51 protein-coding genes and 2 tRNA genes (1 of these 53 only partly in view) are annotated in these 56042 nt (G+C 66.4%); 32 read left to right on the top strand and 21 right to left on the bottom strand.

The genetic code is table 11. The features are described 5' to 3' along the window. The first annotated feature begins 26 nt into the window (after positions 1-26). From AC58EF_RS00875 to AC58EF_RS00885, 3 genes are all read left to right on the top strand, one after another. Positions 27-113, top strand: a tRNA-Tyr gene (locus tag AC58EF_RS00875). A 54-nt stretch (positions 114-167) separates the two neighbouring features. Beyond that, positions 168-243 (top strand) — tRNA-Lys (locus tag AC58EF_RS00880). An 88-nt stretch (positions 244-331) separates the two neighbouring features. Next, the gene (locus AC58EF_RS00885) at positions 332-652 is read left to right on the top strand and encodes a DMT family transporter (RefSeq protein ID WP_497273766.1); all 321 of its coding nucleotides are present in this window, start codon (positions 332-334) and stop codon (positions 650-652) included. Positions 653-1190: 538 nt separating this feature from the next. Here the strand turns inward: AC58EF_RS00885 and bglX are convergent. Continuing rightward, positions 1191-3464: a beta-glucosidase BglX gene (gene bglX, locus AC58EF_RS00890; protein ID WP_497273767.1), complete on the bottom strand. Its 2274-nt coding sequence runs from the start codon at positions 3462-3464 to the stop codon at positions 1191-1193. A 196-nt stretch (positions 3465-3660) separates the two neighbouring features. On the opposite strand from bglX, the gene AC58EF_RS00895 reads away from it, so the two are divergent. Both AC58EF_RS00895 and AC58EF_RS00900 read left to right on the top strand, forming a co-directional pair. Beyond that, complete coding sequence (locus AC58EF_RS00895) at positions 3661-5529, top strand: ABC-F family ATP-binding cassette domain-containing protein (protein ID WP_497273768.1); 1869 nt, start codon at positions 3661-3663, stop codon at positions 5527-5529. Positions 5530-5652: 123 nt separating this feature from the next. Next, on the top strand, positions 5653-6468 hold the full coding sequence (locus AC58EF_RS00900; protein ID WP_497273769.1) for a universal stress protein: 816 nt from the start codon (positions 5653-5655) through the stop codon (positions 6466-6468). Positions 6469-6599: 131 nt separating this feature from the next. Here AC58EF_RS00900 and AC58EF_RS00905 read toward each other — a convergent pair whose 3' ends face one another. Together AC58EF_RS00905 and cysS are read right to left on the bottom strand one after the other, a co-directional pair. Beyond that, on the bottom strand, positions 6600-9545 hold the full coding sequence (locus AC58EF_RS00905; RefSeq protein ID WP_497273770.1) for a CHAT domain-containing protein: 2946 nt from the start codon (positions 9543-9545) through the stop codon (positions 6600-6602). 84 nt (positions 9546-9629) lie between these two features. Beyond that, on the bottom strand, positions 9630-11156 hold the full coding sequence (gene cysS / locus AC58EF_RS00910; protein WP_497273771.1) for a cysteine--tRNA ligase: 1527 nt from the start codon (positions 11154-11156) through the stop codon (positions 9630-9632). 272 nt (positions 11157-11428) lie between these two features. Between cysS and AC58EF_RS00915 the strand changes: the two genes are divergently transcribed. Both AC58EF_RS00915 and AC58EF_RS00920 read left to right on the top strand, forming a co-directional pair. Next, on the top strand, positions 11429-12139 hold the full coding sequence (locus tag AC58EF_RS00915; protein ID WP_497273772.1) for a Bax inhibitor-1/YccA family protein: 711 nt from the start codon (positions 11429-11431) through the stop codon (positions 12137-12139). Next, on the top strand, positions 12139-12432 hold the full coding sequence (locus AC58EF_RS00920) for a TFIIB-type zinc ribbon-containing protein (protein ID WP_497273773.1): 294 nt from the start codon (positions 12139-12141) through the stop codon (positions 12430-12432). Before AC58EF_RS00915 ends, AC58EF_RS00920 begins: the two co-directional genes overlap by 1 nt. A 167-nt stretch (positions 12433-12599) precedes the next feature. Here AC58EF_RS00920 and AC58EF_RS00925 read toward each other — a convergent pair whose 3' ends face one another. From AC58EF_RS00925 to AC58EF_RS00940, 4 genes are read right to left on the bottom strand one after another with little or no spacing between them, the layout of a single operon-like run. Next, positions 12600-13121, bottom strand: coding sequence for a GNAT family N-acetyltransferase (locus AC58EF_RS00925; protein ID WP_497273774.1), 522 nt, complete (start codon positions 13119-13121; stop codon positions 12600-12602). 13 nt (positions 13122-13134) lie between these two features. Then, positions 13135-13677 carry a SixA phosphatase family protein gene (locus AC58EF_RS00930; RefSeq protein WP_497273775.1) on the bottom strand — a complete coding sequence of 181 codons (543 nt, stop codon included), beginning with the start codon at positions 13675-13677 and terminating at the stop codon, positions 13135-13137. Further along, positions 13674-16430 (bottom strand): ATP-dependent DNA helicase, encoded by a 2757-nt coding sequence (locus AC58EF_RS00935; RefSeq protein ID WP_497273776.1) that lies wholly within the window; start codon positions 16428-16430, stop codon positions 13674-13676. Before AC58EF_RS00935 ends, AC58EF_RS00930 begins: the two co-directional genes overlap by 4 nt. A 41-nt stretch (positions 16431-16471) precedes the next feature. Next, positions 16472-16822 (bottom strand): PilZ domain-containing protein, encoded by a 351-nt coding sequence (locus tag AC58EF_RS00940; protein ID WP_497273777.1) that lies wholly within the window; start codon positions 16820-16822, stop codon positions 16472-16474. A 127-nt stretch (positions 16823-16949) separates the two neighbouring features. On the opposite strand from AC58EF_RS00940, the gene AC58EF_RS00945 reads away from it, so the two are divergent. After that, positions 16950-18545 (top strand): lysine--tRNA ligase, encoded by a 1596-nt coding sequence (locus AC58EF_RS00945; RefSeq protein WP_497273778.1) that lies wholly within the window; start codon positions 16950-16952, stop codon positions 18543-18545. Positions 18546-18751: 206 nt separating this feature from the next. Here the strand turns inward: AC58EF_RS00945 and AC58EF_RS00950 are convergent, their stop codons facing one another. The 3 genes from AC58EF_RS00950 to AC58EF_RS00960 form a co-directional block, all read right to left on the bottom strand. Further along, positions 18752-19222, bottom strand: a complete 471-nt coding sequence (locus AC58EF_RS00950) for an RcnB family protein (protein WP_497273779.1) — start codon at positions 19220-19222, stop codon at positions 18752-18754. A gap of 312 nt (positions 19223-19534) precedes the next feature. Beyond that, a complete protein-coding gene (locus tag AC58EF_RS00955) occupies positions 19535-20209 on the bottom strand; it encodes a prolyl hydroxylase family protein (RefSeq protein ID WP_497273780.1) in 675 nt (224 codons plus the stop codon). A gap of 116 nt (positions 20210-20325) precedes the next feature. After that, the gene (locus AC58EF_RS00960; RefSeq protein ID WP_497274166.1) at positions 20326-21168 is read right to left on the bottom strand and encodes an RcnB family protein; all 843 of its coding nucleotides are present in this window, start codon (positions 21166-21168) and stop codon (positions 20326-20328) included. 258 nt (positions 21169-21426) lie between these two features. On the opposite strand from AC58EF_RS00960, the gene AC58EF_RS00965 reads away from it, so the two are divergent. The 3 genes from AC58EF_RS00965 to AC58EF_RS00975 all read left to right on the top strand — a co-directional run bounded on the left by AC58EF_RS00965 (position 21427) and on the right by AC58EF_RS00975 (position 25403). Beyond that, complete coding sequence (locus tag AC58EF_RS00965; RefSeq protein ID WP_497273781.1) at positions 21427-21966, top strand: biliverdin-producing heme oxygenase; 540 nt, start codon at positions 21427-21429, stop codon at positions 21964-21966. Next, entirely contained in the window at positions 21959-24520 is a 2562-nt protein-coding gene (locus tag AC58EF_RS00970; RefSeq protein WP_497273782.1) for an HWE histidine kinase domain-containing protein, read from the top strand. The genes AC58EF_RS00965 and AC58EF_RS00970 overlap by 8 nt, the downstream gene beginning before the upstream one ends. A 73-nt stretch (positions 24521-24593) precedes the next feature. Then, complete coding sequence (locus AC58EF_RS00975; protein ID WP_497274167.1) at positions 24594-25403, top strand: DODA-type extradiol aromatic ring-opening family dioxygenase; 810 nt, start codon at positions 24594-24596, stop codon at positions 25401-25403. On the opposite strand, the gene AC58EF_RS00980 is transcribed toward AC58EF_RS00975, so the two are convergent. From AC58EF_RS00980 to AC58EF_RS00990, 3 genes are all read right to left on the bottom strand, one after another. Continuing rightward, positions 25388-25942, bottom strand: a complete 555-nt coding sequence (locus AC58EF_RS00980) for a (2Fe-2S)-binding protein (RefSeq protein ID WP_497273783.1) — start codon at positions 25940-25942, stop codon at positions 25388-25390. The two genes, AC58EF_RS00975 and AC58EF_RS00980, sit on opposite strands and share 16 nt — an antisense overlap. Further along, on the bottom strand, positions 25939-26418 hold the full coding sequence (locus AC58EF_RS00985; RefSeq protein ID WP_497274168.1) for a DUF2721 domain-containing protein: 480 nt from the start codon (positions 26416-26418) through the stop codon (positions 25939-25941). Before AC58EF_RS00985 ends, AC58EF_RS00980 begins: the two co-directional genes overlap by 4 nt. A gap of 171 nt (positions 26419-26589) precedes the next feature. After that, entirely contained in the window at positions 26590-27801 is a 1212-nt protein-coding gene (locus tag AC58EF_RS00990; protein ID WP_497273784.1) for an LL-diaminopimelate aminotransferase, read from the bottom strand. 143 nt (positions 27802-27944) lie between these two features. On the opposite strand from AC58EF_RS00990, the gene AC58EF_RS00995 reads away from it, so the two are divergent. The 5 genes from AC58EF_RS00995 (at position 27945) to AC58EF_RS01015 (ending at position 33535) form a co-directional block, all read left to right on the top strand. Further along, positions 27945-29684: a PHA/PHB synthase family protein gene (locus tag AC58EF_RS00995; RefSeq protein ID WP_497273785.1), complete on the top strand. Its 1740-nt coding sequence runs from the start codon at positions 27945-27947 to the stop codon at positions 29682-29684. A 140-nt stretch (positions 29685-29824) separates the two neighbouring features. After that, positions 29825-30706, top strand: a complete 882-nt coding sequence (locus AC58EF_RS01000) for a phasin family protein (RefSeq protein ID WP_497273786.1) — start codon at positions 29825-29827, stop codon at positions 30704-30706. Between the two features lie 146 nt (positions 30707-30852). Next, positions 30853-31230, top strand: a complete 378-nt coding sequence (clpS, locus tag AC58EF_RS01005) for an ATP-dependent Clp protease adapter ClpS (RefSeq protein WP_497273787.1) — start codon at positions 30853-30855, stop codon at positions 31228-31230. Positions 31231-31297: 67 nt separating this feature from the next. Further along, complete coding sequence (locus AC58EF_RS01010; protein ID WP_497273788.1) at positions 31298-33082, top strand: sensor domain-containing diguanylate cyclase; 1785 nt, start codon at positions 31298-31300, stop codon at positions 33080-33082. 75 nt (positions 33083-33157) lie between these two features. Beyond that, a complete protein-coding gene (locus AC58EF_RS01015; protein WP_497273789.1) occupies positions 33158-33535 on the top strand; it encodes a MerC domain-containing protein in 378 nt (125 codons plus the stop codon). A 58-nt stretch (positions 33536-33593) separates the two neighbouring features. On the opposite strand, the gene glpX is transcribed toward AC58EF_RS01015, so the two are convergent. After that, a complete protein-coding gene (gene glpX, locus AC58EF_RS01020) occupies positions 33594-34577 on the bottom strand; it encodes a class II fructose-bisphosphatase (protein ID WP_497273790.1) in 984 nt (327 codons plus the stop codon). Positions 34578-34684: 107 nt separating this feature from the next. On the opposite strand from glpX, the gene AC58EF_RS01025 reads away from it, so the two are divergent. After that, the gene (locus AC58EF_RS01025) at positions 34685-35119 is read left to right on the top strand and encodes a hypothetical protein (protein WP_497273791.1); all 435 of its coding nucleotides are present in this window, start codon (positions 34685-34687) and stop codon (positions 35117-35119) included. A 7-nt stretch (positions 35120-35126) separates the two neighbouring features. Here AC58EF_RS01025 and AC58EF_RS01030 read toward each other — a convergent pair whose 3' ends face one another. Continuing rightward, on the bottom strand, positions 35127-36431 hold the full coding sequence (locus tag AC58EF_RS01030) for a homoserine dehydrogenase (protein WP_497273792.1): 1305 nt from the start codon (positions 36429-36431) through the stop codon (positions 35127-35129). An 80-nt stretch (positions 36432-36511) separates the two neighbouring features. Continuing rightward, on the bottom strand, positions 36512-37312 hold the full coding sequence (locus AC58EF_RS01035; protein WP_497274170.1) for a hypothetical protein: 801 nt from the start codon (positions 37310-37312) through the stop codon (positions 36512-36514). Positions 37313-37663: 351 nt separating this feature from the next. Here AC58EF_RS01035 and AC58EF_RS01040 point away from each other — a divergent pair, with 351 nt between their 5' ends. From AC58EF_RS01040 to AC58EF_RS01060, 5 genes are all read left to right on the top strand, one after another. Next, on the top strand, positions 37664-38326 hold the full coding sequence (locus AC58EF_RS01040) for an energy transducer TonB (RefSeq protein ID WP_497273793.1): 663 nt from the start codon (positions 37664-37666) through the stop codon (positions 38324-38326). Positions 38327-38397: 71 nt separating this feature from the next. Next, positions 38398-39153, top strand: a complete 756-nt coding sequence (locus AC58EF_RS01045) for a MotA/TolQ/ExbB proton channel family protein (protein WP_497273794.1) — start codon at positions 38398-38400, stop codon at positions 39151-39153. A gap of 144 nt (positions 39154-39297) precedes the next feature. After that, positions 39298-39786, top strand: coding sequence for an ExbD/TolR family protein (locus tag AC58EF_RS01050; RefSeq protein WP_497273795.1), 489 nt, complete (start codon positions 39298-39300; stop codon positions 39784-39786). Positions 39787-39810: 24 nt separating this feature from the next. Further along, entirely contained in the window at positions 39811-40233 is a 423-nt protein-coding gene (locus tag AC58EF_RS01055) for an ExbD/TolR family protein (protein ID WP_497273796.1), read from the top strand. A 171-nt stretch (positions 40234-40404) separates the two neighbouring features. Further along, positions 40405-40731 carry a PilZ domain-containing protein gene (locus AC58EF_RS01060; protein ID WP_497274172.1) on the top strand — a complete coding sequence of 109 codons (327 nt, stop codon included), beginning with the start codon at positions 40405-40407 and terminating at the stop codon, positions 40729-40731. 22 nt (positions 40732-40753) lie between these two features. On the opposite strand, the gene AC58EF_RS01065 is transcribed toward AC58EF_RS01060, so the two are convergent. The 4 genes from AC58EF_RS01065 to AC58EF_RS01080 form a co-directional block, all read right to left on the bottom strand. Continuing rightward, positions 40754-42541 (bottom strand): ABC transporter transmembrane domain-containing protein, encoded by a 1788-nt coding sequence (locus AC58EF_RS01065; protein ID WP_497273797.1) that lies wholly within the window; start codon positions 42539-42541, stop codon positions 40754-40756. Positions 42542-42618: 77 nt separating this feature from the next. Further along, on the bottom strand, positions 42619-43053 hold the full coding sequence (locus AC58EF_RS01070) for an acetyltransferase (protein ID WP_497273798.1): 435 nt from the start codon (positions 43051-43053) through the stop codon (positions 42619-42621). 38 nt (positions 43054-43091) lie between these two features. Continuing rightward, on the bottom strand, positions 43092-44384 hold the full coding sequence (locus AC58EF_RS01075; protein WP_497273799.1) for a class I SAM-dependent methyltransferase: 1293 nt from the start codon (positions 44382-44384) through the stop codon (positions 43092-43094). Positions 44385-44625: 241 nt separating this feature from the next. After that, complete coding sequence (locus AC58EF_RS01080; protein ID WP_497273800.1) at positions 44626-45015, bottom strand: hypothetical protein; 390 nt, start codon at positions 45013-45015, stop codon at positions 44626-44628. 417 nt (positions 45016-45432) lie between these two features. Here AC58EF_RS01080 and AC58EF_RS01085 point away from each other — a divergent pair, with 417 nt between their 5' ends. The 9 genes from AC58EF_RS01085 to AC58EF_RS01125 all read left to right on the top strand — a co-directional run bounded on the left by AC58EF_RS01085 (position 45433) and on the right by AC58EF_RS01125 (position 55452). Then, positions 45433-46281 carry a TorF family putative porin gene (locus AC58EF_RS01085; RefSeq protein ID WP_497273801.1) on the top strand — a complete coding sequence of 283 codons (849 nt, stop codon included), beginning with the start codon at positions 45433-45435 and terminating at the stop codon, positions 46279-46281. A gap of 102 nt (positions 46282-46383) precedes the next feature. Continuing rightward, positions 46384-46473 carry a K(+)-transporting ATPase subunit F gene (gene kdpF / locus AC58EF_RS01090; protein ID WP_066860912.1) on the top strand — a complete coding sequence of 30 codons (90 nt, stop codon included), beginning with the start codon at positions 46384-46386 and terminating at the stop codon, positions 46471-46473. Positions 46474-46487: 14 nt separating this feature from the next. After that, positions 46488-48191 carry a potassium-transporting ATPase subunit KdpA gene (kdpA, locus tag AC58EF_RS01095; protein ID WP_497273802.1) on the top strand — a complete coding sequence of 568 codons (1704 nt, stop codon included), beginning with the start codon at positions 46488-46490 and terminating at the stop codon, positions 48189-48191. Positions 48192-48204: 13 nt separating this feature from the next. Continuing rightward, the gene (kdpB, locus tag AC58EF_RS01100; protein ID WP_497273803.1) at positions 48205-50247 is read left to right on the top strand and encodes a potassium-transporting ATPase subunit KdpB; all 2043 of its coding nucleotides are present in this window, start codon (positions 48205-48207) and stop codon (positions 50245-50247) included. Positions 50248-50260: 13 nt separating this feature from the next. After that, on the top strand, positions 50261-50851 hold the full coding sequence (gene kdpC, locus AC58EF_RS01105) for a potassium-transporting ATPase subunit KdpC (protein ID WP_497273804.1): 591 nt from the start codon (positions 50261-50263) through the stop codon (positions 50849-50851). Beyond that, positions 50848-53514: a DUF4118 domain-containing protein gene (locus AC58EF_RS01110; RefSeq protein ID WP_497273805.1), complete on the top strand. Its 2667-nt coding sequence runs from the start codon at positions 50848-50850 to the stop codon at positions 53512-53514. The genes kdpC and AC58EF_RS01110 overlap by 4 nt, the downstream gene beginning before the upstream one ends. After that, a complete protein-coding gene (locus tag AC58EF_RS01115) occupies positions 53511-54200 on the top strand; it encodes a response regulator (protein WP_497273806.1) in 690 nt (229 codons plus the stop codon). The genes AC58EF_RS01110 and AC58EF_RS01115 overlap by 4 nt, the downstream gene beginning before the upstream one ends. Before the next feature lie 105 nt (positions 54201-54305). Beyond that, on the top strand, positions 54306-54614 hold the full coding sequence (locus AC58EF_RS01120) for a hypothetical protein (protein ID WP_497273807.1): 309 nt from the start codon (positions 54306-54308) through the stop codon (positions 54612-54614). A 169-nt stretch (positions 54615-54783) separates the two neighbouring features. After that, positions 54784-55452 carry a peptidylprolyl isomerase gene (locus tag AC58EF_RS01125; protein WP_497273808.1) on the top strand — a complete coding sequence of 223 codons (669 nt, stop codon included), beginning with the start codon at positions 54784-54786 and terminating at the stop codon, positions 55450-55452. A gap of 24 nt (positions 55453-55476) precedes the next feature. Here the strand turns inward: AC58EF_RS01125 and AC58EF_RS01130 are convergent, their stop codons facing one another. After that, the gene (locus AC58EF_RS01130) at positions 55477-55713 is read right to left on the bottom strand and encodes a DUF2061 domain-containing protein (RefSeq protein ID WP_497273809.1); all 237 of its coding nucleotides are present in this window, start codon (positions 55711-55713) and stop codon (positions 55477-55479) included. A 145-nt stretch (positions 55714-55858) separates the two neighbouring features. Between AC58EF_RS01130 and AC58EF_RS01135 the strand changes: the two genes are divergently transcribed. After that, on the top strand, positions 55859-56042 hold the beginning of the coding sequence (locus AC58EF_RS01135; RefSeq protein WP_497273810.1) for a DUF72 domain-containing protein. Its footprint extends 557 nt past the window's final position; 184 of the gene's 741 nt are visible here — the first part of the coding sequence; it begins with the start codon at positions 55859-55861; its stop codon lies beyond the right edge, outside the window.

Raw genomic sequence — 56042 nt, forward strand, 5'->3', positions numbered from 1 at the left:
GCATCTTCGCCAACGCGCAGGGCACTGGACAGGTGGCCGAGTGGTTAAAGGCAGCAGACTGTAAATCTGCCCGGGTTTCCCGTACGCTGGTTCGAATCCAGCCCTGTCCACCACTGCATCAGGCCCGATGCAGACGGTCCGCGAAGGACCGGAATGAAGGCCGGTGTGGACGCATAGCTCAGTTGGTAGAGCAGCTGACTCTTAATCAGCGGGTCCTAGGTTCGAGCCCTAGTGCGTCCACCATGGCCTTCCCCGGCATGCCGCCTCTTTCGGGTTTCCGGCCGGCCTGTCTCCCTTCCGAGCCCGCCCTGATACGAAAGGGAAGCGCCCGATGGCGTGGCTCATCCTCGGCATTGCCGTTTTCACCGAAATCATCTGGGCGTTGAGCCTCAAATGGGCCGCGACGCTCGGCGGCTGGCAGGCGTCCGCCGTGCCGATTGCGCTCAGCTTCCTCAACATGGCCCTGCTCGCGCTGGCGATGAAGGATATCCCGGCCGGCACCGCCTATGCGATCTGGACCGGCCTTGGCGCTGTGGGCGTCATCATCGGCGGCATGATCCTGTTCGGCGATCGGGTGAATCCGGCGCAGGCGGGATTCATGGCGATGATCGTCATCGGCGTCGCGGGCACGAAGCTGTTCGCGCAGGCCTAGTGTGGTGGATTTGAAATGCGCCACATATTGCAGGCAAGGGCGGAGCGTATTTCAAATCCATAAACCACACTAGAATCAAATATTTACTAGTGACCCTTTTGAATCTGAAGTTCGCTCAGCCCTGTCGGATCAATGTGGCGAACTTCAGATTCGGGTCACTAGGGTCGATCGGCATTGGGAGGAGAGTGCGCCGCCAATGGCGGCCTTCGCGACCTGGCGCGCAGCGCGCTGCAAAATTCGGATGCCGGAAGCGCGCAGAGCCCTATTTGCAACGGGGCGCGGCGTTGCGAAGTTCACACTATTGTGGCCAACGCAGAAGTGCGGCGGACAGACGGGTGGCGTGGATTTCGCAATAGGAAAATTTTTGCGAAATGAGGCGCGCCGGGCGTCGGGTCGGCGCAGGGTGCGGGAGGCGGACGGTGGAAAGAGCCAGCGGGGATTATGGCATGGGCTGAGGGTTGTAGGACAGGGTTTTCGCGCTGCCGTTCAGCCCCGCCAATCCTCCTCTCAAGGGAGGGATTTTCGGCAGTGTCCCGCTCTACCCCGCCGCCTTCGCCTCCGCATAAAGCGTGAACTGCGCGTTCAATCCGCCCACGCTGGACTGGCCGATCCACAGGTCGAAGACGCCCGGCTCGGCGATGCGCTGGTTCCTCGCGCCGACGAACTCCAGGTCGGTGCGGGAGAGGGAGAAGCGGACGGTCCTGCTTTCGCCCGGCGATAACGTCACGCGCTCCATGCGTTTCAGCTCGCGGATCGGGCGGGTGCGGCTGGCGACCCTGTCGCGGATATAGAGCTGGACGACCTCGCTGCCCTTCCGGCGGCCCGCATTGGTGACGCGCGCGGTCACTTCGATCGCCGCGTCCCAGCGCAGCGCCGTGTCGGAGAGTTTCAACTGGTCGATCGCGAATTCGGTGTAGCCGAGGCCGTGGCCGAAGGGGAAACGTGCGCTGTTGTCGGTGGTGGCATAGCGCGCCTTATATTCGGTGCTGCCGCTGTCCAGCACCGGGCGGCCGGTGGACTTGCGGTCATAATAGAAAGGCTCCTGCCCGCTTTCCCAGGGGAAGCTGACGGGCAATTTGCCGGACGGGTCGACCTTTCCCAGGACGATGTCGGCGATGGCGTGACCTGCTTCGCTCCCAAGGAACCAGGTGGCGAGGACCGCGCCGGCATTGACGACGCCGCCATGCAAAGCGAGCGCGCGGCCGTGACGGAGCAGGATGGCAACCGGCTTGCCAGCGGCGACCACGGCGTCGGCCAGCGCCTGCTGCGCCTGCGGAATTTCGATGACGGTGCGGGACTGGGCCTCGCCCGACATGGCCTGCGATTCGCCGATGGCGAGCAGGACGACGTCCGCCGCCTTCGCCGCCGCCACGGCCTGTTCGATGCCGCCGTCGATCGGGCCGCTGATGTCGCTGCCGCGTATGACGGTCAGTTTCGAGGCGTCGGGCAGGGCGGCGCGCAGGCCGGTGGCGATGTCGACGCCTTTGTCCGGGTCGCCGTAAAAGGCCCAGGGACCGTAGAGATTGCGGGTATCCTCGGCAAAAGGACCAATCAGGGCGATCTTCTGCCCTCCGGCCGGATCGATCGGCAGAGTGCCGTCATTCTTGAGCAGCACCACCGAGCGGGCGGCGGCTTCGCGGGCGAGGGCGCGGTGGCCGGGCGTGTAGATGCGGGTCTTTTCCGCTTCCTCGCTGAGCGAGCGATAGGGGTTGTCGAACAGGCCGATGGCGGCCTTCACATAGAGGATGCGGCGCACGGCGACGTCGATCGTGCCCATGGGGACCGCGCCGCTCTTCACCAGGTCGGGCAAATAACGAATATAGAGGCCGCTCTGCATCGACATATCGACCCCGGCCAGCACGGCGAGGCGGGCGGCGTCGCGATCATCCTCGGCAAAGCCGTGGGCGACCAGTTCCTCGTCGGCGGTATAGTCTGAGAAGACGAAACCGCGAAACTGCATCTCGCCGCGCAATATGTCGGTGAGCAGTTCGCTGTCGGCGGTGGCGGGGACGCCGTTAATCTCGTTGAAGGCGGCCATGGTGGTGAGGGCGCCCGCCGCGAACGCCTTGCCGAAGGGCGGCAGATGGGTTTCGCGCAGCGTCTCCTCGCTGATGTCGACATTGCCATATTCGAGCCCGGCGGCGACCGCGCCATAGGCGGCGAAATGTTTGGGGCAGGCGAGCAAGGAGTCGTCGCGGCGCAGGTTGCGGCCCTGAAAGCCGCGGATGCGCGCGGCGGAAAGCAGGCCGGTGAGGGTCACGTCCTCCCCCGCGCCTTCGACCACGCGGCCCCAGCGCTGGTCGCGGGCGACGTCGACCATCGGCGCGAAGGTCAGGTGCAGGCCGGCGGCCGTGGCTTCGACCGCCATGGCGCGGGCGGTGCGCTCGCATAAGGAGGGGTCGAAGCTGGAGGCTTCGCCCAGCGGCACGGGGAAGATGGTCTTGAGGCCGTGGATCACGTCTCCGGCGAAGAGCAAGGGGATGCCGAGGCGGCTGTCCTTGACCGCGATCTCCTGCGCGCGGCGGGCGCCCGCGACGCCGATGCCATTGAAGAGGCAGCCGACCCGGCCCTTGCGCACTTCGTCGGTCAGGCGCTTTTCGTCCTGGATGCCGACCTGCGGGTTGGGCGGGTTGAAGGGGCGGAAGCTGTCGGCGAGGCAGGTCATCTGCCCGGCCTTCTCCTCGACCGTCATCTTCGCGATCAGGGCGTCGACGCGCTCGACATCATTCTGGGCGAGGGCGCGGCGGGGCAGGCCAAGGGCGAGGACGCCGCCCAGCGTGCGGATCATGAGGTCGCGGCGGTCAAGTGTCATGTGGGGGGAGGGATAACCGGGAGAGGATGAACAGGGCTTGTCTGCGGAAACGCCCCGCTGGCGATTTCGTTGCGATGCGGCAAGCAGGGTGCGGCGTCCTGCCCCTGCCCCGCGATTGAGCGCTCCCTGCCTGTCGAGGATGCTTCGCCGTCTCGCGTCTTCACCACCCCGCGCGGCTCTGCTACAGGCCCGGCCCATGCTTAACCTCAATGGTATCACCGTGCGCCTGGGCGGCCGCACTATTCTCGACCGCGCCAGCGCCGCGCTGCCGCCGCGCAGCCGTGTCGGCCTCATCGGCCGCAACGGCGCGGGCAAGTCCACGCTGATGAAGGTGATGATCGGCCAGATCGATCCGGACGAGGGCAGTTGCGACATGCCCCGCGACACGCGGCTGGGCTATATCGCGCAGGAAGCGCCCAGCGGCACCGCGACTCCCTTCGACACCGTGCTCGCCGCCGACACGGAGCGCGCCGAACTGATGGCGGAGGCGGAGCATAGCGACGACCCCGATCGCCTCGGCCATATCTATGAGCGGCTGACGACGATCGACGCCTATACCGCCCCGGCCCGCGCCGCCCGCATCCTCGTCGGCCTGGGCTTCGACGAGGAGATGCAGGGGCGTCCGCTCGACAGCTATTCGGGCGGCTGGAAGATGCGCGTGGCGCTCGCCGCCCTGCTCTTTTCCGAGCCGGACCTGCTGCTGCTCGACGAACCGTCGAACCATCTCGACCTCGAAGCCACGCTCTGGCTGGAGAATTTCCTCAAGGCCTATCGCGGCACCGTGGTCGTCATCAGCCACGAACGCGACCTTTTGAACAATGTGGTCGATTATATCCTGCACCTGGAAGGGGGCAAGGTGACGCTCTATCCCGGCGGCTATGACGCGTTCGAGCGGCAGCGCGCCGAACGGCTCGCCCAGCTCGAATCCGCCCGCGCCAAGCAGCAGGCGGAGCGGGAAAAGTTGCAGGACTATGTCGCCCGCAACTCGGCCCGCGCCTCGACCGCGAAACAGGCCCAGTCCCGCGCCAAGGCGCTGGCCCGGATGCAGCCCATCGCCGCCGCCATCGAAGACCCGACCCTGCATTTCGGCTTCCCCAGCCCCGCCGAACTGCGCCCGCCGCTCATCACCATGGACATGGCGGCGGTCGGCTATGACGACACGCCGATCCTGCGCCGCGTCAACCTGCGCATCGACCCCGACGACCGGCTGGCGCTGCTCGGCCGCAACGGCAACGGCAAGACGACGCTGGCCCGCCTGATCGCCGCGCAGTTGAAGCCCATGGAAGGGCAGATGAACAGCTCGGCCAGGATGCAGGTCGGCTATTTCACCCAATATCAGGTGGAGGAACTGGACGTCACCGACACGCCGCTGGAGCATATGACCCGCGTCATGAAGGGCGCGACCCCCGGCGCGGTGCGGGCCCAGCTTGGCCGCTTCGGCTTTTCCGGCGAGCGCGCGACGCAGAAGGTCGGCTCCATGTCGGGCGGCGAAAGGGCGCGGCTGGCGCTGGCCCTCATCACCCGCGACGCGCCGCACCTTTTGATCCTCGACGAACCGACCAACCATCTCGACGTCGACAGCCGAGAGGCGCTGGTGCAGGCGCTCAACGACTATAGCGGCGCGGTGGTGATCGTCAGCCACGACCGCCACATGATCGAACTGGTCGCCGACCGTCTGGTGCTGGTCGACAATGGCACCGCCCAGCCCTTCGACGGGTCGCTCGATGATTATACCGACATCATCCTGCGCAAGGCGGACGGCAATCCGTCAGGCGGCGACGCGCCGAAGGTGGATCGCAAGGCGGACAAGCGCACCGCCGCGCAATGGCGCGAAAAGCAGAAGACGCTCAAAAACGCCCTCAACAAGGCGGAGCGCGAGATGACCGCCCTGTCGACCGAGCGCAGCCGCATCGACCAGGCCCTGTTCGACCCCAAGGCCGCGACCGGCGCCGAGGCGAAGATGACCACCAGCCAACTGATGGTGAAGCGCGCCGAGGTGGAGAAGAAGCTGGAAGCGGCCGAGGAAGTCTGGATGGAGGCGAGCGCCGCGCTGGAGGAGAATTGATCGCCGGCCGCTTTTGATCGAATTTCGCCGCGAAAAATGCTATAAGGACCGTCCCTGATGGCGAGCCGCCGGGGGTGAGGCCTGGCTTCCGGGAAGCGATACTCTTCTGCCGGGAGATCCGCGATGAAATCGGTCCTGCTGCATATTCATGACGACCGGGGCGCCGACAGCCGCCTGCAGGCGGCCTGCGACATCGCCCGCGCCTGCAACGCCCATGTCCAGTGCGTTCAGGTGACGCCCATGCCCGAACTGATCGCCGCCGACGTCTATGCCGGTTCCGGCTTTGCGCCCACGATCGCGGCCGAACTGCACGCCATTGACGAACTGTTCCGGGCCAAGGTGGAAGCCCGCCTGGATCGGGAGGATATCGCCTGGGACTGGCGGCAGATGGACGGCGACAGCATCGTCGCCCTGCTCGCCGCCGCGCGCCTCGCCGACCTGATCGTCGCGACCCTGCCCGAAGGGCGCCGGACCGACGCCATGGACCCGCTGCCGATCATCGCCGATCTGGCGCTGGGCGGCCGCACGCCGGTGCTGGCCGTGCCGCAGACGGCCCGGGGCGTGGCGATCGCCGGGCGCGCGCTGGTCGCCTGGGACGGATCGGCTGAATCCTGCGCCGCCCTGCGCGCCGCCGTGCCGCTGCTGCGCCTTGCCGAAGCCGTCGACATCGTGACCGTCGAGGAAGCGAGCAAGACCGCGTTTCCCGCGACCGGCGCGCCCGAATATCTCGCCCGTTACGGCATCAAGGCGCAATTGCACAGCTGGCCGCGTAAGGAGCGTCCGATCGAGATCGCGCTGCGCGAGGCGATCGACACGCAGCGCGCCGACTGGGTGGTGATGGGCGCCTTTGGCCATAGCCGCTGGCGCGAACTGATATTCGGCGGCGTTACCCGCGCGATGCTGCGCACGGCGCGGGTGCCGCTGTTGCTGGCGCACTGACCGGTTTTAGAGCGGGATGACATTTCCTTGAATCGTCATTGCGAGCGCAGCGAAGCAATCCACTGGCGCTCCCATGGATTGCTTCGCTGCGCTCGCAATGACGGCGTGGATCAATGTGAAGTCATCACATGCTAGCGGCCCATCAGGATGAAGGGCGCCCAGATATAGGGCTGCGCGGCATCGGGCCGGCGGGAGGCGAGCAGCTTCAGCATCGCCTTCTGCAACGCGACCGCGCGTGGCAGGCCCCGGCCGGCGCCCTTGACCGTCTCCAGCGTGACGAAGGCGCTGGCGTCGTCGCGCACCGGCCAGTGCGACACCAGCAGCGATCCCGCGCCGGCATAGCGGAAGGCCTGCGCCAGCCCCGAATAGGCGGCGGCCTGGGCCTTTTCGCCCGCCGCCGTGTTGCACGCGGACAGGATCACCCAGTCGGCGCCGATCCGCATCGACGCCACTTCCGACGCGGTGAGCAGGCCGTCATCCCCGGCGTCTCCGGCGGTCGGCGGCGACAGCAGCAGCGCAGGCTCGTCCACCCCCTCCATCTGGCCGCTGACCAGCCCATGGGTGGCGAAAAGGATCACGCCATAGGACGACAGGTCGCGCGTGCGCAGCGCCGTCTCATTGGCGTCCGGGCCGGTCAGCAGGGTGGCGTGCTGCGCTCCGAACCGATCGGCCATTGCCTGCAATTCGGCCAGCGACCCCGGCAGGGCAGGCAATGCGGACAGGGCATGGACATCGACGCGGCGCGTCCGAAAATCGGCCATGGCGGCGAGTGGAGCTTGCCCGCCGCGCGGGGGCGGGCTGGATGAAGCGGCGGCGTCCGCGTCGCCGAAGGCCTGCGGCGCGCCGATGCCCAGGAAGCGAAAATCGCGGGCCGCCATTTGGCTCTGTCGCGCCGGATGGATGGCGAAGCCCGGCTGCACATGCAGGGCGAAGCGCCGGATCAGCCAGGGCGTATGCTTGTCCACGGCGGCGATCGGCCGTTCGGGCAGCATGGCGAAGGGCAGCGAGGCGAAGGCGCCGGTGGGGACGATGCGCAATATCCTTGCCTCGCCCAACGCATCGAGGATGCCGGGCGTGAAAATCTGGCCATAGAGCGTGTGCGCCGCCGCCTGGTCGAACCCCGCCGGCGTCAGCGATCCGCGCAGCCGGTTGACCAGCGCCACCAGTGGCGCGCGGTCCATCCGCGCCCGCTCGATGCGCGTCCCGTCCGGCCCCATCGCCAGCAGATAGACGCCGTCGAACGCCGGCATCACCGCCAGCAACGCCTCCTGTCGGCCCAGGCTGGCGCGCAGCATGTCCAGATCGGGCCGTTCGTCGCCGCGCGCCTCGACCCAGCGGGGATAATCATCCGCGATCGCGCTGCGCTCGGCCCCGACCCGTGCCGCCACGGCGGCGCGATCGGCGCGCGCCGCCGCCACGCCGCTGTCCACCGCCAGCGCCTTGAGCAGCCGGCTATCGGCCGCCTCCAGCGCCTTGACCTTGTCCTGCAGGTCGCGCACCCGCGCGGCCAGCGCCGGGTCCGCGACCAGCCGCTGCGCCACCAGCCGGTTGGCCTGCGCGATGCGCGATCCCGCCAGCACAGCCATCGCGTCCAGCGCCAGCGCGGCATCCTGCGTCTGTGCCGCGACCGCGAGCACGGTGTCCAGCGCCGCCCGCTGATCCTCGGTCAGTTCGCCATCGTCGTTCATCGTCGCGCCGTCCCGCAGCACCCCCGCCAGCCGCCTCGCCCTGTCGTTGAGGCCGTCCCGGCCGGGCGCGGTCCAGGCGGACAGCATCGCCGCCTGCGCCAGCGGCAGCGCGGGCGCATTGTCGAGCTGCGCGGTTTCGGTGGCGAAGTCGGCCGCGATCCTGCCCGCGTCCACGCCGCGTCCGGCAGCGATCAGCGCCGGGATCAGATAGGGGTAGACGCGCTGGCCGATGTCCCGGTCCTTGTCCGACCCGGCCCTGACCCGCGCCAGCGCGGCATCGAAGCGTTCGATCGCCGCCTCGCGCCGCCCCTCCGCCAGGGCGGCCGAAGCGGCGAAGGCCAGCGCGCGCGCCGATTGCGGGCTGTTTTCGCCCTCGATCCTGCGAAAGCCGCGCTCGGCCTCCAGAAACAACGGTTCGGCGTCGGCATAGCGTTCCAGCGGCAGCAGCACCGATCCCAGATTTTGCAGGCCGAACTGGAAATAGAGGCTGTCGCTTCCCACCGTCTCGCGCTTGATGGCGATGGCGCGTTGCAGATAGTCGAGGCTTTCGACCCGCCGTCCGGTGCGCGACAGCAGCAGGCCCAGCGCCTCCAGCGCGCGGGTGTAGCTGGGATGCTTGCGGTCGACATGGTCGGTCGCCACATCCACCGCCAGCCGCGCATAGGTTTCCGCCTCCGCGTCGCGGTCGGCGCGCTGGAGCATCTGGGCATAGGTATAATAAGAGCCGATCGCGTCCGCGCTGCTTGGCCCCACGGCGGCGATCCGCGCCTCCATGCTCGCCTTCTGCGCCTCCACCGCCTCGGCGTTGCGGCCCAGCCGGCTGAGCGCCTGCGCGTGGGAAAAGGCGATGTTGGACCGCAGCATATGCGTGTCCGTGTCGATCCTGTCCTTCGGCGTACGGGCGATATAGCCATCCATATAGCGGCTCGCCTGGCGCAGCGTTTCCGCGCCGCCCGCCACGTCGCCGAGCGCGACCTGCACATAGCCCTTGATCGACAATCCCTGCATCCAGGCGATCGGATAGGCGTCGGCAAAGGGGACGAGCAGTTTCAGGCCTTCGCTCGACCGGGCCAGCGCGTCCGGGTTCCTGCCGTCGATCTGGTCCATGGAGGACAGGTTGATCAGCGCCACCCCGGCCAGCGGGTGCGGCTTGCCCCCGACCTTCGCCCTGATCGCGGCATCGTGCAGCCGGGTCCAGGCGTCGCGGGTCTTCTGCGACATGGACAGGGCATAATCGTCGCTGTTGAACAGGTCAGACGCCTGGCGTTCCAGCCGGTTGAGCCGGGCATGGCGTGAATCGGCGGCGGAGAAGGCGGACGGCGCAGCGATCACAGGCTGCGCCAGCACCAGCAGCAGAAGCACGGCCGAACAGCGCGTGGAAAGTTTCATTTCACCCCCACTTTCTCGAGTCGACCCGCGCATTTCTTGGTTTGCAGACGAACCAGCGTCAAGATGGCTGCAAGGGCGTAACGATCACGCGGCGAGCGTCAGCCGCCAGTCCCAGCGCAGCGGATCGCCGTCCATCACCTCGACCCCGCGCGCGGTCAGGCCGTCACGAATCTCGTCCGACAAGGCGAAATCCTTTTCCGCCCGCGCGGCGGTGCGGCGCTCCAGTTCGGCCTCGATCTCTTCGGGCGTGATCCGCGCATTGCTGGGCCGCACGCGCAGGTCGGCGCGGGTCAGCGTCAGCAGACTAAGGCCCAGCGCCTGGTCGAAGGCCGCGATCAGGCAGAGCTTCTCGTCCACCGGCACTTTCTTGATGGCGATGGCTTCCTCCAGCAGCGGCAGGGCGCGGGGGGTCATCAGGTCGTCTGCGATTGCCGCGTCGAACTGTTCCAGCAACGGCGCCAGCTTCGGATGGAGATTGGCGCGCAGATAGTCGAGGCGCGGCGACTGCCAGGTGACGCCCTCGGCGCGGGCCTTCAGGCCCTCCACGCCCATGACCAGCCGCTTGAGCCGCGTCAGCGCCGCCGCCAGATTCTCCGCGCTGAACTCCAGTTCCGACCGATAATGGGCGCCAAGGCAGAGCAGACGATAGGCGATCGGATGCACGCCCGCGTCGATCAGCGAGAAGAGGGTGGTGAAGCCGCCCTTCGACTTCGACATCTTTCCCTGCCGATCCACCAGGAAATTATTGTGCATCCACCAGCGCGCGCCGGTGAAGCCCGCAACTGCCGCATTCGGCTCGCCGCAGCAGGCGTGAAACGCCTGATTCTGGGCTATTTCGTTGGGATGGTGGATTTCGCGATGGTCGATGCCGCCGGTGTGGATGTCGAAGGGCTGGCCCAGCCGGGCCTGCGACATGACCGAGCATTCCAGATGCCAGCCGGGCGCGCCCTTGCCCCAGGGGCTGTCCCATTCCATCTGGCGCTGCTCGCCCGGCGGCGACTTGCGCCAGATGGCGAAGTCGGACGGATTGCGCTTGCCGGCCACCGGGTCGATCCGCGCATGGGCCGCGTCGTCGCGCCCGCCGGCGAGCGCGCCATAATCGGGCACGGTCGAACTGTCGAAATAGAGGCCGCTGTCCAGCTCATAGCAATGATCGGGCGCGATTTTTTCCGCAAATGCGATCATCTGCGGCACATAGTCGGTCGCGACCGTCCATTCGCTGGGCGCGATGATGTTGAGGTCGGCAATGTTGGACTTGAACGCCTCGGTATAATGAGCGGCGATGTCCCATATGCTTCTGGCGCTCGCCCGCGCGGCCGCTTCCATCTTGTCGTCGCCCGCATCGGCATCGCTGGTCAGGTGGCCGACATCGGTGATGTTGATGATGTGGGTGACATTCAGGCCCTTCCACAGCAACGTCCGGCGCAGCGTGTCGGTGAAGACATAGGCGCGCAAATTGCCGATATGGGCATAGTTATAGACGGTCGGCCCGCAGCTATAGACGCGCGCATGATTGTCCTCGATCGGCACGAACGGCGCGATCACGCGGGTCAGGCTGTTGAACAGGCGCAGCGGCGCAGGGATATGCTGGTCGTCGGAGGCATGGCTCATGGGCGCAAGCCATGTCGCGAAGCGGGGCGGGGGTCAATTGTAATAAAATGTTGCAGACGGGCCGATCCCTTGCGCCGGCGCATTCCCCACCCGATATGTGCGATGCGGACCGGGCCCCTCTGGCGATATGGATTTCCCCCTGATCCTGTCGCGATGTCGGACCGCATCGGGTGCGCCCGGTGCAGGTTTTGCGGCGATTTGCCCCCTCTCGTTGCCGCAGGAGACCGCGCCGGGCCACTCGAACCACATTTAGGATGGAGTGAGTGTTTCCGATGAATAATCCCGTTCGCATGTCGGGCTATGGTGCCAGCCAGACGGCGCAGACCGATGCCGGCCTGCGCGCGCATATGCTGGGCGTCTTCCGCAACATGGGTATCGGTCTGGTGATCACCGGGCTGGTCGCCGCTTTGGTCGGCAATACGCCTGTGCTGGCCGCCGCCATCTACGGCACGCCGCTCAAGTGGGTGGCGATCTTCGCGCCTCTGGTCTTCGTCTTCTTCTTCAGCTTCCGCATGGAAAAGATGACGACATCGGGCGCGCGCACTGCCTTCTACGCCTTTGCCGCGGTGATGGGCGTGTCGCTGGGCAGCGTGTTCCTGGTCTTCACCGGCGGCAGCATCGCCCAGGCCTTCTTCTCGGCCGCGGTCATGTTCCTCGCCATGGCGCTGTGGGGCTATACCACCCAGCGCGACCTGACGAAGATGGGCAGCTTCCTCATCATGGGCCTGATCGGCATCCTGGTGGCGAGCCTGATCAACCTGTTCATCGGTTCGTCGGCGATGGCGATGGTCATCTCGATCATCGGCGTGGTGGTCTTCACCGGCCTCACCGCCTGGGACGTGCAGCGCATCAAGTCGGAATATTTCTACTATGCCGGCCATGAGGTGGCGCAGAAGATGCAGGTCATGGGCGCGCTGTCGCTCTACCTGAACTTCGTCAACCTGTTCCAGATGCTGCTCAGCCTGACGGGTGAACGCGAATAATGCGCGATCCCGCACAGCTGTCGGCCATGCTCTGCCCGGTCTGTCATGTCGGCCTCGCCATGACGGACCGGCAGGGGGTGGAGATCGACTATTGCCCGCAATGCCGGGGCGTCTGGCTGGACCGGGGCGAACTGGACAAGATCATCGAACGGTCGGGGCAGGCGAGTGCGCCCGCCGCCCGGCCGGAGCCTTTCGCCCAGCAGGGCTATCGCCCGGACCGCGACCATCGCGATGAGGGGCGCTATTATCAGAAGAAGCGCAAGAAGAGCTTCCTTGAAGAGCTGTTCGATTGACGAAAGGGATTTAGAGTCTGTTTGGAAAATGCGCGAAAGCGCATTTTCGGCGCGGCACCAGCCCGCTCCCCCACCCGGCCACCTAACGGCAGTATTCCATGGGTGGCCGGGTGGGGGAGCGGGCTGGTGCGGCAAATCCGGCTTGAGCCGGATTTCCAAACGGACTCTTAGAGTGTCCGGGCGTAGATCAGGTCGCGAAAGGGCACGTCGCCGACCATGAAGGTCATGTCGCCGATCTGGGCGAAGCCGTGTCGGGCGTAGAAGCGCCGCGCGCGGTCATTCTGCGGATAGACCGCCAGCAACAGCCGCTCCGCGCCCCGCTGACGGGCTTTCTCCTCCACCAGCGCCATGATCCTGTCGCCCTGTCCGCCGCCCTGCCATCCGGCAAGGAGGTAGATGCGCTTCAATTCCAGGTCGCGCGCAGGGTCGGTCGGCACCGGCAGGTCGGGCGGGGTGATCATGGCATAGCCCACCGGCGCGCCGAGCGGCGTTTCGCCGATCAGGATCGTCTGGGCCGGGTCTGCAAGCGCCGCTGTATAATAGGGCGTGCCATGCGCGCCATCGATATGGGCGAGCAGCGCCGGACCCGGATGATCATGCGCGAAGCTGGCGAGGAAAGTCGCGCCGCCCAGGATCGAGAGCGCCCCCGCATCGCGTGCTTCGGCGCGTCGCCAGGTGATCGGTGTCATGACCGGCGCCCCTTCAGCGCGATCCCGGCCCCAGCGCCGGGTCCAGGTCGCGGGGACGGGTGAAGCTCGCCAGCGTCGCCACATTGATGGCGGCCTGCGCCCAGCGGTCGATCGCCAGATCCATGATCGCCAGGCTGGCTGTCGGGAATTTGATCTCCACATCTTCACGCAGCGGGCTGCCGCCATCGTCGGGCACCAGATCCAGAATCAGTTCCTCGAACCCCGGATTATGGCCCGCCATCAGCACATGCTGAGCGCTCTCCGGCAGATCGCGCAGGACGTCGAGCAGGGTCGCGGAGGCGGCGAGATAGATGCGACGGTCCCAATGGGCGTCCAGCGTCTCGCCATAACCCGCAAAGAAGGTGTCCAGCGTCTGCACCACCCGCACCGCTGGCGATGCCACCAGATAGTCGAAGCGCATGTCCCGACGGGCGGCGAATTGCCCCATCAGCAGCGCGGCCTTTTCCCCCCGACTGTTCAAGGGCCGGTCGAAGTCGCGCGCCACCGGATCGTCCCAGTCCGATTTGGCGTGGCGCAACAGGGTCAGGCGTTTCATTGTCTCTCCTGTCGGGGCAAGCCGGATTCGTGTCCCTGATGCCCGATGCCGGCCGCTTCGCCAAGCGTTTCGCGGCGGATTCCGACGCTGACGGCGATGATCGCCTCATCGAGCGTCAGGCGGCGGACCGGCGTGCCGGGCGGAAAGGCGCTCAGCAACCGGCTGGGCATGGCGGCCGACAGGATGACGAAACTGCCTCGATCCTCGGCGCGGCGTATGAGGCGGCCGAAGGCCTGCGCCAGCCGCGCCCGGATCAGCCGGTCGTCATAGGCCTGACCTCCGCCGCCCGCGAGGCGCCGCGCGGCGTGCAGCACGGTGGGCTTGGACCAGGGCACCCCCTCCATCACCACCAGCCGCAGCGAATGGCCGGGCACGTCCACGCCGTCGCGCAACGCATCGGTGCCCAGCAGCGACGCGCGCGGATCGTCGCGGAAAATGTCGACCAAAGTGCCGGTATCCATCGGATCGACATGCTGGGCGTAAAGCGGCAGGCCTCCGCGCGCCAGCCGGTCGGCGATGCGGGCATGGACCGCGCGCAGCCGCCGGATCGCGGTGAACAGGCCCAGCGTCCCGCCGCCCGCCGCCTCGATCAGCCGGGCATAGGCGCCGGAGAGGGCGGCGATGTCGCCGCGCTTGATGTCGGTGACGATCAGCACCTCGGCCCGGCCGGGATAGTCGAAGGGGCTGGCCGCTTCGAACCGCTCGGCGCCATGGGGCAGGTGGACGGCGCCGCTGCGCGCCTCCGCATTGCTCCAGTCGCCGCCGCCTTTCAGCGTCGCGGAGGTCAGCAGCACGCCTTGCGCCGGCTTCAGCACCGTTTCGGCCAGCGGCCGGGTCGGGTCGAGCCAGTGGCGATGGATGCCGATATCAAATTCGCGCCCCTCGATCCGGTCGACCGCCAGCCAGTCGACATAGTCCGGGTCGGCCGGGCCGCCGATCCGCGCCAGCAGCGCCAGCCAGGCGGCGATCAGGTCGCGCCGCCAGCCTAGCGACGCCACCGCCCCCTCGATTCGCGCCCGCGCCGCGCCGTCCAGCCAGTCGGGCGCATCCTCGATTACCGCCTCCAGCCGGCGGGCGAGCCGCACCAGCGGCTTGATCAGCGCGTCGAGCGCCAGTGCGGCTTCCTGCGCCGCCTCGACCAGCGCGCCGTCGGGTTTGGCCAGTTCGGTTTCCAGCCCATAGCCGGCGTCCGCCTCGCCGGCTGCTTCGGCGCGCGTGTAGACCGTGCCGCGCACGGCGGCGAGAAGGGCTTCCAGCGGCCCGAACGGCTCGCCCGCCACCACGCGCTTCAGCCATTCGTCGGCGGGCAGCGCCTGCGCCGCGTCGATCGCCGCGCGGATCGCCTGTCCGCCTTCCTCGTCATAGCTGGCCAGGTCGGAGAGGCGTGCGGCAAGACCCCTGCGACGCCCGCGCGATCCGCCCTCCGGCCCCATGATCCAGCGGCGCAGCTCGATCGCCTCCTGCCCGGACAGGGCGACGGAGAAGGTCGAATCGGCCGCGTCGAACAGATGATGGCCCTCGTCGAAGATGATGCGCTGCGGCCGCTGGCCCGCCTCCCGGCCGCGCGCGGCGTTGATCATCACCAGCGCATGGTTGGCGATGACGATGTCGGCGTCGGCCGACGCGCGCGTCGACCGTTCGATGAAGCATTTGCGATAATGGGGGCAGCCCGCATAGATGCACTCGCCCCGCCGGTCGGTCAGCGCGGTGGAGCCATTGCGGCGGAACAGGGTCGGCAGCCAGCCGGGCAGGTCGCCGCCGATCATGTCGCCATCCTTGGTGAAGGCGGCCCAGCGCGCGACCAGTTGCGCGAGGATCGCCGCGCGGCCGGAAAAGCCGCCCTGCAACGCATCCTCCAGATTGAGCAGGCAGAGATAATTTTCCCGCCCCTTGCGCACCACCACCCGCCGCGCGGCGACGGCGGGATCGGGAAAGAGGCGCAGCGATTCGCGGTCCAACTGTCGTTGCAGCGCCTTGGTATAGGTGGACACCCACACCGTCCCCTGCGCTTCCCCGGCCCAGAGCGAGGCGGGGGCGAGATAGCCCAATGTCTTGCCGATGCCCGTCCCCGCTTCGGCCAGCAGCATGTTGGGCTGGTCGCGATAGGCGCGCGGGCGGAAGGCGGCGCTGGCCGCCGCGGCATAGGCGCGCTGGCCGGGGCGCGGCTCCGCGTCCGCGCCGGTCAGCGCGTCGAGCCGGGCCAGCACCTGATCCTCGGCCAGGGTGATGGTGCGCGGGGCGGGGCGGGGCTGCGCCTCCTCCCATTCGGGCAGCTTGGAAAACAGCCAGCGCTCCGCCTCGCGCGGTTTCGGGATGCGCGGCGCGACCAAAGGCGACCAGGGCCAGCGCAGCCGGTGCAAGGACTGCGCTGCGGTCCAGCCGCCCTCGCGCTCCTGCCAGTCGGGCGTTGTGAGCCGCGCCAGCAGCATCGCCGTCGCCTGTTGCAGCAGCGCGGGAATATCGCCCTCATTCTCCGGCGCGGGCAGGTCCAGCGCTTGCGCCAGCCCCTTGGGCGTGGGCACCAGAAAGCGGGCCGGGTGGAGAAAGGCCCAGAGTTCCAGCAGGTCGAGGCCGTTGAGTTCGGGATAGCCCAGCCGTTGCCCGGTCAGCGGCGCATTGAGCAGCAGCACCGGGGTTTCGGCCGCGCGCGCTATCGCCTGTCCCTTGGCCAAGGCCTGGGTGCGGCCGTCCTCGCGCAGCCAGATGCCGCCATGGCTGGCGTGGAGCGCGGGCAATGAGGCTGGATCGATCACCCGTCCGGCTTAGAGGAACGGGAACAAAAGGAAAACCTGTTTCAGCCGATCCGACGGCCGAACCCGCCGCCCGGATTGAGGCGCGGCTGGAAGGGAACGGGCGTGGGTTGCATGTCGCGGGCCAGTTCCAATTTTTCGAACAGGGGACCGTCGGTCAGTTCATAGGGAAAGCGGATGCCCATCCGGTCTTCTTCAGACCAGCGCACCGTGCCGAAAGTGATGTGGCCGTCCAGATCGAGTTGGCAGGAAATGCCCGCAGGCAGGGTGCAACCCACGATCTGAGCGCCACCTTTGCTCAGATCGACGATCACGCCCTCCAGACTGTCGAGCACGGTGGTCACGACAATGGGAATTTCGACACTGATGCGTTCATGGCTGCGCCGTACGTGCATATCGCCTCCAGTCCGGCCAACTATAACATGCACCACTATGTGAAAGTAAAGATCGGACCGCTTTCTGTCGACCTTTGTCATGAAAGGGCGTTCCCTTTCCGCACATCCGGGGTTAGGGGCTTGGCGCATGACCGTGTCCGAAACTCTCCGCACCGCCGCGCAGGCGTCCAAGGCCTGGCCCTATGAGGAAGCCCGCAAGCTCCTGAAGCGCTATGGCCTGAAAGAGGATGGCGGCGGCGCCCCGGACAAGGGGCATATCCTGTTCGAAACCGGCTATGGTCCCTCGGGCCTGCCGCATATCGGCACCTTCAACGAAGTGCTGCGCACCACCATGGTCCGCAACGCCTTCCATGCGCTGTCGGACGTGCCGACCCGGCTGGTGGCGTTCAGCGACGATATGGATGGCCTCCGCAAGGTGCCGGACAATGTGCCCAATCAGGCGATGCTGGCCGAATATCTGGGCAGGCCGCTGACGCAGGTGCCCGATCCGTTCGGGAAGTTCGAAAGTTTCGCGCATCACAATAATGCGATGCTGCGCGATTTTCTCGATCGCTTCGGCTTCGACTATGAGTTCGTCTCCGCGACGGAGCAATATAAGGCCGGCGCCTTCGATGCGGCGCTGCGCCAGGTATTGCGTCGCTATCAAGCGATCATGGACATCATGCTGCCGACCCTGCGCAAGGAGCGGCAGGCGACCTATTCGCCGGTCCTGCCGATCAGCCCGAAAAGCGGCATCGTGCTTCAGGTGCCGGTCGAGGTGATCGACGCCGAGACCGGGCTTGTCCGCTTCGAGGATGAAGGAGAACTGATCGAGCAGTCGATCCTCGGTGGCGGCGCCAAGCTGCAATGGAAGGTCGACTGGGCGATGCGCTGGTATGCGCTGGGCGTCGACTATGAAATGGCGGGCAAGGATCTGATCGATTCGGTCACGCAATCGTCGAAAATCTGCCGCGCGCTCGGCGGCCGCCCGCCCGAGGGCTTCAACTATGAAATGTTCCTCGACGAAAAGGGCGAGAAAATCTCCAAGTCCAAGGGCAATGGCCTCAGCCTGGAGCAGTGGCTGACCTATGGCCCGCAGGAAAGCCTGGCCTTCTACGCCTATCGCGAGCCGAAAAAGGCCAAGCAGCTGCACATGGGCGTCATCCCCCGCGCGGTCGACGAATATTGGCAGTTCCGCGGCAATTACCCCAAACAGGCGGTCGAGCAACAGCTGGGCAACCCGGTCCACCATATCCATGACGGCAAGCTGCCGCAGGGCGAGCTGCCGGTAACATTCGGCCTGCTGCTGAACCTGGTGGGCGTGATGGGCGATGCCAGCCGCGAACAGGTCTGGGGCTATCTGCAAAATTATGTGCCGGGCGCCAGCGCGGACACCTATCCCGAACTGGATGCGCTGATCGGCCATGCGCTGGCCTATCACCGCGATTTCGTCGCCCCAACGCTCAAGCGCCGCGCGCCCGAGGCCAATGAAGCCGCCGCATTGCGCAGGCTGGATGCGGAACTGGCGGCGCTGCCGGCCGATGCTTCGTCGGAGGATGTCCAGAATATCGTCTATGCCATCGGCAAGGACGAGGCGTTCGGCTTCGCCGAGCTGCGCGACTGGTTCAAGGCGCTCTACCAGACGCTGCTCGGTGCCGACCAGGGACCGCGCATGGGCAGCTTCATTGCCCTCTATGGCATTGAAAACAGCCGCAAGCTGATCGCCGAGACGCTGGCCGCATAAATGATCGCCGGAATCGGCCGGGAAGGGGAACATTTCCGCTCGATTTGCGTTTGCGCAGACGGTCCACCCCCCTTTCGGACTGGTGATGCGCCTCGCGCGTGTCATCGGCCGCGTGCGCCTGGAAACAGGCGGCGCGGCCAAGGGCGGAAACATGAAAAAGGCCCCGATCCTGCCGGACGGGGCCTTTTTTCATGGAGTAGCGGTCCTTACCAGAAGAAGCCGCGATGCACGTCCACTACACGTCCGGTGCGGACATTGACCAGCAGCACGTCGTTATAGTGGCGGACCCAGCGCAGGTTCGCGGCCGGCCGGGGCAGGCGATAGCGATAGGGATCGGCGATATAATAGCGCGAGCTGTAATAGGTCGGGCGAAGCTGAGCGCCACGGTTCCAGGCGGTGTAGCGGAAGGGCGCGCGCCAGTTGCCACCGCGATAGACGTCGCGGTGTGAGCGGCGATAATCCTGCCAGTCCTCGCGCACTTCCTGACGGGCGTCGCGCACGTCGCGACGCGCTTCGCGGACATCGCGGCGGTCGCCATAGCGCTCCGCCTGACGCAGGTCGCGCCGTTCCTCGCGCAGGCGCTGCTCGCTGCGGCGCGCTTCGCCATAGGATTGGGCCGAAGCGACGCTCGGCACGACGGTGGCGGCCAGCAGGCCGATTATGATGAACTTACGCATAAATAGTCTCCCATTCGGCTTGGCGGCGGTACCCTGCCTGTTTGCCTGTCAGTCAGGCCGGGCTTCTGCGCCAACAGGAGAAGATATGCCGCCCCGCGCCTGAACGGTCCGGGAATGATGCAGTCAGATTCCAGTCATTTATGTCGCAAATTGTATCGGGGCGCTTTTGCTTGAAAATGCGCTGAGACGCGCATTTTGAGGCGGCACCGGCCCGCTCCCCCACCCGGCCACCCATATGATACTGCCGTTGGGTGGCCAGGTGGGGGAGCGGGCCGGTGCGGCAGTATGTGAGCAGGCACATTCCCAATGAAATCATCCCCATGGCCGCTCGCGAAACCATTTGGTGACGACATATTTGATGCCGCGCTCGACCGGGCGCGCCGCGTGCAGGCTGAAACGGTTGGGCGCGCCGTCGCGGTCCATATTGTTCCAGATCAGGATCATGCCCTCGACCGGCGGCACCATGAATTCGCATTGCGGGAAATGCGTCTCGCCGCCTGCCTCGACCGGAGAGAGGTAGATCATCGCCGTCCAGGTGCGCTGGCCGCCCGTCGTGCGCATCTTTTGCCAATAGTCGGCGTGCACCGGGAAATAGTCGCAATGGACCTTATATTCCTGCCCCTCCGTATAGCGCTGGCCCTGCAGCGTTTCGCCATGGCTGGCGGGCAGGCCGGTGAGCGCGCAGATGCGATCGGTGATGGTTTCGACCAGCGGGTTCCACGGGCTGAGATTGCCGCTGTGGCTGGTGCGATATTCGGCGTTGGCGCTGCCGGAAAACAGCGTCGAGGGCCTGGCGCTGGCGTCGATCAGTTCGCGCAGCTCGGCGCATTCCGCCGCGCTCAGGAAATTCTGGCGGCCGTATATTTCCAGGTCCGGCGCGTCGATCCGGCTCACCATCGGGTTGCGTTCCAGGCGCGCGCGGACGGCGTCGCCAATCTGCGCGCGGGCGGGCGAGGCAATGCCGCCGTCGTCGATCATGTCGGTCATGTCCGTCCTCTGCCACAGCCGGGCTGGGCATGAAAAGACCCCGGCGCGTCGCCACGCCGGGGCCAGGGACTCCTGAAGGCCAGTTCAGGAACCAGAAATCTGACGGGTGCGCTCCTCTACCAGAAGAAGTCGTGGATCACGTCGACGACATAGCCGTCGCGGACGTCGACCAGCAGCGCGTCGTCATAATAGCGGACCCAGCGCAGCGTGCCGTAGGCCGGCGGCAGGCGATAGCTGTAGGGATCGTTCAGCCAGTAGCTGTTGGCATAGAGCAGACTGTTCAGGAAGATCCCGACCGAATAGCGCCGATAGCCATAGTCCCAGCCGCGCGGGGCGTAATAGCGGCCGATCCGGTAGCGGTCGCCATAGCGGTTGCGATAGCCGTTCCAGTCATAGCGGCGATCGTTGCGCCAGCCATTGTCCCAGCGGCGCTGGCTGGTCCAGCGGGTGCGATCATCGAAACGGCGCCCATTGTTCCAGTTGGTGCCGCTCCAGCCGCTGCGATTGTCGGACCAGCGCCGATCATCGTCCCGCCGGTCGTTGCGCCAGTCGCGCCGGTCATCGCGCCGGTCGTCGCGTCGATCGTTCCGCCAGTCCTGCCGGTCGTCCCGGCGATCATTCCGCCAATCCTGACGCCGATCCTGACGATCATCCCGCCGTTCATTGCGCCAATTCTGCTGCTGCTCGCGCCGCTCGCGCACCTGATTCTCGACCGCGCGGTTGGCGGGCAGGTTGGGGTCGCCGCGCCAACGCGGATCGGGGCGTGGCGGCGCCATCTGGCCGGCGGGGCGTTCAGCGGCGCGTTGCTGCCAGCGCTGCGCATTGCCATCGGATCGGCCCATCCGCTCGCCGCGTCCGCCGCCTCGATCGCCCCGTTGCTCGCTACGGTCCTGGCCGGCCTGGGCATAGGCCGGGGCAATGCCGCCCAGCAGCGTCGCGCCCATCAGCCCGGCCAGCATCATCTTCCTGAACATCGTTCCGTCTTTCTTCAAGCGGGGACGCACCGTCCCCTGATGATGCCGGTCTAGCGGGTGCGGCGTGTCGCAAGGCTGAACCCGTCCGTCAGCGTTCCGAAAGAATCCGCGAGACGGACATGGACATTGCGGCATAGTCTTCCCATGCTCGCTCAAGCGCTGGTCGGGGCGGAGATCACGCTTTCCGGCGGAAAGCTGATCCAGATCAGTGCGGCGCGCCTTTACTCCGATTAGGACTGCCGCGTGATGAAGTCCCCCGATGCCGGCCGCATCCGACAGGCCCTGCGCGACGCGACGATGGAGAGCCACCGCCGGGTGGACACGTTGTTCGCCGATTTTTCGCTTGATTCCGCGCAAAGCTATCGCCTGTTCCTGACCGCCCATGGCCGCGCATTGGGTGCGATCGAATCGGTGGCGTGCCCCGATGCGCCGCGCCTGCCGCTGCTGGCCCGGGATCTGGAGGCGCTGGACGCCGCCTTGCCCGCTCCGCTGCCGGCGCCGGCCGGGGATGCAGAAGGCTATCGCTGGGGCCTGCTCTACGCGCTGGAAGGATCGCGGCTGGGCGGCGCGATGCTGTCGCGACAGGTGGGAGAGGGCCTGCCCAAAAATTATCTGTCCGCCGTCCATGGCAAGGGCGAATGGCTATCCTTCCAGCGCGCGCTCGACGGCGCTGCGGCGGAAGGCGGCGAGGGCTGGCTGGATGACGCCGTGCAGGGCGCTCTGGCCGCCTTCGCCCTGTTCGCCGCGGCGGGCGAGGAAGCGCGGGGGGCTGCCCATGGCTGACGGCGGCGACGCGATCGATTTCGCGGTCGACCTCAGCAATTGCGATCGCGAGCCGATCCATGTGCTGGGCAAGGTCCAGCCCTTTGGTTTCCTCGTCGCGCTGACCGCCGACTGGCTCGTGTCGCGGGTATCGGCGAACAGCGCCGATTTCATCGGCCTGACGCCGCAGGAGATGCTGGGCCAGCCGGTCGGCGCGATCTTCGCGGCCGACGCCATCCACGCGCTGCGCAACCGCATCACCCTGCTGCGCGGCCCCGATTCGGTCGAGCGCGTCTTTTCCCTCTTCCTGATGGAGGGCGGCCCGGCCTTCGACGTCGCGGTCCATTTCTCGGGCCCGCTGGTGGTGATCGAGGCAGAACCCGCCAGCCATGACGAGATGGAGGCGAGCAGCACGGTCCGCTCCATGGTCGCGCGGCTGGCGCAGGCGGACGGCATGACCGCTTTCCTGCGCGACGGCGCGCGGCAGGTGCGGGCGCTGACCGGCTTCGACCGGGTGATGGTCTATCGCTTCGCCGATGGCGGCGATGGCGAGGTGGTGGCCGAAGCGCTCAAGCCCGGCATCGACAGTTTCCTGGGCCTCCATTATCCGGCGTCCGACATTCCCGCGCAGGCGCGCGCGCTTTACCTACGCAGCATCTTCCGCATCATCGCCGATGTGGGGGCGCAGCCGGTGCCGGTCGTCCCGGCGCTCGATCCTAATGGCGTCGCGCTCGACATGTCGCTCTGCCTGACCCGCGCGGTCTCGCCGATCCATATCGAATATCTGGGCAATATGGGCGTCGGCGCCTCGCTTTCCATTTCGATCATCGTCGATGGGAAGCTGTGGGGCCTGTTCGCCTGCCATCATTACAGTCCGCGCCTGCCGACCTTCGCCCAACGCAGCGCGGCCGAACTGTTCGGCCAGATCTTCTCGATGATGCTCGAAAGCCGGGAGCGCGCCGAAACCGCCGCCTATGAAGGGAAGGCGCGGCAGGTGGCCGACCGGCTGCTGTCCGCCGTGGCGCAGGATCATGACCTCCTGTCCAACGCGCGCTGGCTGGGCGACATCATCTTCGACACCATCCCCGCCGATGGCGTCGGCGTCTATATCGACGGGCAGATGAGCTTTTCGGGCCTGACGCCGGACGAGCCGGCCTTCGCCGCGATCGTGACGATGCTGAACCGCGTCGCCGCCAGCCAGGTCTACACCACTGACAGCCTGACGAAGATATTGCCGGAAGCGGCCGCCTATGCCGATCGCGCGTCGGGCATCCTTGCCATTCCGCTGTCGCGCCGGCCGCGCGACTATGTCGTGCTGTTCCGGGCCGAACGGCTGCGCTCGGTGCGCTGGGCCGGCAGGCAGGAAAAGACGATCGAATATGGCCCCAACGGCCCGCGGCTGACCCCGCGCAAAAGCTTCGAACAATGGTCGCAACTGGTGCAGGGCGTGGCGCTGCCCTTCACGCCGGCCGAGTTGCGCGTCGCCGAAGCGCTGCGCACCGCGCTGCTGGAAGTGATCCTGCGCCTGTCGGATTCGGCCGATGCCGAACGGCAGCGGGCGCATGAGAAGCAGGAACTGCTGATCGCAGAGCTGAACCATCGGGTTCGCAACATCCTGTCGCTGATCCGCGGGCTGCTCTCGCAGACCCGCGACAGCGCCCGCTCGGTCGACGAGTTCATCGGCACGCTCGAAAGCCGCGTCCATGCGCTGGCGCGCGCCCATGACCAGATCACCGCCGACCGCTGGAACCCAGCGCGGCTTCACGACCTCATAGAGGTGGAGGCGGGCGCCTATCTGGGTGAGCGCAGCGACCGGGTGCGGCTGACCGGCCCCGATGTCCTGCTGACGCCGGGCTGCTTCACCGTGCTGGCGCTGGTGATTCACGAAATGCTGACCAACGCCGCCAAATATGGCGCGCTGTCGGATGGTGGATCGGTCGCGATCGACTGGCGGGTGGACGAGGATGGCAGCCTGCTGATCGACTGGACCGAAAGCGACGGCCCGCCGGTGGTCGCACCCACGCGCCGGGGCTTTGGCTCGACCGTGATCGAACGTTCCATCCCCTATGACCTCGGTGGCCATGCCGAGATCAACTATCGGCTCGCGGGAATCGAGGCGCATTTCTGCGTCCCTTCGCGCCATATCGTATCGGTCCTGCCGGGCGGCGGACGACGCGAGCGGTCCAGGCCGGCCGCGCCGGTGACGCCCGGCCTGCTCAAGGGACGCAACGTCCTGCTGGTCGAGGACAATATGATCATCGCCATGGATGGCGAGGATGCGCTGCGCGATCTGGGCGCGGAGGTGACGACGGCGGCGAGCGTCGGCCGCGCGCGCGAGGCGATCGCGATCCGGCCGGTCGACCTGGCGGTGCTCGACTTCAACCTTGGCCATGAAACCAGCCTGCCGGTCGCGGACCTGTTGGCCGAACGCGGCATCCCCTTCCTTTTCGCCACCGGCTATGGTGACGGGCTGGAGTTGCCTGCGCGCTTCGAGGATGTGGCGCTGGTCAAGAAACCCTATTCGGGCGCGACCCTGGCGGCGGCGCTGGGACCGGTGATCGACCGGGTCGGGTGAAAAGGCGACAGCGAAACAGACAGTTTCCGCCTTGGCGGTTGTCCACGCCTATGTCCAACTCGATGTCGCGTTCATGAAACAACCGGCTCTCTTCATCCCCCATGGCGGCGGCCCTTGCTTCTTCATGGACCCGTCCGATCCCGACCGGCCGCACAGCGACCCGATCTGGCGTCCGATGCAGGATTATCTGGCGCGGCTGATCGCCGACCTGCCGGAACGGCCCAGGGCGATTCTGCTCGTTTCGGGCCATTGGGAAGAAGCCGACTTTACTGTCCATGTCGGTGTCCAGCCAAAGCTGTTCTTCGACTATCATGGCTTTCCGCCGCACACCTATCATCTGCGCTGGGACGCGCCGGGCGCGCCCGATCTGGCGCGGCGCGCGGCCGGGCTGCTGCGCGACGCCGGCTTCGCCACGGGCGAGGAGGCGGCGCGCGGCTGGGACCATGGCGTCTTCATTCCGATGAAGGTGGCGCTGCCCGCTGCTGACATTCCGCTGGCGCAATTGTCGTTGCGCCGTGATCTCGACCCCGCCGGCCATGTCGCAGCCGGGCGGGCGCTCGCCCCGTTGCGCGACGAAGGCGTGCTGATCATCGGGTCGGGGATGAGCTTCCACAATCTGCGCGTGCGCGGGCCGCAGGCGATCGCGCCGTCGACCGCCTGGGACTATGCGTTGACCGCCGCCGTCACCGATCCCGATCCGCAGCGCCGGGCGACCCGCGTCGCCGCCTGGGACACGCTGCCGCACGCGCATTTCGCCCATCCGCGCGAGGAGCATCTGCTGCCACTGATGGTGGCGCTGGGCGCGGGCGGCGATGACGGGGCGACCTGCATCCATCGCAGCAGCGTGATGGGCTGGACGGTGTCGGGCTACCGCTTCGGCTGATTGGCCGGCCGGCCGAGCGCCGGCACGGTCTTCGCCGCTTCCTCGGGCGCGATGCCGGGCGGCGGCGCAGCGGCGACCTGATCCTCCCCGCGCATGATCCGGCCCGCCCGCTGGATCGCGCCGCGCAGCCGGGGATAGATGCCACAGCGGCAGATATTGGTGATCGCGGCGTCGATCTCCTCGTCGCTCGGATCATTGGTCCGGCGCAGCAGCACCGACGCGGCCATGATCATGCCGGGGATGCAATAGCCGCATTGCGAGACATTGTCGGCCGCGAACGCCTGTTGCAGCGGATGGCCGCGATCGGGCGACAGCGCCTCGATCGTGGTGACGAACCGGCCCTCGGTCTTGCCGATCGTCACCTGGCAGGACCGCACCGCTTCCCCGTCGATATCGACCGTGCAGGCGCCGCAGTCGCCGGTGCCGCAGCCATATTTGGTGCCGGTCAGGTTGGACGCATCGCGCAGTGCCCAGAGCAGGGGCGTTTCCGGGTCCATGCGATATTGCACCGGCCGGTCGTTGACGGTGAACTTCGTCACGCGGCCTCGTCTTCCTCGACCTTGTGATAGAGGACTTCGTTGCGGATATGGATGGTCCGCGACGCCAGCCGGATTTCCTGGATGAAGGTGGCGAAGGCGGCCGCCTGGAGCAGCATCGCCAGGCTGAAGAGAATGGCGATCGGCGTGCCCAGATGGGCGTTGAACAGATTGCCGGCGAACAGCAGGATGACGACCAGACAGACGGCGCAGGCCGATGCGACCGACAGGAAGATCGCGCCGTTGACCACGCTCATCCGGCGGTCCAGCACGCGGATTTCGCTCACCATCCGGTCATGTTCCTTGCCGCGGGTGGACAGCACCCATTTTTCCACGTCGCGCGCCCGGTCGATGATGCGCGCCAGCCGGCTGACGCAGACGTTCAGGAACGCGCCGATGCCCGCCAGCAGGAAGACGGGGGCCAGCGCCAGCTGGATCGTCTGGGCGACCTGGCTGACCTGGGGGAGAGCGGGGATCATGGTCATTTCCATCTCCCTACCAACCAGCGGATGAGGAAGAAAGTGGCGATGCCGGCAAAGGGCGCGAGGATCAAGACGACGGCCGCGCGTGGTTTGCCCGCAATAGCAGGAAAATGACGGGCAGCGCCGCGATGCAGCCGCAGCGCCCGCCCGTCCGGTCCGGCCGATAGCTCAGGCCGCGCCCTTGGAGGAGGGGGTGTTGATACCCATGGATTTCAGATATTGCTTGATGTTGCGCGCGGCCTGCCGCAGCCGCTGCTCATTCTCGACCATGGCGATGCGGACGAAACCCTCGCCATCCTCGCCATAGCCGACGCCCGGCGCGACCGCGACCTTGGCGTGGGTCAGCAGCTGCTTGGAAAATTCCAGCGAGCCCATGTCCTTGAGCGCGGGCGGCAGCGGCGCCCAGCAGAACATCGATGCGCGCGCCGCCGGGATGTCCCAGCCCGCCCGGCTGAAGCTTTCGACCAGCACGTCGCGGCGCTTGTGATAGAGTTGCCGGTTCTTCTCGACAATGTCCTGCGGCCCGTTGAGCGCGGCGCAGGCCGCCGCCTGGATCGGGGTGAAGGCGCCATAGTCGAGATAGGATTTCACCCGCGTCATCGCCGCGATCAGCTTCTTGTTGCCAACCGCGAAACCCATGCGCCAGCCCGCCATGGAGTAGGTTTTGGACAGCGAGGTGAATTCGATCGCGACATCCTTGGCGCCCGGCACCTGAAGGATCGAGGGGGTCGGATTGCCGTCATAATAAAGCTCGGAATAGGCGAGGTCGCTCAAAACCCAGACCTTATTTTCCTTCGCCCAGGCGACCAGCCGCTCATAGAAAGCGAGGTCGACCGTCTCCGCCGTCGGGTTGGACGGATAATTGACCACCAGGATCGACGGGCGCGGCACGGTGAAGGCCATGGCGCGGTCGAGCGAACGGAAATAATTCTCGTCGGGGGTGGTCGGCACCGAGCGGATGGTCGCGCCCGCGATGATGAAGCCGAACGTGTGGATCGGATAGCTGGGATTGGGCGCCAGCACCACATCGCCCGGCTCGGTGATCGCGGTGGCGAGGCTGGCCAGGCCTTCCTTCGACCCCATGGTCACGACGACCTCGGTTTCGGGGTCGATCTCGACCCCGAAGCGGCGGGCATAATAATTGGCCTGCGCCTTGCGAAGGCCGGGGATGCCGCGCGACTGGGAATAGCCATGGGCGCTCGGCTTCTTGGCCACCTCGATCAGCTTCTCGATCACATGGTCGGGCGGCGGCAGGTCGGGATTGCCCATGCCCAGGTCGATAATGTCCTCTCCCGCGGCCCGCGCGGCGGCCCGCATCGCGTTCACTTCGGCGATGACATAGGGCGGCAGGCGCTTCATGCGGTAAAATTCTTCGGACATTATTGGGGCTTTCCTGAAAGCTCGCGGTAGGGAATAGTGCGTGACGCGCCTTTCGCGTGTCACAAACTGGCTATAACCGGCCAAAGGACGACGCGCCAGTGAAAGCCGCGCGCGCCGATGATGCCAGGAGGAGGAAGGTGGCCATGCAGAGAAGCGACGTCATGGAGCCGCACCTGCCGACCCTGGAAGAGATGCAGCAATGGACCCAGGTGCTTGGCCGCGCCCAGCAGCTGTTGCTGGAGCAGGCGGCGGGCACCAGCGGCCAGACATTGCCCTTTGACCCCGAGATCGTAGCCCGTATCCAGACCGGCTTTGCCGATGAAGGACTGGCGCTGTGGCAGCGTTTCCTCGATGCGGGCGGCCTGCTACGCGACCAGCCGGGCGTCGTTCCGGCGACCAGTCCCGCCGCGCGCAAGGACCGGCGTTTCGCCGACCCGGCCTGGACCGACCATCCTTTCTACGACCTCATCCGGCAAAGCTATTTGCTGCTGTCCGACTATCTCCTGAAGCTGGCCGATGCGGTCGACGGCGTGGACCAGAAGCAGAAGGCAAAGCTGCGCTTCGCCACGACCGGGCTGCTCGACGCGATCGCGCCCAGCAACTTCCCCTTCACCAACCCGCAGGTGGTGCAGAAGACGATCGAAAGCGGCGGCGAGAATCTGGTCAAGGGCCTCAAGCATATGCTGGCCGACCTGGAGAAGGGGCAGCTAACCCATACCGACGGCACCCAGTTCGAACTGGGGCGCAACATCGCCGCGACGCCGGGCAAGGTGATCCATGAGACGCCGCTCTACCAGCTGATCCATTATGCGCCCTCGACGGAAACGGTGCTGGAAACGCCGCTCATCATCTTCCCGCCCTGGATCAACCGCTTCTACATTCTCGATCTCTCGCCCGAAAAGAGCTTCGTCAAATGGGCGGTGGACCAGGGGATCAGCGTCTTCCTCGTGTCCTGGAAGTCGGCCGACACGTCGATGAAGGATCTGGTCTGGGACGATTATATCCTGAAAGGCCAGGTCGACGCGATCGACACGGTGCGCGACCTGCTGAAGGTGAAGAACGTCCACACGATCGGCTATTGCGTGGCGGGCACGACGCTGGCCGCGACGCTGGCGCTGCTCGCCGCGCGCGGCGAGGCGGATAAGGTGGCGAGCGCGACCTTCTTCACCGCGCAGGTGGATTTCAGCCAGGCCGGCGACCTGACCCTGTTCGTCGACGACGATCAGATGAAGATGGTGGAGCAGCTTTCCTCGTCCGGCTTCCTCGACGGCCGCTATATGGCGGCGACGTTCAACCTGCTGCGCGGGCGTGACCTGATCTGGAACTATGTCGTCAACAATTATCTGCTCGGCATGGACTATCCGCCCTTCGACCTGCTCTATTGGAACGGGGACACCACCAATTTGCCGGCGCGCTGGCACCGGGATTATCTGACCCAGCTTTATCGCGACAATCTGCTGGTGGTGCCCAGCGCGATCAGCGTCGACGGAACGCCGATTGACCTGACCAGGATCGAAACGCCCGCTTATGTCCAGGCGGGCCGGGAAGACCATATCGCACCGCTGGAGAGCGTCTGGAAACTGACCGAGAATCTGTCCGGGCCGGTCCGCTTCCTGCTCGCCGGGTCGGGGCATATCGCCGGGGTGGTCAATCCGCCGGCCGCGATGAAATATCAATATTGGACCTGCGACGCAGCGCAGCCGACGCTGGACGCCTTCCTTGCGGACGCGAAGGAAACCAAGGGCAGCTGGTGGCCCGACTGGCGCGCCTGGATCGAGGGACTCGATTCGCAAACGGCGCCGGTGAAGGGCGCGCGTATGCCCGGCAAGGGCAGACTCAAGGCGATTGAGGATGCCCCCGGGCGCTATGTGAAAAGCCGCTAAGCGGGGATTTTTCGCGCTTTGCGACAGGCTGCGGCAGGATTGCGGCGGATTGCGGATGGCAATTTTGTTGCACTGCACAATAAGCCTTGCATTTGTCCTGCGAACATCATATTGTGCAGTGCAACAAACGGAGGATGGTCATGGCCGAAACCCCGAAGACCCCGAGGAGCACACCGCGTAGTAAGGCCGCTTCGACGACATTGTCGGCGAGCGAAGCGCTGAAGGCGGCCGAAGCGGCGATCGGAGGCGAGCCTGTGAAAAAGAAGCCCGCGCCCAAGCCCGCACCGAAACCGGTGGCGGCGGCCAGTGTGAAGCCGATCGATACCAATCCCCAGGCCGCCAGCGTGAAGCCGATCGACACCAATCCGCAGAGCACGCCCGAGCCGGTCGATGCGCCCGAGCCGGAACCGGTGGCTGAAACGCCCGAGCCGGAACCGGTGGCTGAAACGCCCGCGCCGGAGCCGGTCGTCGAACCGGCGAAGCCCGAACCTAAAGAGAGCCTGACCAAGGCCGAAACCATTGCGACCCAGCCGCTGCCCGCCACAGAAGGAACGAAGATCATGAACGACGTTATCGAATCCGGTAAGAAGATCGCCGAAGAAACCAAGGCCAAGTTCGAGTCCGCCTATGCCGACTTCAACGAGAAGACCAAGGCCCATGTCGAAAAGTCGACCAAGGCCATCGAGGAACTGAGCGACATCGCCAAGGGCAATGTCGAAGCCCTCGTCGAATCCAGCAAGATCGCCGCCAAGGGCATCGAGACGCTGGGCCAGGAAGCGGTCGACTACAGCCGCAAGAGCTTCGAAAAGGCGACGGCGTCGTTCAAGAGCTTCTCGACCGTCAAGACGCCGACCGAATTCTTCCAGCTCCAGAGCCAGCTGCTCTCGACCAGCTTCGACGAGTTCACCAAGGAAGCCGCCAAGAACAGCGAAGCGCTGATGAAGCTGGCCGGCGACGTCGCGCAGCCGCTGACCGCGCGCGTGACCCTGGTCACCGACAAGGTGAAGTCGCTCGCCGCCTGAGGCGGCCCGACCCCCAAGTCATAGCATGGAGGGCGTTTCTTTCCTCGGAAAGGGGCGCCCTTTGCTTTGCAAATGGCCGTGCGCACGGCGAACGGCTGCGTCGCCCCCTTGCCATGGACGGACGAATCGCCATATCCTTGCGCATCATGAACAGTGTCACCACCGCATCGGCGTGGTCCGTGAAGTTGGCGGGCCGCGATCAGGACGATCAGGGCGAGGGGCCGGGCGGCCCCAACGTCGGCATCGCCACCCGCACGCGCACGCGCACCAAGAAGCCGTCGCTCTATAAGGTGTTGATGCTGAATGACGACTATACGCCGATGGAGTTCGTCGTGCATGTCCTGCAAAGCTTTTTCCGCATGGATATGGAGGAAGCGACGCGGGTGATGTTGCATGTCCATCAGCGCGGCGTCGGCGTGTGCGGCATTTTCAGCTATGAGGTCGCCGAGACGAAGGTGAACCAGGTGATGGATTTCGCCCGGCAGAACCAGCATCCGCTGCAATGCACGCTGGAAAAGGCCTGACGCGAACGGGGCGTCCGATCCGGTTCATGAGCAAATATTAAGGTTAGCATAGTATCGCGGTCGAACCATGCCGCGGTTCGCCCTTCGCCATCCTTCGTCTCCGCTCGCGCCGTTGATGACCGGCTGCGTCTATTTCGCGGCAGCGTCGACAGCCTTGCTGACATCGCGCTTCGAGGGCGGGCTGGCCTTCATCTGGGGCGCCAATGCCTTTCTGATGGCGGAATTGCTGACCGCGCGCGCCGCCTATTGGCCCCGTGCGATCCTGGCCTGCGTCGTGGCGAGCGCGCTGGCCACGGCGCTGTTCGGCATGGGGACGTTCGCCGCGCTGCCGATGGCGATCATCAATGTCGGCGAGGCGCTGATCGTCGCCGCCATCTGCCGCCATTTTCTGAGCGACCGGGCCGTGACCGGGTCGGTCCGTCCGCTCGTCGTCTTCATCATCGCCCTTTGCGGCGTGGCCGATGTCGTGACGGGAGTGGCGGCGGCCTCGGTCGCGGCCTTGCTGTCGCCGGTCAGCTTCGCCGCTTCCTGGCTCCAATGGTATACCGGCCATGCCCTGGGCGGCCTGACCTGCACACCGATCCTGCTGATGCTGTTGCAGGGTGAGTTCGGTCGCTGGATGCGCGAAACGCCGCGGTCCATGAAGATCGAGGCGCTCGCCCTGCTGGCACTGTTCACCCTGGTGACGGTGCATATCTTCTACTGGGCGCGGTACCCGATGCTGTTCGCGCCGCTGCTGCCGCTGGTCCTCATCGCCTTCCGCGTCGGCCATATGGGCGCGGCTGCCGCGATCGTCATTCTCGCCGCGGTCGGGGGGCTGGCGACCCTGTCGGGCGTCGGGCCGCTGATGATCATCCCCGTATCGCACGGCGAGCGGGTGCAGGCCTTCCAATTCTACCTGGCGCTCAGCTTTCTGCTGTCCATGCCGGTGGCGGCCGAACTCAACGGCCGGCGGCGGCTGTTCCAGATGTTGCAGCAAAGCGAGTCGCGTTTCCGCGCCATGGCCGAACATAGCGGGGATGTCGTGCTCGACATCAGCGTCGACGGCGTCATCGAATATGCGTCGCCCTCGGCCCTGGAGCAGATCGGCTGCGCGCCCGACCTGCTGGTGGGGCAGGCGGCCGCCAATCTGGTTTCCCCGCAGGATCGCGCCGCCGTCGTCGCCACCCACGAGAAGGCGCTGGCGCAGCCGGGGTCGGTGCACAAGGTGGAATTCCGCCCGCTCCTGTCGATGAGCGATCTCGACTGGTGCGAGATGGTCAGCCGGGCGGTGGTCGACGGGGATGGCCAGCCCAGCGGCGTCGTCGGCATGATCCGCGACATATCCCGCCACAAGGCGCGGCAAAGGGCATTGCAGCAGGTCGCCGCGCGCGATTCGCTGACCGGCGCGGACAGCCGCCGCGCGTTCCTGGAGAAGCTGGATGCCGAAATGGGCCGCGCGGCGACGGGCGCGCGGTCGAGCCTGCTGCTGATCGACATCGACCATTTCAAGGCGGTCAACGACCGGTTCGGCCATAATGCCGGCGACCGGGTGCTTCGCGCCTTTGTCGACAGGCTGCGGCCGGGGCTGCGCGGTGTCGACAGCCTTGGCCGGCTGGGCGGGGAGGAGTTCGCCATCCTGTTCGTCGACACCGATATCGCCGGGGCCAGCATGGCGTGCGAGACGCTGCGGGCGCGATTGGCGCGGCCGATCGAGGTCAATGACGGGGGCGAAGCGATCGCCATCACCTTCAGCGCGGGGCTGGTGCAGCTGGATGGTCGTTCGACCCGGTCGGCGATGCTGGAGGCGGCCGACCGGGCACTCTATCGCGCCAAGCATAGCGGCCGGAACTGTCTGCGTCTGGCCGCGTGACTCTCGCCGCCTGGGCGATAAATTTCACGATGTTATGTTGTAACTTATAGCTGGCTGCCCTATGTAGCGGCAACCATGCCGCAAAGCCTTCGCCATGCCCTTTTCACTGGACGACTCGATCGCATCGCGATCGCATTGTCGGGGCTGTGCGTGGCGCATTGCTTCGTCACGGCCGTGGTGCTTGGCCTGCTCGCATCGGCCGGCGGTATTTTCGAAAGCCCGATTTTCCATGAGGTCGGGCTGGGTCTTGCCATTCTGCTCGGCGCGGTGGCGCTGGGCCATGGCGCGATCGTCCATCGCTTCATGATGCCCGCCGCGATCGGATCGCTGGGGCTGGGCGTCATGGCGGGTGCGCTCACCATGGACCATGGTCCGCAGGAAAGCCTCTACACGCTGATCGGCGTCGGGATATTGGCTCTGGGCCACGACCTCAATCACCGCGCCGGCCGATAGGGATGGAAAAAGGGGAGCCGCGTCAGGCTCCCTTTTTCGTGGAGACGGCTGTGGCGGATCAATTGCCCTTGTGGTCGACCCGATGTTCGCCTTTGACCCAACGCACCGTGCCGGTGCTGGCGCGCATCACCACGCTTTCGGTCGTCAGCTTCCCGCCGGGCAGGCGCTTGACCCCGTCGAGCAGCGACCCGTCGGTCACGCCGGTCGCGGCGAAGATGCAGTCGCCCTTCGCCAGTTCCTTGAGATCATAGACACGATCGAGATCGGTGATGCCCCATTTGCGGGCGCGCGCCTTCTCATCCTCGTTGCGGAACAGGAGCCGCCCCTTGAACTGGCCGCCGACGCAGCGCAACGCAGCGCAGGCCAGCACGCCTTCCGGCGCGCCGCCCGACCCCATATAGATATCGATCGTGGTTTCCGGGTCGCTGGTCGCGATCACGCCGGCCACATCGCCGTCGGGAATGAGCATGATACCGCAGCCGATCGCGCGCAGTTCCGCGATGAGCTTCTCGTGCCGGGGCCGGTCGAGCACGCAGACGATCAATTCATGCGGATCGACGCCCTTGGCGGTGGCGACCGCATCGACATTGTCTTTGACCGATTTGTTGAGGTCGATGACGCCTTCAGGATAGCCGGGGCCGACCGCCAGCTTCTCCATATAGACGTCCGGCGCGTTCAGCAGGCCGCCTTCCTCCGAAATGGCGAGCACCGCGAGCGCGTTGGGTCCGGCCTTGGCGGTGATCGTCGTGCCCTCCAGCGGATCGAGCGCGATGTCGATCTTGGGCCCGGTGCCGATCGCATTACCGACCTTCTCGCCGATATAGAGCATCGGCGCCTCGTCCCGCTCGCCTTCGCCGATGACGACGGTGCCGTCCATGTAGAGATCGTTGAAGGCGAGGCGCATGGCTTCGACGGCGGCGGCGTCGGCGGCCTTTTCATCGCCCCGGCCGATCAGCTTCGATGCGGCGATCGCCGCCGCTTCGGTGACGCGGACCATTTCCAACACCAGGACACGGTCGAGAATCGAGCTTCCCTGCACCATCTTGTTCCTCTTCCTTCTGCTTTGATCGAGCGCGATAGGCGCTGCGTCGGGGCTTGTCGAGCGCCGGCCATGATGTCGCCACCATTGGATGATTTCCTCACCAATCGATGAAGGCGTTGAACCTCCTCCTTGCGTCAATGCTGCTGCTGCCGGGCAGTAGCTGGGCGGCGGAAGATATGGATCCGATGGCGGTCTACCGCGCCAAGACGCAGGTGGTGAAGCCTTGCGACCGTAGTGGCGGCGGCATTGTGGTCTGCGGCAATCGGGCCGAACGCAATGCGAAGGAAAGACTGCCTCTGCCGCGCGAGGCGGCCAAAGGCGGCATTGTGAAAGGAGATGCGCCGCGCGCCTCGGCTGGACCGGTGAAGCAGGGCAGTTGCGGCGTGGTCGGCGGGCAGGGGGCCGGTTGCACGGGCGGCCTCCCGATATTCCAGGCCGCGGGCGCGCTGGCGAAGGCGGTTACGGCGATCATCGATCCCGATGCCGATCTGGCGCCGCCGTCCGCGTTGCCCGACCGCTTCGATGGTGCCGGACAGCACTGACGGACGATCAGTCGAGAATGTGCATCACCATCGGCGTGTCGAGCAGGCTGTCCGATCCGGCCAGCCGCTCCAGCGTGTCGCGCACGGCGCTCTCCTCGCTCGCATGGGTCACGATTGCGACCAGCACGCCATCGTCCTGATGGGCGCCGCGCTGAATCATGCTTTCGATGGATACGCCCGCGTCGCGGGTGGCGGCGGCGATCTCCGCCAGCACGCCGGGCTGGTCCTTGACCTTGAAGCGCAGATAGGCGCGGCCGACGCGCTCGCCGGCGTCGGCGGTCTTCTGCGGCGTCAGCGCGGCGACAGGCATGGCGAAGGCGTCGCCATATTCGTCGCGCGCCACGTCGATGAGGTCGGCGACCACGGCCGAAGCGGTCGGGCCGTCGCCTGCGCCGCGTCCCTGGAAGAAGAGGCGGCCGACGAAATTGCCCTCCGCCACCACGGCATTGAGCGATCCGTCGACATGGGAGAGCGGATGATCGAGCGGCACCAGCATCGGATGGACGCGCTGGAACAGGCCTTCGGGACCATTTTGCGCCATGCCGACCAGGCGGATGCGAAAGCCCAGCGCGGCGGCTTCGGCGATGTCGGCGGCGATGACGTGGCGGATGCCGGTGGTCGCCACGGCATCGAAATCCAGTTCGGTGCCGAAAGCGAGGCTGGCGAGGATGGTCAGCTTGTGCGCGGCGTCCACGCCGTCGATATCGAAGCTCGGATCGGCTTCGGCATAGCCCAGATCCTGCGCTTCCTTCAGCACCTCGTCGAAGCCCCTGCCTTCCTTCTCCATGGTGGTGAGGATGTAATTGCAGGTGCCGTTGAGGATGCCGTAGACACGGGCGATCTCATTGGCGGCGGCGCCTTCGCGCATCCCCTTGATGACCGGAATGCCGCCCGCGACCGCGGCTTCATATTTAAGGGCGATGCCGCCCTTTTCCGCGAGGCGGGCGAGATCGAGGCCGTGATGCGCCAGCATCGCCTTGTTGGCGGTGACGAAGGGCTTGCCGACGGTCAGGCACTGGCGGGCAAGGGTGAGGGCGGGGCCGTCCGCCCCGCCGATCAGTTCGACCACCACATCGACATCGTCGCGCGTGGCGAGCGTCGTCATGTCGTCGACCCATTCATAGGGGGACAGATCGACGCCGCGATCCTTGTTCCGGTCGCGCGCGGAAATGGCGACGATCTGGATCGGGCAGCCGGCCCGCCGCGCGATCAGGTCGCCATTCTTCTCCAGCAACCGGATGACGCCGCCGCCCACCGTGCCAAGACCGACGAGCGCGACGCGCAGCGGGGCATGGCGGTGCAGATTGGTCATGGCGGCTAATTTCCCTTCCGACTTTTCAAGAGCCGCGCTGATAGCCGCCTCTGCGCCCCTGTCCAAAGGAAAAGCGCGAATCAGGTGGCTGTGCCGGTGATCGGGCGGGTGCGGGCGCATGGCCCGAGGGCGTCGATGACGATCCTGTAGTCCGCGCGCGCCGCTTCGGCATCCTGGACCGACAGGGTGCGCACGGACCGAGCGGGCAGGTCCGCGGGAAGGCCGCAGGCGAGCCGATACCAGAGGAGGCTGCCCGGTTCGGGCGGGCGGGCGGCTTCATCGACGATCTCGCCCAGCGCGACCGCCCAGCGCGGCGCCTGGCCGGGACGTCTCAGGATGGAGAGGGAGACCGGGTCGCCATTTTCGGTGCGCAGGAAGATTTGGGTCTCGCCTTCCCCCGCGATCGTGCCGGCGACGTGGAACGCATCGCCCAGGCCGAGAATCGTCGGCGGCGCATCAGGCGCGACCAATGCGGACAGAATCTGCTTCACCCGCTCCGTTTCGGCAGGGGTCGCCGGAATCTGGGCATCGGGCGCGACCAGCTGGATTTCCCCCGGACGCCCGCCCGCGCGCGCAAAGAGAATGACCTGCGCCTTCTTCAGCTTCGGCAGTTTGCCCCGCCGGTCGAGCGGTGCGTCGTACAGATAGGTGACGGTCGGGCTGATTCCCCCTTCGCCGCGAATCAAGCCTGTCACTTCGGCTTCGACATAGACCCGCTGATGCCCCTGCGGAACCGTTCCGGCCTGCTCGGGCCTGATCTTGATGATGTTGCGAATACGCACATTGGCCACGAGTGGCGCGTGGTCGGCCAGGTCCACTATGTCGGCATAGGAGAGGCCGGAAGACGACCCTGACCGCGCTGCCGATGATTGCGTTACCATTTGGTTGCTCTGTGCAAATGCCGGGAAAACCGTGGGATATGCGGCGGAAATGAGGCAGGCGAGGCCCAGGCTGCGGAACAGGGTAGCGGGTTTCTTCAACAGCTTCGTCCTATGGTTTTGGCCCGTGGCAAGGATATCACAGGCAAGTCTTTCCGATAGGAATTGGTACACGCAAATGAGGATATCGATAAAGCGTTTGCGTGCCACGGTGCGCCGCGATAGGAGTTCGCTCGGTAGCAATTGGACGGACAGGGGCCAAAGGTGGCCGGGATAGCTCCCGGACAGCTTGGGTCGTTTTTGGCTGATTTGTATAAACCACTGGTAAGATGAGTTAAGGAGTGTCGTTGCCGAATGGCCTATGCTGACCACTCGCAAGGATCGAGTCGCACGATATCGATCGTCATCGTCGCCCTGATTCACGCTGTTCTCGGCTATGCCTTCGTCACCGGTCTTGGCATGAAATATGTCAAAAAGGCGGCGGAACAGCTGAACGTGATCGACGTGAAGGAGGAACCGCCGCCACCGGACGAGGAGCCGCCGCCGCCGCCGCCAGACCAGCCGGTCGAGCCGCCGCCGGTCGTCGCTCCGCCGCCGATCGTTCAGACCCCGGCTCCGGCCCCGCCGATCCAGACGGTTCGGACGCCGCCGCCGGTGTTCAATCCGGTCCCGGTCGCCGCCCCGCCCCCGCCCCCGCCGGCTCCGCCGCCGCCGCCCCAGGCTGCGACGCGCGCCGCGCCGCGCAGCTCACCGGGCAGCTGGCTCAGCGACGCCGACTATCCGAGCCGCGCGCAGCGCGAAGAGCGTTCGGGTACCGCCGGTTTCCGTCTGGAAATCGGTGCGGATGGGCGCGTGACCAACTGCACCATCACCTCTTCGACCGGTCATTCCGATCTCGACGAGGCGACCTGCCGCCTGCTTCCGCGCCGCGCGCGCTTCAAGCCGGCCAAGGGTTCTGATGGTCAGGATATGCCCGACACCTACAACGGGCGTATCACCTGGCGTCTGCCGGAATAATCCTTTCGGGAAGGCGCGCGCCCGGCGCCGCCTGTCCCTAGCTTGATCTCATTGAGAGGGAAGTCTTGAACATGTTGATGTATCTCGCAGCTGCGGCTCCGAAGCCGGAAAACCCCTATGGTCTGATGGAAGCCCTCCAGCAGGGCGGCACCATTGCCTGGACCGTCTTCATCATCCTTTGCGGTATGTCGGTCGGCACTTTCTACATTCTGTTCACCAAGCTGATCGAGCAGCAGAAGGTGATCAACCAGGGCAAGAAGGTCCGCGCGACCTTCTGGCGCGCCGCTTCGCTGAAGGAAGCGTCGGCCAAGCTCGAAAAGAACTCGGCCTACAAGCAGATCGTCGACGACGGCATCAAGGCTCAGGAAGAGCATGGCAAGCTGAAGGATCCGGTCGAAGCGCATGACTGGCTGCACGGCTCGCTGGCGCGTTCGGAAGCCGCGATCAACTCGTCGCTGAACGGTGGCCTTGCCTTCCTCGCGACCGTCGGTTCGACCTCGCCGTTCATCGGTCTGTTCGGTACCGTTATCGGCATCTACCGCGCTCTGATCAAGATCGGCGCTGCCGGTCAGGCCTCGATCGACGCCGTTGCCGGCCCGGTCGGTGAAGCTCTGATCATGACCGCCCTGGGTCTGGCCGTGGCCGTTCCCGCGGTGCTCGCCTACAACTTCCTGCAGCGCCGCAACAAGTCGATCTCCGAGCAGCTGAACGGCTTCACCGTCGACCTGCTGGCCTATCTGGTTTCGGACGGCGCTGTGAAGCCGGTCGTTGCTGCGGCTCCGGCTGCTTCGGCCGCCAAGCCGGCCGCTGCTCCGACCAAGGCCTGATTGGTCTCAAGACGCCGGCGAAGGGGCCGGGCGGCGGCTGCGACCGCCCGGTTCCCCGCCGACAATGGACCCCGATCAGCCACCGGGCTTTAAAGCTCCAGGGGTTGACGGGGCGCCATCGACACCAAGGTTAGGATAGTATCAATGGCAATGAGTGTTGGCTCCGAGGGCGGTGACGACAAGCCGATGTCCGACATCAACACGACGCCGCTCGTCGACGTCATGCTGGTGTTGCTCATCATCTTTCTCATCGCGGTCCCGGTCGTCGTCCAGACGGTCGATCTGCAGCTTCCCAAGGTGGCGTTCGAGCCGACCACGACGAAGCCCGAAAATGTGTCCCTTTCGGTCACGACGGGTTCCGACGGCAGCTGCGCGGTTTTCTGGGGCATGGCCCCGGTGAATTCGAGCGAACTGCTCGACCGTGCGGTCGCGAAGCTCGAAGCGGACATCAAGAAGGCAGGCGGCGTTGAAAATATGACGCCCGAAGATCTGCCCGAAGTGCATATCCGCGGCGACATCAACACCCCCTATCGGTGCATCGGCGGCACCATCTACACGATGCAGCGCGCCGGCTTCCCGAAGGTGGGCTTCATCTCCGAGCCGGAACCCGGTTCGACCACCCGCCGCCTCTGACCGGCCGAACAAGGAGAATTCGCCATGGCAATGAGTGCCGGCCGCGATGACGGCGAACCGATGGTGGAAATGAACACGACGCCGCTGATTGACGTCATGCTCGTTCTGCTCATCATGTTCATCATCACCATCCCGATCCAGACCCACGCGGTGAAGATCGACCTGCCGCAGAACGCGCCGCCCACGGACAGCGTGATCGACCCGGTCAAGAACAAGGTCGCGATCGACGCCGGTGGCGTCATCACCTGGAACGGCGCGCCGATCGACCTGCTGACCTTGCGTCAGTATCTGCAGCAGTCGCTGCGCCTGCCGGTCGAGCCGGAACTTCAGTTCCAGCCGGCCGCTGCGACCCGCTATGTCGTCGTTGACCAAGTGCTGGCGGAGATCAAGCGTGCGGGCGTGACCAAGCTTGGTTTCGTCGGCAACGAACAATATGGCAGCTTCTAAGGTCTGAATTCCGGCCGGTCCGCATATCAGGACTTCCCCTTTTTTGCGGGGCGGCTGGGAAGATGATCTTCCAATGCTGGGATTTGCAGGGGTCGCCTTTGGCGGCCCCTTTTTTTGGCTTCCGCGCAGTCGCTTAACTCTTTCCTTACCGCAATGTCCGATCATGAAATCATGGGCGCGGAATCGAATCCCGATCAGGATCGCAAACAGCGGGTCGCCGAGCGTCGCCATGTGCAGATCGGCGTCAAGGTACGTCGTCCGGGGGAAACCTGGTTCACGAGCCGCATCGCCGACCTTTCGATCAGCGGCTTTCGTCTCCAGAGCTTCATGAAGCTGACCGTGGGCAGCGAGCTATGGGTGATGCTGCCCGGCTTCGAGGGGCGACGCGCGCGCGTGTTGTGGACACGTGGCCATGAAGCGGGTTGCGCGTTCGAACGGCCGCTGCACCCGGCCATTCTCGATCATATCGTCAAACTGAGCCAGACAGCGTTTCGCTGAATCCCGCCTCCGGCCGCCCGCCTCAGCCGACCGGATTGTCCTGAAATTGCAGGCTCGCCAGGCGGGCATAGAGGCCGCCGGCGGCGACCAAGGTCGCATGGTCGCCCTGCTCCACGATTCGGCCTTCGTCCAGCACCACAATCCGGTCGGCGGCGCGCACCGTCGCCAGCCGATGGGCGATGACGATGGTGGTGCGGCCCCGCATCAGCCGGCCCAGTGCATCCTGCACCAGCCGTTCGGATTCCGCGTCGAGCGCCGATGTGGCTTCATCGAGCAGCAGGATCGGTGCATCGCGCAGCAGCGCGCGCGCGATCGACAGCCTTTGCCGCTGTCCCCCCGACAGGCGCGCGCCGCCTTCGCCCAGATACGTATCCAGCCCTTCCGGCAGGGCACGGAGAAAGGCTTCTGCATTGGCGGCGCGCGCGGCGTCCCAGATGGCGTCGTCGCTTGCATCCCAGCGTCCGTAGCGCAGATTGTCGCGCGCCGACGCGGCGAAGATCACGCTGTCCTGCGGCACCATCGCCATCATGGCGCGCGCCACGGCCGGGTCGGCATCGGGCAGGGGAATGCCGTTCAGCCGCACCGTGCCGCGTTCGGGGTCGTAGAAGCGCAGCGCGAGTTGGATCAGTGTCGACTTGCCCGCGCCCGAAGGGCCGACGACGGCGACCGTCTCGCCGGGCGCGATGTCGAGCGTGATGCCGTTGAGCGCGGCCTGATCCGGACGGGTGGGATAATGGAAATGGACATCGTCGAAGCTCAGCCGCGCACCTTGCGCGGTTGCAGGCAAGGGCGCGGGGCAGGCCGGAGGGAAGATGCCCGGCTCCGCCCGCATCAACTCGTCCAGCCGGCTCGCAGCGCCTGCGCCGCGCAGCAGATCGCCCCAGCTTTCCGACAGCGATCCGAAGGCGCCGGCGACGAGGCCGCCGGTCAGCACGAAGGCGGCGATACTGCCGCCCGACAGGCGACCGGCGGCGACGTCGATCGCGCCGAGCCACATGACCCCGGTGATCGATCCGAACACCAGGGCGAAGGCGAGCGCGGTCATGGCGGCCCGCAGCAGGATGCGCTTGCGGGCGGTGGCGAAGCCTTTCTCCACCGTTGCGTCGAAGCGCGCGGCTTCACGCGATTCCTGGCCAAAGGCCTGGACGATCTTCATCGCGCCCAGCACTTCGGTGGTGAGACTGCCGATATCCGCGAGCCGGTCCTGGCTGGCGCGGGACAGGGAGCGGACCCGCCGGGCAAGGCCCAGCAGCACCAGCAGGATGACCGGGATGCCGAGCAGCAACAGGCCCGCCAGCTTGGGCGCGAGGGTGAAGAGATAGACGAGGCCGCCAATCGCCGTCACAAGATTACGCAGCGCGACCGAGACGGTGGAGCCGACCACCTGCTCGACGATCGCGGTGTCGGCGGTCATGCGCGACGCGATTTCGGAGGGGCGGTTCTCCTCGAAGAAGCGGGGCGCCTGACGCAGCAGATTGGCCTGCGTCGCGCTGCGAATGTCGGCGACAACCCGTTCGCCCAACCAGGAGACGAAGTAGAAGCGCAGCGCGCTCGCCAGCGCGAGCACCACGACGATCATCAGCAGATATTCGAACCAGCGGCTGATGTCCCCACCGCCCATAAAGCCCTTGTCGATGACCAGCCGGAAGCCATTGGGGATGGCGAGCGTCGCGGCGGACGAGACGATCAGCGCCGCGAGCGCCCCCGCGATACGCGCCGGATAGCGGCGGGCGAAATGCCAGAGCATCGCCAGACTGCCAAGGGCGGGGCGCGTGGGCACAGGCGGCGAAGTGGGTGCGACATCCTCCATGCGCGGCGCTTAGAGCATTTTGGCGAGCGGGGAAATCACCGGACGGGCGAATGTCGTGGCCCTCACCCTCACCGCCCTCATGCCGCCGATCGCAGATGGATCAGCGGATAGGGGCGGCCCTGGCCATCCTGCCCGGACCGGCCGGTGCGGACGAAGCCCAGCCGATCGTAGAAGCCGACCGCCTGGCCATTCTGCTCGTTCACGTCAGTCGAGAGGATCGGATGCAGGGACAGGGCATGGTTCACCAATGCGCGTCCGACACCCCGGCTTCTCCAGACGGGATCGATGAACAACGCTTCCATATGCGGACCGTCGAGCAACATGAAACCGATCGCTTGATCCTGTGGGTCCACAGCCAGCCACAGCGGTGCGGCGGGGAGAAAATCGACGACCTCCCGCTCGATCGCCTTACGGTCGTCGGGCAGGAGGAAATCATGTGTCGCGTCGACCGCGCCTCGCCAGATCTGGAGAATGCGCACGCCGTCGTCGGGTCGGGATGGCCGGATAAGCATGGGCCGGTTCGTATCAGATGCGGGCCGCTTCGCAAGCGTCAGGCTTCGGGCGCGATCGTGCCCGCCAGTTCCATGATGCGGCGCGGGGCGGCCTGTCCGGTCAGGGCATAGGCCATGTCGCCCGACTCCCAATAGGCGCTGACATCGCCCGCGCGCTCGGCCAGCAGCGGCTTGCCCTCGGCCGGGGTTTCGGCCCTGTCGGCGAAGAAGGAAAGATGTTCGCCCCGGCCGGTTTCGAGCGACATGGCGATGGCCGGACTGTCGGAAGTCGGGAACAGCTGGACGTCGGTGACGCGCCAGTCGGCGGGCAGGGCGGGCAGGACGATTCCGGTCGTCCGCTCGATCTCCTGCGGGTTGAGCGTTACGCTTTCGACCTGGGAGGCCATGGTCTGACGCAACAGCCCGGCGCGGCGCGATGCCGCGGCTTCATCCAGGAAGCTGCCCGCCTGCGCGGCCTGGGGAAATTCGCCCAGTTCGCCGCGCGCGATCCAGCCCGCCGCGATCAACGCGGCGATGGCGGCGGCGCGGCCCATATGGCGCAGGGTGCGGCCCGCATCATTGTCGTTGGCGACCGGCAGCCTGACGTCGCGGCGGCGGCCGACGAGCGTGCCCTTGGTCCCATCCTTCATCAGGCGGAAGTCGATATGCGGCCAGCGCTGCCGCCAGCGCCGCGCCACCAGCCGCTCGCCGGGGCGGGCGGCGTCGTCGAGCAGCACCACGCCATGGGGGGATAGGCGGGCGAACAGGCTGTCGGCGGCGCCGCGCACCAGCGGATGCACGCTCCAGGGCGGGCCGTCGATGATGATGAGGTCGATCTGGTCGGGCAAATTGTCGATCGCATACCAGCGGCCCGGCCAATCGGCGCTTTCATGGGTCAGAGGTGCATGGCGGATATCGACGTCGAGATGATTGTCGGCCAGCCATTGGCGCGTCGCGTCGACGAAGCCGCCATGCTGGTCGAAACTGTGCAGTCGCCCGCCGCCATGCAGTTGCAGCGCGCGCGCCGCGACGAGCGAGGACGCGCCGGCGCCCAGCTCGACCACATGGGCGGGGCGCAGCCGGGCGATCTCGCGCACGATATGGCGCAGGAAACCGACATCCGCCTTCCAGCTGCCCAGATGCGGCAGGGCGTCATGGGCAAGGCCCAGTTCGTCCAGCAGCGCGCGCTTGTCCGCCTTGCGCCCGCCCGACAGGCTGGCCAGCAGCCAGGGCCAGCCGATCGCGCCGAAGCCGATGCGCCAGGCCATGTCGGACAGGCGGCGCGGAAGATCATCCTCGCCGGCTTGCGCCTCGCTCAGGGGAAGAAAACCGGTCAGTTCGCGGGATGTCACGGAAAACACGTTCCTTCTGAAAAGGCGGCCTTATGCCCGGCGTCCTGTGTCAGGCATATGACGATAGGCCATAGGGTCAATTGCTGACGCAGGGAACGCCGACAACCCGTATAATTTCCGCGACCGTCGGGCGGAACCCGCAAAGGGCAGCTCGGTGAAAATGGGAAGGACCGGGATGGGTGGCGCGGAATTCCGCGCTTCAATGAGCCGCCTCTCGCTCACGTCCGGGCAGCCATTATTGTCAATAGCCCAGCGTCAGGCCGACCGCATAATATTTGGGACCGACATTGGCCTTGGCCCGCAGCTTGGGGATGAGCGGCATGGCCAGCGTCGCATAAGGGCGGGTGTTGTCGCCGCTGAAGCGCACGCCCGCGCCGATCGTGGCGGACAGGGGCAGGGTATAGGCGGCCTCGATCCGGCCATAGAGTTTGGTGTCGCCGTCGCGCAGATAGACGCCGCCGCCCGGCGTCAGGCTGAAGCCGCCGATGCCCATCGCGTAGCCCGCGCCGATCTCCGTCCCCCAATGGCCGTCCGCACGGCCATAGTTGATTTCCGCGCCCAGCCCTTCGGCATGAGCGGCGGCGGGCAGGGTGGACAGCATGATCGCGGCGGGGACGAGAATATTTTTCATGGCATAGGCGGCTAGGAGGACGCCCCGCCCCCGACAAGAGTCGGCGGGACGAGGCGAGTCGGTCCTGCGACAGGTTGGTGTTTTGCCGCGGATCAAGGCGACAGGCCGAAGTTCACACGGTCGCCGGGCATGTTCAGGCCAACGGCCGGGCTGCGTGGCGCGGATCGACGATGGCGCAGCGGTCAGCGCAGATGGTGCATGAAACGGCAAATCCCCGCTATCCTCCGCCCCGGAACGGTGAGCCGGCTCGGGAGGAAGGTGTGGGCGGTTCGCCTTTCGACCCCGTGCAGGCCGCTATATGCAAATACTATGGAGATCGGCGCTTCTCCCTCTCGATACTTAATGGCGGTCGGCAATATCTGAATGGCCTCACGAATCGTGCCGTCGACCGGCGGCGCGTCTGTTGGGGGATATTGCATGATACGTCTACCGGCCCTCGGGGCCGTCTTTTTCCTCGTTGCCCACGTCCCGTCCGCCTTCGCACAGGAGGAGCCGAGCGCGCCCGACATCACAGTCAGCGGATCGGCGACGCTGGCTTCGGACTATCGCTTTCGCGGCGTTTCCCAGACCGACAAGGCGATGGCCGTGCAGGGCGGTCTGACCCTTGCCCATCGCAGCGGCCTCTATGCCGGCGCCTGGGCGTCCAACCTGGCGGGCTGGGGCACGTTCGGGGGCGCCAATATGGAACTGGACCTGATCGCGGGGTACAAGCTGCCGCTGTCCGACAGGGTCGGGCTGGACGTTGGCCTCACCTGGTACATGTATCCGTCCGGCGCCGACAGGACGGACTTCGCCGAACCCTATGCCAAGCTGACCGGCACGGCCGGTCCCGCGACGCTGACGGCGGGCGTCGCCTATGCGCCCCGGCAGGAAGCGCTGGGCCGCTGGTATGCGACCGGCGCGGATGCCGCCGCGGGCGTCTATACCGACCCGGGCGACAAGGAGGATAATCTCTACCTCTGGGGCGATGCCGCCATGCCGATCGTTGGCACGCCGCTGACGGCCAAAGCGCATGTCGGCCACAGCGACGGCAACAAGGGGCTTGGCCCCAACGCGACCAGCGTGGCGCCGACCGGCCGCTACTGGGACTGGTCGCTGGGCATGGATGCAACCTGGCGCAACCTGACCCTGGGCGTCGCCTATGTCGATACCGACATCGGCCGCAGCGAGGCGGCCTATTTGCAACCCGGCTTCAGCAAGGGCCAGGACGGCAGCGGCTCGATCGCCGACGGCAGCCTGGTCGTGGCGCTGACCGCATCATTCTAGGAGACTCATATGCAGGATCTTCTCTGGATCGGCGTCATGGCCGGGCTGCTGGCGGCGACGCTGGCCTATGCCCGTCTGTGCGATGGCGCATGAGGTGCGGCCATGACGATTGACCTCTGGCTCGCGGCGCTGACCGCGCTCGGTCTTCTCCTCTATCTGGTGGCGGTGCTGATCCGCCCCGAACGTTTCTAGAAAGGAGCGGGATGATGACCCTCCAGGGCTGGATTCTGATCCTCCTCTTCGTCGGCCTGCTGCTGGCCCTGACGAAGCCTGTCGGCGCATGGCTGTTCGCGCTCTACGAAGGCCGGCGCACGCCGCTGCACGCCGTGCTGGGGCCGGTGGAAAACGGCTTCTACCGGCTCGCCGGCATCGACCCGGCCGAAGAGCAGAGCTGGCGCCGCTATGCGGTGCACATGCTGCTGTTCAACTTTGCGCTGATGCTCTTCACCTACGCCGTGCTGCGGCTTCAGGGGCTGCTGCCGCTCAATGGCCTTGGCTATGGCGGCGTGGGCGCCGACGGCGCCTTCAACACCGCCGTCAGCTTCACCACCAACACCAACTGGCAATGGTATTCGGGCGAGGCGGCGCTGTCGAACCTTAGCCAGATGCTGGGCCTCACCATCCATAATTTCCTCTCGGCGGCGACCGGCATCGCGCTCGCCTTCGCCTTCTTCCGCGGCTTTGCGCGGCGGGAAATGAAGACGCTGGGCAATTTCTGGGCCGACGTGACGCGCGTGACCCTCTATCTGCTGCTGCCGATCTGTATCGTCTACACGCTGTTCCTGATCGCGTCGGGCGTGCCGCAGACGCTCGCCGCGTCGGTCGACGTGCACACGCTGGAAGGCGTGAAGCAGACGCTGGCGCTGGGACCGGTCGCGTCGCAGGAAGCGATCAAGATGCTGGGCACCAATGGCGGCGGCTTCTTCAACGCCAATAGCGCCCATCCCTTCGAGAATCCCGGCGCGCTCACCAATCTGGTGCAGATGCTGTCGATCTTCGTGATCGGCTTTGGCCTGACCTGGTGCTTCGGCAAGGCGGTGGGCAACCCGCGCCAGGGCTGGGCGATCCTGTCCGCCATGCTGATCCTGTTCCTGGTGGGCGTCACGGTCACTTACTGGCAGGAAGCGGCGGGCAATCCGATCCTGCACGATCTGGGCGTCGCGGGCGGCAATATGGAGGGCAAGGAGGTCCGCTTCGGCATCGCCGCATCGGCCCTGTTTGCGGTGGTCACGACCGCCGCCTCCTGCGGCGCGGTCAATGCGATGCATGACAGCTTCACCGCGCTGGGCGGCATGATCCCGCTGTTCAACATCCAGCTGGGCGAGGTCGTCGTCGGCGGCGTCGGCGCAGGCATATATGGCTTCCTGCTGTTCGCCATCCTCGCCGTCTTCGTCGCGGGGCTGATGGTCGGGCGCACGCCCGAATATGTCGGCAAGAAGATCGAGGCGCGCGAGGTCAAGTTGGCGGTGCTGGCGATCGCCGTCCTGCCGCTCTGCATCCTGGGCTTCACCGCCATCGCCGCGGTGCTGCCCGCCGGCCTGGCGGGGCCGCTCAACAAGGGGGCGCACGGCTTTTCGGAGATACTTTACGCCTTCACCTCCGCGACCGGCAATAATGGCTCCGCCTTCGCTGGTCTGAGCGCGGGCACGCCCTTCTACAACGGCCTGTTGGGGCTGGCGATGTGGCTGGGCCGCTTCTTCGTGATCGTGCCGATGCTGGCGATCGCCGGCAGCCTGGCGGCCAAGAAGCATGTGCCCGAAAGCGCCGGCTCCTTCCCGACGACGGGGCCGCTGTGGATCGGCCTGCTGGTCGGCATCGTGCTGATCGTGGGCGGCCTGACCTTCCTGCCGAGCCTCGCGCTCGGTCCCATCGCCGATCATCTTGCGATGATCCGCGGCCAACTTTCCTGAAAAGGGGCGCCAGATGGCACGCGCTACCAACAAATCCCTGTTCACGGCCGAGCTGATCGTTCCGGCGATCCGCGACGCCTTTCTGAAACTCCATCCCCGCGACCTGGTCCGCAACCCGGTGATGTTCGTCACCGCCTGCGTCGCCCTGCTGATGACGCTTCTGCTCGTCATCGGCAGCGACACGCTGGGCATCGGCTTCAAGCTGCAACTGGTGCTGTGGCTGTGGCTGACCGTGCTGTTCGGCACCTTCGCCGAGGCGCTGGCCGAAGGGCGGGGCAAGGCGCAGGCGGCGTCGCTGCGCGCCACCAAGGCGGAACTCACCGCCCGGCGGGTGAAGAATGGCGGCACCGAGAATGTGCCCGCCAGCCAGCTGCGCGCCGGCGACGTTGTGCTCGTCACCGCGGGAGTGTCCGGTGGCGACCTCATCCCCGCCGACGGCGAGGTGATTGAGGGCGTCGCGTCGGTGAACGAGGCGGCGATCACCGGGGAATCCGCGCCGGTGATCCGCGAGGCCGGCGGCGACCGGTCCGCCGTGACCGCCGGCACCCGCGTCATTTCCGACGAGATCAAGGTGCGCGTCACGGTCGATCCGGGGCAGGGTTTTCTCGACCGGATGATCGCGCTGGTCGAAGGCGCGGAGCGGCAGAAAACGCCCAACGAGATCGCGCTCACCATCCTGCTGGTGGGTCTCACCATCATCTTCCTGATCGCGGTCGGCACGATTCCGGCCTTCGCGGTCTATGCCGGCGGGACCATTCCCGTCGCGATCCTCGCTGCGCTGCTCATCACTCTGATCCCGACGACCATCGCGGCGCTGCTGTCGGCGATCGGCATCGCCGGGATGGACCGGCTGGTACGCTTCAACGTGCTCGCCAAGTCGGGCCGCGCGGTCGAGGCGGCGGGGGATGTCGACGTGCTGCTGCTCGACAAGACCGGCACCATCACCATCGGCGATCGTCAGGCGTCGGAGTTTCGTCCCGTCGGCGGCACGCGGGCCGACCAGCTTGCCGAAGCCGCGCTGCTGGCCAGCCTGGCCGACGAAACACCCGAGGGCCGTTCGGTCGTCCTGCTGGCGCGCGAGCGCTTCCATGTCACGGCCATGACCCTGCCCGACGGCGCCGAAGTCATCCCCTTCACCGCCCAGACCCGCATTTCCGGCGTGCGGATCGGCGAGCGGCTGATCCAGAAGGGCGCGGTCGATTCGATCCTGCGCGCCAATCCGGGGCTGGGCGAAACGGCCGCCGCCACGGAGCTGCGGCGCATGACCGACGAGATCGCCCGCGCCGGCATGACGCCGCTGGCGGTCGCGCAGGACGGCCGGCTGCTGGGCGCGATCGCGCTCAAGGACATCGTCAAGGCCGGCGTGCGCGAACGCTTCGCGGAACTGCGGCGCATGGGCATCCGCACGGTGATGATCACCGGCGACAATCCGCTGACCGCCGCCGCGATCGCGGCCGAGGCGGGCGTCGACGACTTTCTGGCGCAGGCGACGCCGGAGGACAAGCTGGCGCTGATCCGCAGCGAGCAGCAGGGCGGGCGGCTGGTCGCCATGTGCGGCGACGGCACCAACGACGCACCGGCTCTCGCCCAGGCGGACGTCGGCGTGGCGATGAACACCGGCACCCAGGCCGCGCGGGAGGCCGGCAACATGGTCGACCTGGACAGCGATCCGACCAAGCTGATCGAGGTGGTGGGGCTGGGCAAGCAGATGCTGATGACGCGCGGCGCGCTCACCACCTTTTCGGTCGCCAACGACGTCGCCAAATATTTCGCGATCATCCCGGCGATGTTCGTCGCGCTTTATCCGGGGCTTGGCGTGCTGAACGTCATGGGGCTGGGGACGCCGCAGAGCGCGATCCTGTCTGCGATCATCTTCAACGCGCTCATCATTCCGCTGCTGGTGCCGCTGGCGCTGAAGGGCGTTGCCTACCGGCCGATGGGGGCGGGGCCGCTGCTGGCCCGCAACCTCGCCATCTACGGGCTGGGCGGCCTTGTCGCGCCGTTCGTCGGCATCAAGATCATCGACCTGGCCGTCACCGGCCTGGGTCTGGCCTGAAGGAGGCCCCGACATGAGCAAGGATTTCATCACTTCCCTGCGTCCCGCGATCGTCCTGACGATCCTGTTCGCGATCCTGCTGGGCATCGTCTATCCGCTGGCCATGACCGGCATCGGGCAGGCCCTGTTGCCGACGCAAGCCAATGGCAGCCTGATCCGCGACGCCGGTGGCCGCGTGGTCGGGTCGACCGTCATCGGCCAAGCCTTCACATCGGACCGCTATTTCCAGACGCGGCCTTCGGCGGCGGGCAAGGGCTATGACGGCCTTGCCTCCGCCGGCTCCAACCTCGGCCCGGCGGCGCAGGCGCTGACCGACCGGGTCCGGGCCGATGTCGAAAAGCGCCGCGGCGAAGGCGTCACGGGCGCCATTCCGGCCGACCTCGTCACGGCCAGCGGATCGGGTCTCGACCCCGACCTGTCGCCCGCCGCCGCGCTGGCGCAGGTCGCCCGCGTCGCCCGCGCGCGCGGCCTTTCGCCAGCGCAGTTGCGCGATTTGGTGCACCGGCATATCGAACATCCCATGTTCGGCTTTCTGGGCGAGGATCATGTGAACATACTGGCACTCAACCGACAGCTTGACCGGCTGCCCAGCCAGGCCCCTTGAGCGAGCGCGACCGCCCCGATCCCGAAGCCTTCCTGCGCGCCGCCGCGCAGGAAGGTCGCGGCCGGCTCAAGATTTTCCTCGGCGCCGCGCCGGGCGTCGGCAAGACCTATGAAATGCTGGTGCAGGGCGCCGCGCGACAGAAGGCCGGGGCCGATGTCGTCGTCGGCGTGGTCGAAACCCATGGCCGGATCGAGACGCAGGCGCTGACCCATGGCCTGGAAATCCTGCCGCGCCGGTCGATCACCTATCAGGGTCATGTCCTGACCGAAATGGACATCGACGCGCTGCTGGAGCGCCGCCCTGCGCTCGCGCTCGTCGACGAGCTGGCGCATACCAACGCGCCGCAGAGCCGGCACCCCAAACGCTATCAGGATGTGGAGGAACTGCTCGATGCGGGGATCGACGTCTATTCCACGCTCAACATCCAGCATGTCGAAAGCCTGAACGACGTCGTCGCCTCCTTCACCCGCGTCCGGGTGCGCGAAACCGTGCCCGACAGCATATTGGAACAGGCGGAAATCGAGGTCGTCGACATTCCTCCGGCCGAACTGATCGAGCGGCTGAAGGAAGGGAAGGTCTATCTGCCGCAGGAGGCGACGCGCGCGCTCGCCCATTTCTTTTCCAAGACCAACCTGTCCGCCCTGCGCGAACTGGCGCTGCGCCGCGCGGCGCAGGCGGTGGACGTGCAGATGCTGGAGGATCTGCGCGCGCAGGCGCTGGGCGGCACATGGGCGGGCGGCGAGCGCATTCTCGTCGCGGTCAGCGAATTGCCGGGCGCCGAGGAGCTGGTCCGCGCGGGGAAGCGGATTTCCGACGCGGCGCGCGCGCAATGGAGCGCGGTTCATATCGAAACCCCGCGCGCGCAGCGATTTGACGAAGCGGAGCGGCGGCGCGTGGCGGCTGCGCTCAATCTGGCCTCCAGCCTGGGCGCGACGGTGGCGACGGTGCCGGCCGCATCGGTGATCGAAGGCCTCAAAAGCTATACGGTCGAGGCGCGCACGACCCAGCTGGTGGTCGGCAAGTCGACCCGGTCGCGCTGGTTCGAATGGCGTCACGGATCGGTGGTCGATCGTCTGGTGCGCGAAACGCCGGGCGTCGCCGTCCATGTCCTGCCGCTTGAGGGGAAACGCCCCGGCTTCCGGCTCCCGGCGATGCGGCGGGGCGACTGGGGAACGCCGTCCGGCTATGCATGGGCGACCCTGCTGGTCGCCCTCGTCACCATGTTCGGATCGGGGCTTTTCCATATATTGGATCTGGGCAATGTCGGCCTGCTCTATCTCGTGCCGGTCATGGTGGCGGCCAGCCTGTTCGGTCTGCGCACCGCGCTGTTCGCCGGCTTCGCGTCCAGCCTTGCCTATAATTTCTTCTTCCTGCCGCCGACGGGGACGCTGACCGTCAGCAATCCCGAGAATATCGTGTCCATATTCGTGCTGCTGGGCGTCGCCATCGTCACCAGCCAGCTGACGTCGCGGGTGCGCGCCCAGGCGGACATGGCGGCGACGAGCGCGCGCATGAATGCGGCGCTGGCCGGCTATCTGAGGCGGCTGACGGCGCTGGGCAGCATCGATGCGGTGATGAATGCGGCCTGCCACGAAATGGCGCGGCTTCTCAGCCTGCGCGTGGTGATCCTGGAACGGAGCGAGACCGGACTTTCGGTGCAGGCCGCGAGCGAGGCGGATGTCCGCATGGAGACGATGGAACTGGCCGCCGCGCAATGGGTGTGGGACACCGGGCAGGCGGCCGGGCGGGGGACGGGCAGCCTGACGGCGTCCGACTGGCAGTTCCAGCCGTTGAAGGCGGGCGATCGGGTCATGGCGGTGCTTGGCCTGGCGCGCGACGATGGGCGCGATCCGATCCGGTCGGATCAGTTGGCGCTGCTGGGCAGTCTGCTGGAACAGACGTCGCTGGCGCTGGAGCGGCTGCGCCTTGAAATGGAGATGCGCGATGTCGACAAGGTTCGCGAGCGGGACCGGTTGCGCGCGGCGCTGCTCTCGTCGGTCAGCCACGATCTGCGCACGCCGCTGACGTCGGTGTTGGGCGCGGCGGCGGAATTGCGCAAGCGGATCGACGATCCGCTGCTCGACACGATCGAGAGCGAGGCCGTGCGGCTCAACCGCTTCGTCGCCAATCTGCTCGACATGGCCCGCGTCGAGGCCGGGGCGCTGCGGCTCCATGTCGAGCCGGTCGACCTGACCGACGCCGTCAGCGCGGCGGTGCACGACACGCGCCGGTCGCTGGAGGGGCATCCGATCCGGCTGGACGTACTGCCCAGCCTGCCGCTGGTGAAGGTCGATGCGCAGCTTTTCCATCATTGCCTGCTCAATCTGCTCGACAATGCCGGCCGCTATGGGGACGCCGGAACCCCGATTACCATCCGCGCCGAACGCGTCTATGGCGAACTGATCCTGTCGGTGCTGGACGAAGGGCCGGGCCTGCCGCCGGGCAAGGAGCAGCAGGTGTTCGAGACGTTCCGCCGGCTCGAAGGATCGGACCGGTCGGTGAGCGGCACGGGCCTTGGCCTTGCCATCGTCAAGGGTTTTGCCGAGGGCATGGGGATGACGGTGCGCGCGGCGAACCGGGAGGACGGGACCGGCGCCGCCTTCAGCATCCATTTTCCCGACGCCCTGCTGGTGACGGGGACAGATATTGAGGGCGATCTATGAGCGGGCAGGCGATCCTTGTCGTCGATGACGAAATCCATATCCGCCGACTGCTGCAAGGCACGCTGGCGCGGGCGGGCTATCAGATGATGGAGGCGACCACCGCCGCCGAGGCGCTGGCGGCGGCGCGGCGGGACAGGCCGGATGCGATCCTGCTCGATCTGGGTCTGCCGGACCGGGACGGGCTGGAAATCATCCAGCTGCTCCGCGCCATCACACCCGCGCCGATCATCGTCGTTTCGGCGCGCGAGGCCACCGACCAGAAGGTCGCCGCGCTCGATCTGGGCGCGCATGACTATGTGACCAAGCCGTTCGACAGCGAGGAAGTGCTCGCCCGCCTGCGCGCCTCGCTACGCGACCGTATCGAGGCGCAGGGCGCGCCGCCGGTGGTGCGGTCTGGCGCGGTCGTCATCGACCTGGCCAACCGGCACGTCACCCGCGACGGTGAGCAGGTGCATCTGACGCGCAAGGAATATGACGTGCTGGGCGAACTGGCCGCCCATCCGGGCCGCGTGGTGACGCACCAGAAGATATTGCAGGCCGCCTGGCCGCTGGAGCATGACCGGCGGATCGATTATCTGCGCATCGTCGTGCGGAACCTGCGCCAGAAGCTGGAGGCCGAACCGGCTAGTCCGTCGCTGATCGTCAATGAACTGGGCATCGGATACCGGCTGATCGCGGGGGGCTGAGGGTCGGGATCGCCGCTATGAAAATACTATGGGGAAGGCGGCTTTGCCGTCTCGAATCCCTATGCGCCGATCGATAGATGAAGGGCCGCCACGAAGGAGGGCGGCATGTCGGATCGCGGAAAATCTCTGGCGCAGGATCTGGGCCTGCGGGCGTTCGGGATGATCGTCCTCATGACGGGGGACGGCGCCATCACCCATCTCTATCGGCTGATGCACCTGATGCAGGGGCATGAGGCGACGCCGGTCGAATTTCTGTTCGGCGCCGCCGGCTTTATGGGCCTGAGCGCGGGGGCCGGGCTGCTTGTGCTGGGCCGTCATATTTTCGATCCGGTGTGCATTTCCGCACGCTGGGTCGAACGGAGCGAGCCGGAGGCTTCACCGACCATGGCGGCGGCAGAGAAGTGGCAGGCCTGATCGCCGCGGTTGCGCCACGCGCGCAGCGCCATTAGAGCCTGTTCAATCTAATCGGAACAGGCTCTATATTCTTTTGTTTCCCGCGATTTCTGAGTCGTCAGATGTTCCATCTGACTTGAAATCGCTCTAGGGCTGCCATTTCCTTTTCGGATCGAGTGCCCGCCCGTTCATGCGTCGCCTGCTATTCCTGCTTTCCCTCTTGTCCGGTCTTGCGACGCAATCCGCCTTCGCCCTTCCCGCCAACAAGCCGACGGCCGGCTATACCCGCGTCGCGATCGAAACGTCGGTGGGCAGGATCATCGTCGCGGTCGACCAGAAGCGCGCGCCGCGCACCTCGGCCAATTTCCTGACCTATGTCGATGACGGGCGGTTCGACGGCGTCACCTTCTACCGCGCGGCGCGGCGCAAGAGCGATCCGAAATATGGGCTGATCCAGGGCGGGATCGATACCGATGCGCGCCGGTCGCTGCCGCCCATTCCGCATGAGCCGACGACCCGGACCGGGATCAGGCACCTGGACGCTACCCTGTCCATGGCGCGGCCCAACCGGCCCAATTCGGCGATGGGCAATTTCTTCATCACCATTGGTCCCACGCCCAATATGGACGCGCGGGGCGACTATATCGGCTATGCCGCCTTCGGCCATGTCGTGGCGGGGATGGATGTGGTGAAGAAGATTCTGGCCGTGCCGACCTGCTGCGGGTCGGGTCCGATGCGCGGCCAGTTGATCGTCAAGCCCATCGCCATCCTGCGCGCGAAGCGGCTGGACGGCGCGCCCCGGCCCTCGCGCGGGGTCAAGCCCTGGCTGATCGGCCTGAACAGGAAGACAGCGAAATAGACAATCGCCAGTGAAGAACGGTCATCAGGCGAACGCTGCCTGATCCCGCAGCCAGGCGCGCCCGCTGCCCCTGGGCGGCCGCGCCTGAACCTTCTTCCAGGCCTGTTCGTGGAAGAAGAAGGCGACGGCATTGATCATCGGTTCGATCAGCGCGATGCCGCCCGCCAGCGCGACTGACCCCGTCATCAGATAGGCGACGGTGAAGCCGACGGTCAGGTGGATGGTCAGGTAAGTCCCGGTCTTGATGAGGTCGAGCGACATGCGGCGTCTCCTTGTTGCGCCCATAATTAAGAATGATTCGCAATAATCGCCAATGGCTTTTTCCGCTGGCTCTGATCGGCCAGACCTATCAGAAATGGCCCAGTCAGAAGGGGGCGATCAGGGTGGTGTGCGAAGGAGAGGCGGCATGACGGGACGGATCAGGGTGGGCATTGGCGGCTGGGTCTATGAGCCATGGCGCGGCAGCTTCTATCCGCAGGGGCTGCGGCAGAGGGACGAACTGGCCTATGTCGGCGAACATCTGACCGCGACGGAGATCAACGCGACCTATTATAGCAGCCAGAAGCCCGCGACCTTCGCCGGCTGGGCGA

It is taken from the genome of Sphingobium sp. WR1, assembly GCF_059693745.1.

Excerpts from the sequence above, each read along its gene's own strand:
- AC58EF_RS00970 (WP_497273782.1), top strand. The coding sequence starts at position 21,959 with ATGGCTGACGGCGGCGACGCGATCGATTTCGCGGTCGACCTCAGCAAT.
- AC58EF_RS00920 (WP_497273773.1), top strand. The coding sequence starts at position 12,139 with ATGCGCGATCCCGCACAGCTGTCGGCCATGCTCTGCCCGGTCTGTCAT.
- AC58EF_RS01010 (WP_497273788.1), top strand. The coding sequence starts at position 31,298 with ATGCCGCGGTTCGCCCTTCGCCATCCTTCGTCTCCGCTCGCGCCGTTG.
- kdpA (WP_497273802.1), top strand. The coding sequence starts at position 46,488 with ATGACCCTCCAGGGCTGGATTCTGATCCTCCTCTTCGTCGGCCTGCTG.
- AC58EF_RS01085 (WP_497273801.1), top strand. The coding sequence starts at position 45,433 with ATGATACGTCTACCGGCCCTCGGGGCCGTCTTTTTCCTCGTTGCCCAC.
- AC58EF_RS01070 (WP_497273798.1), bottom strand. The coding sequence starts at position 43,053 with ATGCTTATCCGGCCATCCCGACCCGACGACGGCGTGCGCATTCTCCAG.
- AC58EF_RS01040 (WP_497273793.1), top strand. The coding sequence starts at position 37,664 with ATGGCCTATGCTGACCACTCGCAAGGATCGAGTCGCACGATATCGATC.
- AC58EF_RS01030 (WP_497273792.1), bottom strand. The coding sequence starts at position 36,431 with ATGACCAATCTGCACCGCCATGCCCCGCTGCGCGTCGCGCTCGTCGGT.
- AC58EF_RS00930 (WP_497273775.1), bottom strand. The coding sequence starts at position 13,677 with ATGAAACGCCTGACCCTGTTGCGCCACGCCAAATCGGACTGGGACGAT.
- AC58EF_RS01060 (WP_497274172.1), top strand. The coding sequence starts at position 40,405 with ATGGGCGCGGAATCGAATCCCGATCAGGATCGCAAACAGCGGGTCGCC.
- AC58EF_RS01080 (WP_497273800.1), bottom strand. The coding sequence starts at position 45,015 with ATGAAAAATATTCTCGTCCCCGCCGCGATCATGCTGTCCACCCTGCCC.
- AC58EF_RS00895 (WP_497273768.1), top strand. The coding sequence starts at position 3,661 with ATGCTTAACCTCAATGGTATCACCGTGCGCCTGGGCGGCCGCACTATT.
- AC58EF_RS01015 (WP_497273789.1), top strand. The coding sequence starts at position 33,158 with ATGCCGCAAAGCCTTCGCCATGCCCTTTTCACTGGACGACTCGATCGC.
- AC58EF_RS00940 (WP_497273777.1), bottom strand. The coding sequence starts at position 16,822 with ATGCACGTACGGCGCAGCCATGAACGCATCAGTGTCGAAATTCCCATT.
- bglX (WP_497273767.1), bottom strand. The coding sequence starts at position 3,464 with ATGACACTTGACCGCCGCGACCTCATGATCCGCACGCTGGGCGGCGTC.
- AC58EF_RS00945 (WP_497273778.1), top strand. The coding sequence starts at position 16,950 with ATGACCGTGTCCGAAACTCTCCGCACCGCCGCGCAGGCGTCCAAGGCC.
- AC58EF_RS00985 (WP_497274168.1), bottom strand. The coding sequence starts at position 26,418 with ATGATCCCCGCTCTCCCCCAGGTCAGCCAGGTCGCCCAGACGATCCAG.
- AC58EF_RS00950 (WP_497273779.1), bottom strand. The coding sequence starts at position 19,222 with ATGCGTAAGTTCATCATAATCGGCCTGCTGGCCGCCACCGTCGTGCCG.
- AC58EF_RS01035 (WP_497274170.1), bottom strand. The coding sequence starts at position 37,312 with ATGGTAACGCAATCATCGGCAGCGCGGTCAGGGTCGTCTTCCGGCCTC.
- AC58EF_RS01025 (WP_497273791.1), top strand. The coding sequence starts at position 34,685 with ATGAAGGCGTTGAACCTCCTCCTTGCGTCAATGCTGCTGCTGCCGGGC.
- AC58EF_RS01115 (WP_497273806.1), top strand. The coding sequence starts at position 53,511 with ATGAGCGGGCAGGCGATCCTTGTCGTCGATGACGAAATCCATATCCGC.
- AC58EF_RS00885 (WP_497273766.1), top strand. The coding sequence starts at position 332 with ATGGCGTGGCTCATCCTCGGCATTGCCGTTTTCACCGAAATCATCTGG.
- AC58EF_RS00995 (WP_497273785.1), top strand. The coding sequence starts at position 27,945 with ATGCAGAGAAGCGACGTCATGGAGCCGCACCTGCCGACCCTGGAAGAG.
- AC58EF_RS01055 (WP_497273796.1), top strand. The coding sequence starts at position 39,811 with ATGGCAATGAGTGCCGGCCGCGATGACGGCGAACCGATGGTGGAAATG.
- AC58EF_RS01000 (WP_497273786.1), top strand. The coding sequence starts at position 29,825 with ATGGCCGAAACCCCGAAGACCCCGAGGAGCACACCGCGTAGTAAGGCC.
- clpS (WP_497273787.1), top strand. The coding sequence starts at position 30,853 with ATGAACAGTGTCACCACCGCATCGGCGTGGTCCGTGAAGTTGGCGGGC.
- AC58EF_RS00905 (WP_497273770.1), bottom strand. The coding sequence starts at position 9,545 with ATGAAACTTTCCACGCGCTGTTCGGCCGTGCTTCTGCTGCTGGTGCTG.
- AC58EF_RS00990 (WP_497273784.1), bottom strand. The coding sequence starts at position 27,801 with ATGTCCGAAGAATTTTACCGCATGAAGCGCCTGCCGCCCTATGTCATC.
- kdpC (WP_497273804.1), top strand. The coding sequence starts at position 50,261 with ATGAGCAAGGATTTCATCACTTCCCTGCGTCCCGCGATCGTCCTGACG.
- AC58EF_RS00900 (WP_497273769.1), top strand. The coding sequence starts at position 5,653 with ATGAAATCGGTCCTGCTGCATATTCATGACGACCGGGGCGCCGACAGC.
- AC58EF_RS01125 (WP_497273808.1), top strand. The coding sequence starts at position 54,784 with ATGCGTCGCCTGCTATTCCTGCTTTCCCTCTTGTCCGGTCTTGCGACG.
- AC58EF_RS01045 (WP_497273794.1), top strand. The coding sequence starts at position 38,398 with ATGTTGATGTATCTCGCAGCTGCGGCTCCGAAGCCGGAAAACCCCTAT.
- AC58EF_RS00925 (WP_497273774.1), bottom strand. The coding sequence starts at position 13,121 with ATGACACCGATCACCTGGCGACGCGCCGAAGCACGCGATGCGGGGGCG.
- kdpB (WP_497273803.1), top strand. The coding sequence starts at position 48,205 with ATGGCACGCGCTACCAACAAATCCCTGTTCACGGCCGAGCTGATCGTT.
- AC58EF_RS01050 (WP_497273795.1), top strand. The coding sequence starts at position 39,298 with ATGGCAATGAGTGTTGGCTCCGAGGGCGGTGACGACAAGCCGATGTCC.
- glpX (WP_497273790.1), bottom strand. The coding sequence starts at position 34,577 with ATGGTGCAGGGAAGCTCGATTCTCGACCGTGTCCTGGTGTTGGAAATG.
- AC58EF_RS00915 (WP_497273772.1), top strand. The coding sequence starts at position 11,429 with ATGAATAATCCCGTTCGCATGTCGGGCTATGGTGCCAGCCAGACGGCG.
- AC58EF_RS00960 (WP_497274166.1), bottom strand. The coding sequence starts at position 21,168 with ATGCTGGCCGGGCTGATGGGCGCGACGCTGCTGGGCGGCATTGCCCCG.
- AC58EF_RS01065 (WP_497273797.1), bottom strand. The coding sequence starts at position 42,541 with ATGGAGGATGTCGCACCCACTTCGCCGCCTGTGCCCACGCGCCCCGCC.
- AC58EF_RS00975 (WP_497274167.1), top strand. The coding sequence starts at position 24,594 with ATGAAACAACCGGCTCTCTTCATCCCCCATGGCGGCGGCCCTTGCTTC.
- AC58EF_RS01120 (WP_497273807.1), top strand. The coding sequence starts at position 54,306 with ATGTCGGATCGCGGAAAATCTCTGGCGCAGGATCTGGGCCTGCGGGCG.
- AC58EF_RS01130 (WP_497273809.1), bottom strand. The coding sequence starts at position 55,713 with ATGTCGCTCGACCTCATCAAGACCGGGACTTACCTGACCATCCACCTG.
- kdpF (WP_066860912.1), top strand. The coding sequence starts at position 46,384 with ATGACGATTGACCTCTGGCTCGCGGCGCTGACCGCGCTCGGTCTTCTC.
- cysS (WP_497273771.1), bottom strand. The coding sequence starts at position 11,156 with ATGAGCCATGCCTCCGACGACCAGCATATCCCTGCGCCGCTGCGCCTG.
- AC58EF_RS00955 (WP_497273780.1), bottom strand. The coding sequence starts at position 20,209 with ATGACCGACATGATCGACGACGGCGGCATTGCCTCGCCCGCCCGCGCG.